The organism is Streptomyces iranensis (assembly GCF_017874715.1).
Classification (GTDB): Bacteria; Actinomycetota; Actinomycetes; order Streptomycetales; family Streptomycetaceae; genus Streptomyces; species Streptomyces iranensis.
The window spans coordinates 515182-570507 of the sequence record NZ_JAGGLR010000001.1 but is presented as its reverse complement, the minus strand read 5'-3'; the positions used below and the strand labels follow the sequence as shown (position 1 = coordinate 570507).

At 71.5% G+C, this 55326-nt stretch carries 50 protein-coding genes and 2 pseudogenes (2 of these 52 cut by a window edge); 21 read left to right on the top strand and 31 right to left on the bottom strand.

Annotation, left to right across the window (positions count from 1 at the left end; translation table 11 throughout):
* The 3 genes from J2Z30_RS02515 to J2Z30_RS02505 form a co-directional block, all read left to right on the top strand.
* On the top strand, positions 1-1191 hold the 3' portion of the coding sequence (locus J2Z30_RS02515; RefSeq protein WP_078956936.1) for an amino acid permease. The gene continues 270 nt to the left of window position 1, outside the view; 1191 of the gene's 1461 nt are visible here — the last part of the coding sequence; its start codon lies off the left edge, out of view; it ends in the stop codon at positions 1189-1191.
* Positions 1192-1286: 95 nt separating this feature from the next.
* Positions 1287-1949, top strand: a complete 663-nt coding sequence (locus J2Z30_RS02510; RefSeq protein WP_044576433.1) for a TetR/AcrR family transcriptional regulator — start codon at positions 1287-1289, stop codon at positions 1947-1949.
* Between the two features lie 62 nt (positions 1950-2011).
* The gene (locus J2Z30_RS02505; RefSeq protein ID WP_209468503.1) at positions 2012-3160 is read left to right on the top strand and encodes a TolB-like translocation protein; all 1149 of its coding nucleotides are present in this window, start codon (positions 2012-2014) and stop codon (positions 3158-3160) included.
* Here the strand turns inward: J2Z30_RS02505 and J2Z30_RS02500 are convergent.
* Positions 3051-4118, bottom strand: a complete 1068-nt coding sequence (locus J2Z30_RS02500; protein ID WP_044576435.1) for an amidohydrolase family protein — start codon at positions 4116-4118, stop codon at positions 3051-3053. The two genes, J2Z30_RS02505 and J2Z30_RS02500, sit on opposite strands and share 110 nt — an antisense overlap.
* A 94-nt stretch (positions 4119-4212) precedes the next feature.
* On the opposite strand from J2Z30_RS02500, the gene J2Z30_RS02495 reads away from it, so the two are divergent.
* On the top strand, positions 4213-4971 hold the full coding sequence (locus J2Z30_RS02495) for a TetR/AcrR family transcriptional regulator (RefSeq protein ID WP_078956937.1): 759 nt from the start codon (positions 4213-4215) through the stop codon (positions 4969-4971).
* On the opposite strand, the gene J2Z30_RS02490 is transcribed toward J2Z30_RS02495, so the two are convergent.
* Positions 4968-5816 carry a helix-turn-helix transcriptional regulator gene (locus tag J2Z30_RS02490; protein WP_044576438.1) on the bottom strand — a complete coding sequence of 283 codons (849 nt, stop codon included), beginning with the start codon at positions 5814-5816 and terminating at the stop codon, positions 4968-4970. The two genes, J2Z30_RS02495 and J2Z30_RS02490, sit on opposite strands and share 4 nt — an antisense overlap.
* Before the next feature lie 101 nt (positions 5817-5917).
* Between J2Z30_RS02490 and J2Z30_RS02485 the strand changes: the two genes are divergently transcribed.
* From J2Z30_RS02485 to J2Z30_RS51615, 5 genes are all read left to right on the top strand, one after another.
* Positions 5918-6655 (top strand): SDR family NAD(P)-dependent oxidoreductase, encoded by a 738-nt coding sequence (locus J2Z30_RS02485; RefSeq protein WP_044576441.1) that lies wholly within the window; start codon positions 5918-5920, stop codon positions 6653-6655.
* 123 nt (positions 6656-6778) lie between these two features.
* Positions 6779-8005 carry a M24 family metallopeptidase gene (locus tag J2Z30_RS02480; RefSeq protein ID WP_209468502.1) on the top strand — a complete coding sequence of 409 codons (1227 nt, stop codon included), beginning with the start codon at positions 6779-6781 and terminating at the stop codon, positions 8003-8005.
* A gap of 9 nt (positions 8006-8014) precedes the next feature.
* Entirely contained in the window at positions 8015-8512 is a 498-nt protein-coding gene (locus tag J2Z30_RS02475) for a MerR family transcriptional regulator (RefSeq protein WP_044576447.1), read from the top strand.
* Positions 8505-9539 (top strand): NAD(P)-dependent alcohol dehydrogenase, encoded by a 1035-nt coding sequence (locus J2Z30_RS02470; protein ID WP_044576452.1) that lies wholly within the window; start codon positions 8505-8507, stop codon positions 9537-9539. Before J2Z30_RS02475 ends, J2Z30_RS02470 begins: the two co-directional genes overlap by 8 nt.
* A 132-nt stretch (positions 9540-9671) precedes the next feature.
* The gene (locus J2Z30_RS51615; RefSeq protein ID WP_370443954.1) at positions 9672-9749 is read left to right on the top strand and encodes a 50S ribosomal protein bL37; all 78 of its coding nucleotides are present in this window, start codon (positions 9672-9674) and stop codon (positions 9747-9749) included.
* 244 nt (positions 9750-9993) lie between these two features.
* Here J2Z30_RS51615 and J2Z30_RS02465 read toward each other — a convergent pair whose 3' ends face one another.
* The 3 genes from J2Z30_RS02465 to J2Z30_RS02455 form a co-directional block, all read right to left on the bottom strand.
* The gene (locus J2Z30_RS02465) at positions 9994-11184 is read right to left on the bottom strand and encodes a serine hydrolase domain-containing protein (protein ID WP_245387437.1); all 1191 of its coding nucleotides are present in this window, start codon (positions 11182-11184) and stop codon (positions 9994-9996) included.
* 154 nt (positions 11185-11338) lie between these two features.
* Positions 11339-12412 carry a tartrate dehydrogenase gene (locus J2Z30_RS02460; protein ID WP_044576454.1) on the bottom strand — a complete coding sequence of 358 codons (1074 nt, stop codon included), beginning with the start codon at positions 12410-12412 and terminating at the stop codon, positions 11339-11341.
* 73 nt (positions 12413-12485) lie between these two features.
* Positions 12486-13376 carry a LysR family transcriptional regulator gene (locus J2Z30_RS02455; RefSeq protein ID WP_044576457.1) on the bottom strand — a complete coding sequence of 297 codons (891 nt, stop codon included), beginning with the start codon at positions 13374-13376 and terminating at the stop codon, positions 12486-12488.
* Between the two features lie 165 nt (positions 13377-13541).
* On the opposite strand from J2Z30_RS02455, the gene J2Z30_RS02450 reads away from it, so the two are divergent.
* Positions 13542-14435, top strand: a complete 894-nt coding sequence (locus J2Z30_RS02450) for an alpha/beta fold hydrolase (protein WP_052701633.1) — start codon at positions 13542-13544, stop codon at positions 14433-14435.
* Here J2Z30_RS02450 and J2Z30_RS02445 read toward each other — a convergent pair.
* From J2Z30_RS02445 to J2Z30_RS02395, 11 genes are all read right to left on the bottom strand, one after another.
* Positions 14422-14853: a DUF2267 domain-containing protein gene (locus J2Z30_RS02445; RefSeq protein WP_044576459.1), complete on the bottom strand. Its 432-nt coding sequence runs from the start codon at positions 14851-14853 to the stop codon at positions 14422-14424. The genes J2Z30_RS02450 and J2Z30_RS02445 overlap by 14 nt on opposite strands.
* 21 nt (positions 14854-14874) lie before the next feature.
* Complete coding sequence (locus tag J2Z30_RS02440; RefSeq protein ID WP_044576462.1) at positions 14875-16647, bottom strand: FAD-dependent oxidoreductase; 1773 nt, start codon at positions 16645-16647, stop codon at positions 14875-14877.
* On the bottom strand, positions 16647-16910 hold the full coding sequence (locus J2Z30_RS02435; protein ID WP_044582043.1) for a UBP-type zinc finger domain-containing protein: 264 nt from the start codon (positions 16908-16910) through the stop codon (positions 16647-16649). The genes J2Z30_RS02440 and J2Z30_RS02435 overlap by 1 nt, the downstream gene beginning before the upstream one ends.
* Before the next feature lie 97 nt (positions 16911-17007).
* Positions 17008-19650, bottom strand: a complete 2643-nt coding sequence (gene clpB, locus J2Z30_RS02430; protein ID WP_044576466.1) for an ATP-dependent chaperone ClpB — start codon at positions 19648-19650, stop codon at positions 17008-17010.
* Entirely contained in the window at positions 19641-20009 is a 369-nt protein-coding gene (locus tag J2Z30_RS02425; protein ID WP_078956938.1) for a chaperone modulator CbpM, read from the bottom strand. The genes clpB and J2Z30_RS02425 overlap by 10 nt, the downstream gene beginning before the upstream one ends.
* Positions 20006-20977 carry a DnaJ C-terminal domain-containing protein gene (locus J2Z30_RS02420; RefSeq protein ID WP_044576469.1) on the bottom strand — a complete coding sequence of 324 codons (972 nt, stop codon included), beginning with the start codon at positions 20975-20977 and terminating at the stop codon, positions 20006-20008. Before J2Z30_RS02420 ends, J2Z30_RS02425 begins: the two co-directional genes overlap by 4 nt.
* A 7-nt stretch (positions 20978-20984) precedes the next feature.
* A complete protein-coding gene (locus J2Z30_RS02415; protein WP_078956939.1) occupies positions 20985-21602 on the bottom strand; it encodes a nucleotide exchange factor GrpE in 618 nt (205 codons plus the stop codon).
* Between the two features lie 114 nt (positions 21603-21716).
* The gene (gene dnaK, locus J2Z30_RS02410; RefSeq protein ID WP_044576472.1) at positions 21717-23630 is read right to left on the bottom strand and encodes a molecular chaperone DnaK; all 1914 of its coding nucleotides are present in this window, start codon (positions 23628-23630) and stop codon (positions 21717-21719) included.
* Between the two features lie 216 nt (positions 23631-23846).
* Positions 23847-26375, bottom strand: a complete 2529-nt coding sequence (locus tag J2Z30_RS02405) for a SpoIIE family protein phosphatase (protein WP_044576474.1) — start codon at positions 26373-26375, stop codon at positions 23847-23849.
* A 19-nt stretch (positions 26376-26394) separates the two neighbouring features.
* On the bottom strand, positions 26395-27597 hold the full coding sequence (locus J2Z30_RS02400; RefSeq protein WP_044576478.1) for a PP2C family protein-serine/threonine phosphatase: 1203 nt from the start codon (positions 27595-27597) through the stop codon (positions 26395-26397).
* A gap of 62 nt (positions 27598-27659) precedes the next feature.
* Entirely contained in the window at positions 27660-28772 is a 1113-nt protein-coding gene (locus tag J2Z30_RS02395) for a DMT family transporter (protein WP_078956940.1), read from the bottom strand.
* 189 nt (positions 28773-28961) lie between these two features.
* Between J2Z30_RS02395 and J2Z30_RS02390 the strand changes: the two genes are divergently transcribed.
* Positions 28962-29582 (top strand): TetR/AcrR family transcriptional regulator, encoded by a 621-nt coding sequence (locus J2Z30_RS02390; protein ID WP_044576481.1) that lies wholly within the window; start codon positions 28962-28964, stop codon positions 29580-29582.
* Positions 29583-30029: 447 nt separating this feature from the next.
* Here J2Z30_RS02390 and J2Z30_RS02385 read toward each other — a convergent pair whose 3' ends face one another.
* The 3 genes from J2Z30_RS02385 to J2Z30_RS02375 form a co-directional block, all read right to left on the bottom strand.
* Positions 30030-30878, bottom strand: coding sequence for a glycosyltransferase family 2 protein (locus tag J2Z30_RS02385; RefSeq protein ID WP_044582047.1), 849 nt, complete (start codon positions 30876-30878; stop codon positions 30030-30032).
* 185 nt (positions 30879-31063) lie between these two features.
* Entirely contained in the window at positions 31064-31675 is a 612-nt protein-coding gene (locus J2Z30_RS02380) for a hypothetical protein (protein WP_044576483.1), read from the bottom strand.
* A gap of 257 nt (positions 31676-31932) precedes the next feature.
* The gene (locus tag J2Z30_RS02375) at positions 31933-32706 is read right to left on the bottom strand and encodes an SDR family oxidoreductase (protein ID WP_044576486.1); all 774 of its coding nucleotides are present in this window, start codon (positions 32704-32706) and stop codon (positions 31933-31935) included.
* Between the two features lie 173 nt (positions 32707-32879).
* On the opposite strand from J2Z30_RS02375, the gene J2Z30_RS02370 reads away from it, so the two are divergent.
* Positions 32880-34502, top strand: coding sequence for an alkaline phosphatase D family protein (locus tag J2Z30_RS02370; protein ID WP_044576489.1), 1623 nt, complete (start codon positions 32880-32882; stop codon positions 34500-34502).
* Positions 34503-34549: 47 nt separating this feature from the next.
* Here J2Z30_RS02370 and J2Z30_RS02365 read toward each other — a convergent pair whose 3' ends face one another.
* Entirely contained in the window at positions 34550-35566 is a 1017-nt protein-coding gene (locus J2Z30_RS02365; protein ID WP_209468501.1) for a Gfo/Idh/MocA family protein, read from the bottom strand.
* Between the two features lie 84 nt (positions 35567-35650).
* Between J2Z30_RS02365 and J2Z30_RS02360 the strand changes: the two genes are divergently transcribed.
* From J2Z30_RS02360 to J2Z30_RS02345, 4 genes and pseudogenes are all read left to right on the top strand, one after another.
* Positions 35651-36982, top strand: coding sequence for a multidrug effflux MFS transporter (locus J2Z30_RS02360; protein ID WP_044576492.1), 1332 nt, complete (start codon positions 35651-35653; stop codon positions 36980-36982).
* Between the two features lie 59 nt (positions 36983-37041).
* The gene (locus J2Z30_RS02355) at positions 37042-38046 is read left to right on the top strand and encodes a serine hydrolase domain-containing protein (protein ID WP_044576495.1); all 1005 of its coding nucleotides are present in this window, start codon (positions 37042-37044) and stop codon (positions 38044-38046) included.
* A gap of 197 nt (positions 38047-38243) precedes the next feature.
* On the top strand, positions 38244-39614 hold the full coding sequence (locus tag J2Z30_RS02350; protein ID WP_107073372.1) for a cytochrome P450: 1371 nt from the start codon (positions 38244-38246) through the stop codon (positions 39612-39614).
* A 173-nt stretch (positions 39615-39787) separates the two neighbouring features.
* Positions 39788-40209 (top strand): annotated as a pseudogene (locus J2Z30_RS02345) (transposase); the annotation flags it as partial.
* Positions 40210-40232: 23 nt separating this feature from the next.
* Here J2Z30_RS02345 and J2Z30_RS02340 read toward each other — a convergent pair.
* The 3 genes from J2Z30_RS02340 to J2Z30_RS02330 form a co-directional block, all read right to left on the bottom strand.
* Positions 40233-40745 carry a P-loop nucleotide/nucleoside kinase family protein gene (locus J2Z30_RS02340; RefSeq protein WP_044582049.1) on the bottom strand — a complete coding sequence of 171 codons (513 nt, stop codon included), beginning with the start codon at positions 40743-40745 and terminating at the stop codon, positions 40233-40235.
* Between the two features lie 491 nt (positions 40746-41236).
* Positions 41237-42253, bottom strand: a complete 1017-nt coding sequence (locus tag J2Z30_RS02335) for a small ribosomal subunit Rsm22 family protein (protein ID WP_044576501.1) — start codon at positions 42251-42253, stop codon at positions 41237-41239.
* A gap of 416 nt (positions 42254-42669) precedes the next feature.
* On the bottom strand, positions 42670-43578 hold the full coding sequence (locus J2Z30_RS02330) for a glycerophosphodiester phosphodiesterase (RefSeq protein WP_044576506.1): 909 nt from the start codon (positions 43576-43578) through the stop codon (positions 42670-42672).
* A 169-nt stretch (positions 43579-43747) separates the two neighbouring features.
* Here J2Z30_RS02330 and J2Z30_RS02325 point away from each other — a divergent pair, with 169 nt between their 5' ends.
* A complete protein-coding gene (locus tag J2Z30_RS02325; protein WP_044576509.1) occupies positions 43748-44482 on the top strand; it encodes a bifunctional DNA primase/polymerase in 735 nt (244 codons plus the stop codon).
* A 177-nt stretch (positions 44483-44659) separates the two neighbouring features.
* Here J2Z30_RS02325 and J2Z30_RS02320 read toward each other — a convergent pair whose 3' ends face one another.
* The 7 genes and pseudogenes from J2Z30_RS02320 to map all read right to left on the bottom strand — a co-directional run bounded on the left by J2Z30_RS02320 (position 44660) and on the right by map (position 51350).
* Positions 44660-45583 (bottom strand): SCO2278 family lipoprotein, encoded by a 924-nt coding sequence (locus J2Z30_RS02320; RefSeq protein WP_486389198.1) that lies wholly within the window; start codon positions 45581-45583, stop codon positions 44660-44662.
* Positions 45516-46493: an iron uptake transporter permease EfeU gene (efeU, locus tag J2Z30_RS02315; RefSeq protein WP_044576515.1), complete on the bottom strand. Its 978-nt coding sequence runs from the start codon at positions 46491-46493 to the stop codon at positions 45516-45518. The genes J2Z30_RS02320 and efeU overlap by 68 nt, the downstream gene beginning before the upstream one ends.
* An 84-nt stretch (positions 46494-46577) precedes the next feature.
* Positions 46578-47840, bottom strand: a complete 1263-nt coding sequence (efeB, locus tag J2Z30_RS02310) for an iron uptake transporter deferrochelatase/peroxidase subunit (RefSeq protein WP_044576518.1) — start codon at positions 47838-47840, stop codon at positions 46578-46580.
* Positions 47841-47851: 11 nt separating this feature from the next.
* Entirely contained in the window at positions 47852-48985 is a 1134-nt protein-coding gene (gene efeO / locus J2Z30_RS02305; RefSeq protein ID WP_044576521.1) for an iron uptake system protein EfeO, read from the bottom strand.
* A gap of 292 nt (positions 48986-49277) precedes the next feature.
* A pseudogene (locus J2Z30_RS51250) lies at positions 49278-49418 on the bottom strand (ATP-binding cassette domain-containing protein); the annotation flags it as partial.
* A gap of 283 nt (positions 49419-49701) precedes the next feature.
* Complete coding sequence (locus J2Z30_RS02300) at positions 49702-50346, bottom strand: biliverdin-producing heme oxygenase (RefSeq protein ID WP_044576524.1); 645 nt, start codon at positions 50344-50346, stop codon at positions 49702-49704.
* Positions 50347-50492: 146 nt separating this feature from the next.
* Entirely contained in the window at positions 50493-51350 is an 858-nt protein-coding gene (gene map, locus J2Z30_RS02295) for a type I methionyl aminopeptidase (RefSeq protein WP_044576527.1), read from the bottom strand.
* A 72-nt stretch (positions 51351-51422) separates the two neighbouring features.
* On the opposite strand from map, the gene J2Z30_RS02290 reads away from it, so the two are divergent.
* Positions 51423-51647, top strand: a complete 225-nt coding sequence (locus J2Z30_RS02290) for a hypothetical protein (protein ID WP_044576530.1) — start codon at positions 51423-51425, stop codon at positions 51645-51647.
* Between the two features lie 143 nt (positions 51648-51790).
* Here the strand turns inward: J2Z30_RS02290 and J2Z30_RS02285 are convergent, their stop codons facing one another.
* The gene (locus tag J2Z30_RS02285) at positions 51791-52396 is read right to left on the bottom strand and encodes a hypothetical protein (protein WP_044576533.1); all 606 of its coding nucleotides are present in this window, start codon (positions 52394-52396) and stop codon (positions 51791-51793) included.
* Between the two features lie 261 nt (positions 52397-52657).
* On the opposite strand from J2Z30_RS02285, the gene J2Z30_RS02280 reads away from it, so the two are divergent.
* The 3 genes in view from J2Z30_RS02280 to J2Z30_RS02270 are tightly spaced (at most 5 nt apart) and all read left to right on the top strand, a layout consistent with a single transcriptional unit that may run on beyond the window.
* Entirely contained in the window at positions 52658-53785 is a 1128-nt protein-coding gene (locus tag J2Z30_RS02280; protein WP_044576536.1) for a sialidase family protein, read from the top strand.
* Entirely contained in the window at positions 53782-55137 is a 1356-nt protein-coding gene (locus J2Z30_RS02275; RefSeq protein WP_044576540.1) for an ABC transporter substrate-binding protein, read from the top strand. The genes J2Z30_RS02280 and J2Z30_RS02275 overlap by 4 nt, the downstream gene beginning before the upstream one ends.
* Before the next feature lie 5 nt (positions 55138-55142).
* Positions 55143-55326: the beginning of a carbohydrate ABC transporter permease gene (locus tag J2Z30_RS02270; RefSeq protein WP_044576543.1), read on the top strand. Its footprint extends 764 nt past the window's final position; only the first 184 of its 948 coding nucleotides appear in the window; it begins with the start codon at positions 55143-55145; the stop codon falls past the right edge of the window.

Here is a 55326-nt window from a genome sequence, read left to right as displayed (position 1 = left end):
CTCATGCGCGGCCTGGGAGAGATGGCCGTCCATTCGCCGCACGCCGGGTCGTTCAGCGAGTACGCCCGTATCCATGTGAGCCCCTTCGCCGGGTTCGTCACCGGCTGGACGTACTGGCTGCAGTGCATCGTGGGCCCGATGGCAGAGCTCACGGCGAGCGGTGTCTACATGCACTACTGGTATCCGGACCTTCCGCAGTGGGTGCCCGCGCTCGGCGGCCTGGTCCTGCTGTTCGGCGTGCACTGGGTCTCGGTCCGGATGTTCGGGGAGTCCGAGTTCTGGTTCGCGCTGATCAAGATCATCGCCATCGTCGGACTGATCCTCTTCGGGGCCGTCATCGTCGTCACCGGTGTGACCGCGCTCGGCCACGGTGCGAGCCTGAGCAACCTCTGGACATCCGGCGGCTTCTTCCCGAGCGGCGGGCACGGCTTCTTCCTCACGCTCCAGATCGCCGTCTTCGCGTTCATCGGGGTGGAGATGCTCGGGGTCACGGCGAGCGAGGCGGCACACCCGGAACAGACGATCCCCAAGGCGGTGGGCAACGTCATCTGGCGCATCGCCGTCTTCTACATCGGCGCCCTGTTCATCCTCATGGTCGTCCAGCCGTGGACGCGGTACACCGCCGATGTGAGCCCGTTCGTTTCGGTGTTCTCCAAAGCGGGACTGGCCGGCGCCGCGGGAATCATGAACTTCGTCGTCCTGACCTCGGCGCTTTCCTCATGTAACGCGAATATGTTCTCGGCCAGTCGGCTGCTCTACGGCCTGGCATCCGCGGGTTCGGCGCCGCGGGCGCTCCACCACACGACGCGGCGCCGGGTGCCGGGGCGGGCGCTGACGGTCACCACGCTCGCCGTCGGCGGCGGGGTGCTCTTCAATTACCTCGCGCCCGCTCATGCCTTCATCACGCTGACCAGTGTCGTCAGCGCCTCCGGGCTGTGGACGTGGAGCATGATCGCCATTTCCCATATGCGGTTCCGCCGTCGGCTGGCTCTGGAGGGCGCGCCCCTGCCGTCGTTCCGGCTGCCCGGCGCTCCCTGGACGAACGTCTTCGTGGTCGCGATGGTGGCCATCGTCCTGGTCAGCCTGGCATTCGAGGGTGACACACGAGTGGGTCTGTACACCGGTGCGGTCTGGTTCGCCCTCCTCACCGTCATCTACGTCATCCGCCGGCGGGTCGCGCGGGGGCGGTGAGGGCGGCGGCCCTCGCAGGCTCTCCTCTTACCCAAGGTGTCTCTTAGTGACACACTGTCGCTCAGGGACGCCTTAGGGGAGGGTGACGAGGCGCCATGACGATGACGGAAATGCCCAGCGGTGGGGGGATGAACGAGCGGCGGCGTGCGCGGCTCCGGCTGGAGATCTCGCGGGAGGCGGCGCGGCTGTTCTGGGAACAGGGGGTGGCCGCGACGAGCGGCGATCAGATCGCGAAGGCGGTGGGTCTGTCCACGCGCACCATCTGGCGGCACTTCCGCAATAAGGAGAGCTGTGCCGAGCCGGTCGTCATGCAGGGCGTTGCCGGCCTGCTGGGAATGGTGCGCAGCTGGCCCCGGGAGCGTTCCCTCGAAGACCACCTGGCCGCGGAGCTGGCCGGACTCGGCGATAAGACGCCGCCTGTAGATCTCGCCGACCAGACGCTCGCGATGAAGATGATTCGGCTCGCCGACACCGAGCCGGCGCTCCGCTCGGCGTGGTTGATGGCGTACGACCAGGTGGAAAGGGAGCTGTGCGTGATCAGTGGCGACCGTCTTGGGCACCTGGGCAGTGATCTGGAAGGGCGGATGCACGCCGCGGCCGCCACCGCGGTTATACGGGTGCTGGACGAGCATCTCGGCGCCGCCGTTCTCACCGGTGCCGACCTCTCGGAGCTCGCCGACGCGGAAGCCGTCTCCCGGTGTTTCGCTCACGCGATCCGCGTGGCCACCGGCGGAGCCCTCGGTGACCCCATCGACTGAGAACAGCGAGTACCGCCAAGGCCGCCGGCCGAACTGAGAGTGCGTGCAGGAGAACTGTTGGTATGTCTGCAATTCCGTGCGAGGTTCCGCACCTCGCTGTCGAAGACCTTTTCGGCGCGCCTCTCCGTACCGGGGCCTCGATCTCGCCCGACGGCACCAGGATCGCCTATCTGGCGCCGTGGCGGGAGCGGTTGAACGTCTGGGTGGAGAGCATCGACGCGGACGGGGAGGCGCGCTGTGTCACCGTCGATGACAACCGCAGCGTGCACGTCTACCACTGGACCGGTGATCCGCGGTGGCTGCTGTACGAGCAGGACGGTGACGGGGACGAGAACTGGCACGTGTTCCGGGTCGATTTGGACGACCCGGAAGCTCCCGCGGTCGATCTCACCCCCTTTCCCGGGGCCAGGGTCATGGGTTTCGAACCGCTCGTCTCCCGGCCGGGCAAGGCGATCCTGGGTCTGAATCGCAGGATGCCGACGGAGTTCGACCTCTATGAGCTCGACATCGCCACCGGTGAGCTGACGACGCTGGTGGAGAATCCCGGCCCTGTCCTCGGCTGGCTGTGCACACCGGGCGGCGACCTGTACGCCGCGACCTTGACGGCCAACGGCGACATGCAACTGGCGCAGTGGGACAGCGGGGCGGGGAAGACGCGCCCGGTCGCCACGGTCGACGGCACCGACTACCCGCTGGGCATCCACCCGTTCCAGCTCACCCCGGACGGTACCGGGGTATGGATCGGCTCCAACCGGGGCAGCGACCGGACCCGGCTGGTACGGCTCGATCTGGCCACCGGTGCGGAGACCGAGGTGGACAGCCACCCGGTCTTCGACCTCGACACGCGGTACGCCGTCTTCCCCACACTGCCGTCGCCGCTCATCCGCAACCGGTCCACCGGAGAGCTGATCGGGGCGCGTTACCTCGGCGAGCGGCAGGTGATCCACCCACTCGACCCGCACTTCGCCGACGTACTGGAGAACCTGGAGAGGCTATCCGACGGCGGCCTGGCCGCCCTGTCGTCCGGCGCGAGCGGGCAGCGCTGGGTGATCAGCTTCACCCACGACCGTGACTCCGGTGTCACCCATTACTACGACCACTTCACGGGCGAGAGCCGACTGCTGTTCCGGCCGTTCCCGTACCTGGACCGACATGACCGGTCAGCCTCTCCCAGTTGCCGGACCCGATGGCCGTCTTCTCCTCCTGGGTGAACGGCGCCTGCTCCAGGAACGACCGGGCGACCCCGCCGCTGGTGTCCAGGAAGGGGAAGCCGCCGGGCCGGGTCCCGAACGTGTACGGGTAGTCGGTCGAGTACAGCATGCGGTCCGTGCCGACGACCTCCGCCGTCCACCGCAGATAGCGCTCGCTGACCGTGCCGCTTCCCGCGACCCAGAAGTTCTGGCGGAAGTAGTCGGCCAGGGGACGCTCCAGCTTCGCCGCGTGTCGCAGGATCCCGATGTGGTCCAGGTAGAACAGGACGACCTCGCCCCAGTGCCCCGCGATCACCTGAAGGTCGGGGTGGCGGTCGAACACACCGGAGAAGATCATCCGCAGGTACTGCACCCCCAGGTCGTAGTACCAGCCCAGCCCGGCGGTCGCGAGCATGGGGCCCACCCCGTGGGGCAGTCCCGAGTAGTACGCCTCCTGGACGGCCCGCACCGGGGTCTGCGGGTGGAAGTGCAGCGGCACCCGGAGCCGCTCGGCGGTGGCGTAGAGGTCGTCGAACTCCGGCGCGTCAGCCGGCTTGTCGCCGGTGCGTCCGTACAGCATCGCGCCGCGGAAGCCCAGCTGTGTGACCGCGCGTTCGAGTTCCGCCGCGGCGGATTCGGGCGACGGTGTCGGGATGGCCGCCAGCGCCTGGAAGCGCCGCGGGTGGGCCCGGACGACCTCGGCGAGCGCGTCGTTCGCCTCACGCGCGACGCTCACGGCGTCCGCCGCCGTGAGGTTCTGCACCCCCGGGGTGGCCAGGGACAGCACCGCGACATCCACGCCCTGGTCGTCCATGTCGGCCAGGCGCCGGTCGCCGACGTCTCGCAACCGCAGCGCGAACGGCTCGTCGCCGTAGCCGAGTTGCGGGATCTGCGGAACCCCGGCCTTCGCCCATGCGTCGAGCAGGACCGGCAGAACCACGTGTTCCTCCAGGCCTACGATGCGCAGCTTCTCGGGCATAGCACGCTCCTCATGTCTCGCTGTTTCCGACGATACGCCGATGACGATAACACCGATAGTATCGATGGAACCGCCTTGGCGGTATCATTGATTCATGCCTGATGGACCGAAGGTCGACGCCATTCCCGTCACGGATCCCGCCGCGGAGTCGGAGGTCGCGGCCGACGCCCGTGAGGTCACCCGGCAGCGGGTTGTCGAGGCGGCGGCGGACTTGCTCGCGCGCGAAGGGCGCGACGCGGTGACCACCCGCGCGGTCGCGGCGGCGGCCGGGGCGCAGCCGCCCGCGATCTATCGCTTGTTCGGTGACAAGGACGGGCTCCTCGAGGCGGTGGCCGAGCATGGCTATGCCACGTTCCTCGCGGCCAAGCACACCGACGCCCACCCTCGGGACCCCGTGGAGGATCTGCGTGCGGGCTGGGACCTCGCCGTTGAGTTCGGGCTCGCCAACCCCGAGCTGTACGCGCTGATGTACGGCGAGCCCAAACGCGGCACGACATCGGCCGCGTTCCAGGCGGGCATGCGGATCCTGCTGGGGCGCATCCGCCGCCTCGCCGCCGGGGGCCTGCTCCGCGTCGACGAAAAGCTCGCGGCGGCTCTCATCCACGCGACCGCGCGCGGCGCCGTGCTCACCTGGCTGTCACTGCCCGCGGATCAGCGCGACCCGGCCCTGCTCACGGCCATGCGCGAGTCCATGGTCACCGCCGTCACCCACGAGAAACCCGCCGTGCGGGACGCGGGCCCGGCCGGCGCCGCCCGGACCTTGCGCGCCCTCCTGCCCGAACAGACAGCACTCAGCGGTGCGGAGCGACACCTGCTCGGCGAATGGCTCGACCGGCTCGCCGCGGACGACTAGGAACCCACGCCCATCCGTTCGGCGCCGGTCACGCGCAGCATGTCGAGTGCCGATGCCTCGCGCGTGCCGGCCGCGGCGGAGTAGACGATCATCGACTGGTCGGTGTCCGGCAGCAGGAGAGTGTCACAGTCCAGGACGAGGCGCCCCACGTCGGGGTGGTCGATCGTCTTGCGCGTCGACCGGTGTACCGTCGAGCGCCCCTCCTCCCACATGCTCCAGAATCGCTCGCTGCCGGAGATCAACTCCTCGATCAGCGCACGTAGATCGGGGTCGTCCGGGTAGCGCGAGAGCGCCGTGCGCAGCAGCCCGACCGACTGCTGTGCCGACGCCTCGTCCTCCTCCGGGTCGATTGCCACGCGTGCGTAGCCGCTGCCGAGGAACCGCTGCCAGATGATGTTGCGGCGTTCCTCGGGCCATTGACTCAGGTCACCGAGGAGCGCACCTGCCATCGGGGTGTGCGCCAGCACGTCGCCCTTGGCCGACAGCACCAGCGCGGGCAGGTCGGCCAGTCGTTGGAGCAGCCGCAGCACACTCGGCCGGAGCGACATCTCAACCCCGCCGGCGAGTGGCGGTGCGCTGCCGGCGAGGCGGAAGACCTGGTCGCGTTCGTCGCGCTCGAGCCGGAGCGCCTGGGTCAGCGCCGTGAGCACCTGGGTGGACGGCCGCGGTCCGCGACCCTGCTCCAGGCGGACCACGTACTCCACGCTCAGCCCGGCGAGTTGGGCCACCTCCTCGCGGCGCAGCCCGGCGACCCGCCGCCTGGGGCCGGCCGCGAGGCCGACCTCCTCGGGTGCGACGCGTGCCCGAGCGGCCTTGAGGACATGGGCGAGTTCGAGACGGTCCATGCGCCCAGTCTCCCCCCGCCGGCGCTCGGCATCCTGGTACGGCCGCTCCTACTCTCAGGCGTGCCTGTATGGCATCCCGCCACCGGTGCATCGTTCGGGGCATGAGTGAAACTCGATCCACCCCGGACACCACGACCACCGTCCTGATCACCGGCGCCAACAAGGGCCTGGGCTACGAGACGGCCCGCCGTCTCGGCGAGCTCGGCTGGCGCGTCTTCCTCGGCGCGCGTGACGATCTCCGCGGCCGCGAGGCCGCCGAGCGGCTGTCGGCCGGCGGCGCCGATGTGACGTTCGTGCCGCTGGACGTCACGTCCGACGACTCGGTCACCGCCGCCGTCCGGACCGTCCGCGAGCGCACCGACCGGCTCGACGTCCTGGTCAACAACGCCGGGATCACCGGTGAGCTCATCGGCCCCGAGGAGACGCTGCCGCAGCACCTCATCCCCGTCTTCCGCGTCAACGTGTTCGGCCCGGTCCGCGTCACTCACGCGTTCCTGCCGCTGCTGCGTGCGGCGCACGACCCGCGTGTCGTGATGGTCTCCAGCGGCGCCGGGTCGCTCACGATCACGTCGGACCCCCAGCGGAAGGAGTCGACCTTCCCCCACCTGATGTATCCGTCCTCCAAAGCCGCCCTCAACATGATCACCACCCAGTACGCCAAGGCCATCCCCGGGGTCCGCTTCAACCTGGCCGACCCCGGCTTCACCGCCACCGACCTCAACGGTCACCGGGGCACCCAGACGGTCACCGAGGGCACCGACGCCATTGTCGAGTTCGCCACCACCTCGCCCGGGGAGACCGGGCGGTACCGCGACCGCGACGGTGCCCTCCCCTGGTGAGGGCGGGGCCGGGCGCACCCCCACATGGCGAGAGACCCTGAGGAGAGCAGTGTGAGTGGTAAGGCAGTTCCAACGTTTTCGGTGGCCGAGCGTGATCGTCGATGGGGCTTGGCGCGCGCGTTCATGGAGCGCGAAGGTCTCGACGCGCTCCTCGTCTTCGGCGAACACGAAGACGCCGGCCCGGCGCCGTTCGCCTTTGACACGTGGTTCACCAACGGCAGGGCCGGGACGACGGTCGTCTTTCCCCGCGACGGCGACCCCGTATCGCTGTTCCCCATGGAGATGTTCACGAAGGACCACCTCGAATCCACGCGCAGAGGCGACGTCATATGGATCCCGCCGGAGAACATTCGAGCGTCCCGCGACTCCCGCGCGATCGGTGACACGCTCCGCCAACTGGGGCTGGAGAACGGAACGATCGGCGTCGTCGGCTTGGAGCCCTACCCCCCGTGGCACCCCGAGGGCATCGTGCCCTACCGCCTCTGGAACAACGTGTCGGAGCGGTTTCCCGAGGTCCGGTTCAAGCCCGTCGCCATGGCTCTTTCCCGGCTCATCATGCCGCTGAGCCACGAGGAGATCGCCGTCGTACGCCACTCGGCGCGCATCGGCGACGCCATGGTGCGAGCCATGGTCGACACCGCCGCTGCCGGTGTTCCCGAGAGCGAGGTGTACGCGGCGGGAATGGCCGCGGGATACGCGCGCGGGACCATTCCGGCGGCCATGCATTTCTGGTCCGGCCCCGACCCCCTCGCCTCAGGTCTGCCGCAGTGGGGCTACCGCCCGCAAGCCCCCCGCATCCTGCGGGACGGCGACATCATCTCGGCGGAGGTGTTCTGCAACGTCGGCGGACGCCACACACAGCACCAGGCCACCATCACCATCGGTGAGCCGCACGAGGACCTTCGGCGCGCCGCCGACGTCGCTCGCACGGCCTACGACGCCGGACTGCGAGCGCTGCGCCCCGGCCGGACGTTCGGCGACGTCGTCGACGCCGTGCGCAAGCCGTTGGACGCGGCCGACGGTTGGGAATTCGGCCCCGCGGTGCACGCGCTCAACCCGGCGATCGCGCTGAGCGGCTTCCCCGCGGACGCCAGCCGGCGAATGGCCGGCGCCTCGGCCTACCCCGCCGAGGCCGACCACCCCACCATCTCCGGCGACCTGACCCTCGAACCCGGGATGACCTTTGCCTTCGAGCCCAACTACGCCTACGGGCGGCGCCTGGCCTACATCGGCGGCACGGTGATCGTCGGCGAGGACGAGCCGATCGAACTCAACCCGTACACGGCGCGGATCCTGCGGGCGGCAGGAGGTGACGCGACGATTTGCGCTGGAGTCGACTCCAGCTTCTAGCGTGGGGGTATGGCTGACTCCCCCGAGCCGGACCGGATCGGCATCCGCGCTGTGTCGGAGCTGACAGGGCTGAGCATCGACACATTGCGCTGGTACGAACGCGAAGGTCTGCTGCCCCTGGTGGAACGGGGCACTGGCGGACGGCGCCGCTACTCGCCCGCCGCGATCCGGTTCATCCGCCTGGTGCAAGCGCTGCGCCGCACCGGCATGTCGGTGGACGACGTGCGGGCCTTCGTACGGATGGGCTCCGGCCTGGAATGGCACGACAGGCGTACGGACCTCCTGGAGCGGCACGCCGCGGCCATCGAGCAGCAGATCGGTCAGCTGCGTCAGGACCTGGCGGTGGTGCGGGAGAAGATCGCGCACCACCGCGACCTGAAACGGCGCGGTCTGGACTGCGAGGACGAGATCGGGACGGCCGCCCCCGGTGCCCTCCCTGCGGGCGAAGCGGGCGCGCCAACGACGCGAGCAACGCGAGCAACGAAAGACAGGAATGAACATGCGTAAGGTCAGTGGCTGGGCGGCGCACGCACAAGGCGCGGCCGTGGCCCCGTGGGACTTCGAGCGCCGGGAGCCGCGGGACAAGGACATAGTGGTGCGGGTCCGCTACTGCGGTGTGTGCGCCAGCGACCTGTCCGCGATCCGCCACGGCGACCCGGCCGCCTTCCCGCTCGTGGCGGGTCACGAGCTCGTCGGGGAGGTCAGCGCGGTCGGCGACGCGGTCTCGCGGTTCTCGGTCGGCGACCAGGTCGCGGTGGGCAACATCGTCGACTCGTGCCGCACCTGCCCCGCCTGCCGCGCCGGCCGGGAGAACTGGTGCCACGAGGGAGTCACGCTCACCTACGGCGGCATCGACCGCGTCGACGGTTCCCGCACCCAAGGCGGATACTCCACCGAATACGTCGTTGACGAGCACTTCGCCTACCCGCTGCCGAGCGGACTGGATCCGGCAGGAGTGGCCCCGCTGATGTGCGCGGGTGTCACCACCTATGTGCCGTTGCGCCGCTGGGGCACCGGCCCGGACCGCACGGTCGGCATAGTCGGCATGGGTGGCCTGGGCCATATCGCTCTCCAGCTCGCCCATGCCATGGGCGCCGAGGTCGTGCAGTTCACCACCTCTCCCGACAAGGCCACCGAAGCACGCCGACTGGGCGCCGACGATGTGGTCTTCTCCCAGGACGAGCAGCAGATGGCCGCGCAAACCGGGCGCTTCGACCTGATCCTCGACACCGTCGGAGCGCCGCACGCGCTGGAGCCCTATCTGAGCGCCCTGTCCATCGACGGGACCCTCTGCCTGGTCGGCATCCCGGAGCAAGATCTGCGGCTCAGCGCCCTCAGCCTGATCGTCGGCGCGAAGAACCTGGCCGGCGCGGGCAGCGGCGGCACGGGCGAAACCCAGGAAATGCTCGACTTCTGCGGCGCACACGGCATCACCGCCGAGACCGAGATCGTGCCCGCGCGCGATGTCAATACCACCCTCGACCGGCTGGCACGCAATGACGTGCGCTACCGCTTCGTCCTCGACCTGGCCTGATGCGCGGCGTGAGGTGTTTCACGGAGGGGCGTGAGGGGTCGGGGGGCTGGGTAAGCGCGCCGCGATCATCGCTTGAGATGCCGAAACAATCGGTACACATAGGGCGAAAAGCATTGCCGGAAAGGAGGCGACATGTCGTCGAAGCGACGTCGTAAGAAGAAGGCCCGTCGTAAGAACGGGGCCAACCACGGTAGCCGTCCCCAGTCCTGACCTGGGGCTCCTGCCGAGTGACGGCGACGGGCTCCCCGAGCGCGTGGGCGCGCCACCGCGCCCGCGCGCGGGGAGCCCGGCGGCGGGCCTTTCCCCTCCCCGCCCCTTCCCGTCACCAGGGGCTCCGCCCCTGGACCCCGAGGTCCAGGGGCGGAGCCGCTGCCGTGCGGCGGAGCCGCGTATCGGTGCTGCAGGGAGGGGAGTGGCTCGTGCCGCAGGGGGCGAGATCCGTCGCGGGCACCCCCTAGTGGTGGTGGCCTGCGCAGAGGGCCGTCTGGACGGCGGCCTTCATGTCGGCGTCCTGGGCGTCCGTGCCGCCCGGGTTGAGGTTCACCACGACCGTCGCCTGCCTGCCGTCGACCGTGGCGCCGCCCACCGTTCCGTATCCGGGGATGTCGCCGCCGTGGCCCCAGTAGAGGCCGCCGCAGGGCAGCGGCCTGCTCTCCAGGCCGAGGCCGTACGCCCGGCCGTCGGGGTTGCCGGTCGGGCGGGTCGTCATCATCTGCCGCAGTTGCGCCGGGCGCAGCAGCTTGCCGCGTACGAGCGCGTCCAGGAAGCGGTTGAGGTCGGTGCCGCTGGAGATCATGCTTCCGCCCGCGCCCGCGACCGAGGGGTTGATCGCGGTGATATCCATGAGCGGCGCGTTCCCGCCCGGCCGGGCGTAGCCGCGCGGGTGCGGTCCGGGGATCGTCGGGTCGTCGCCCGGTACGTACGTCTCGTGCAGCCCGAGTGGCGAGATGATGCGCCGGTGGATCTCCTCGCCGTACGTGTGGCCGGTGACCCGTTCGATGAGCAGACCGGCCAGCAGGTAGTTGGTGCTGGAGTAGCTCCAGCCGGTGCCGGGCTCGAAGGTCGGGGGGTGGGCGAGTGCGATGTTCACGAGGTCGCGGGTGTCGTGGTGGGCGAGGGGGTCCTCGAGGACTTCCCGCGGGGTGAGGTAGTCGAGGATGTCGGGCACGCCGCTGGTGTGCTGGAGCAACTGGCGGACGGTGATGATCCGCCCGTCGTTCCCGTGTCCGCGGATGACACCGGGCAGATGGCGCTCCACCGGCGCGTCGAGTGCGATGCGATGTTCTCCCACCAGTTGGAGCACGACCGTCGCCACGAATGGTTTGGTCATGCTGCCGATCCGGAACCTGCTGTCGCGAGGCATCGGCGCGTGGCTCTTCACGTTCGCGACGCCGCTGGTCAGGACCGTGCTGCGGTGCCGGTTCCGCGTCTCCAGGAGCGCTCCGGGCACGCCGTCGACCGTGGTCAGCCGGTGCAGGATCTCGCGCAGGCGAGGGGTGCGGTCGGCGGCGGTGTTCTGCCGCGACGTGTCGCCACCCCTCGGTGCCGCCGCCGCGACACCCCTTGCTGTCGCCGCCGAGACACCCGCCACCACCGCCAGTGTGAGTCCGCCACTCAGCACACGCCTGCGCCCGACCACGTTCATGTGATCCCCCTCGAAGCCCCATCACGACCGAATGTTCACGTTAGAGACCGCCGAGCTCGGGATCGATCCGGCCAGCCACCCCCATCGCCCTGGGGACAACCCCACTACGGCCGGCAGCGGGCGCGGGCCGTGTCACCATGCGGTCGCTCTGGCGTCAGAGCGATTCGAGCAGCGCGTCGGTGAACTCCTCGGTGGTGGCCGTACCGCCCAGGTCCGGGGTGCGGACGGGGGTCTTCGCCAGGACGGTCGCGATGGCGTCGGTGACGCGAGTGGCCGCCTCGGGGTGGCCGAGGTGGTCGAGCATCATGGCGGCGGACCAGATCGCGCCGAGCGGGTTGGCGATACCGCGTCCTGCGATGTCGGGGGCGGAGCCGTGGACGGGCTCGAACATGGACGGGAAGTCGCGTTCGGGGTTGAGGTTGGCCGCGGGGGCGATGCCGATGCTGCCCGCGACCGCGGCGGCGAGGTCGCTGAGGATGTCGCCGAAGAGGTTCGAGGCCACGACGACGTCGAAGCGCCGCGGGTCGAGGACGAACTTGGCGGCGAGGGCGTCGATGTGCTCCTGGCCCCAGGCCACCTCCGGGTGCGCGGCGGCGCGTTCGGCCACCAGCTCGTCCCAGAAGGGCATGGTGTGGATGATGCCGTTGGACTTGGTGGCCGAGGTGAGCCGGCCGCCGCGCCGCTCGGCGAGGGCGAAGGCGTAGTCCAGGACGCGGGTGACGCCCTTGCGGGTGAACACCGCTTCCTGGACGGCCATTTCCTCCGGCAGCCCCCGCCCGAGGCGGCCGCCGATCTCGCCGTACTCGCCCTCGACGTTCTCCCGGACGACGACGAGGTCGACATCGCCGGGCCCCGCGTCGCGCAGCGGGCTGGGCACGCCCTCGAAGACGCGGATGGGGCGCAGATTGACGTACTGCTGGAAGCCCCGGCGGATGGGGATCAGCAGCCCCCACAGCGAGACATGGTCGGGGACGCCGGGGTAGCCCACCGCGCCGAGCAGGATCGCGTCATGGCCGCGCAGCCGGTCAAGACCGTCATCGGGCATCATCGCGCCGAGGGCGGCATAGCGCTCGCAGGACCAGTCGAACGTCTCGTACGTGAAGCCGAGGCCGTGCCGGGCGGCGACGGTGTCCAGGACGCGGCGGGCGGCTGGGACGACCTCGTTGCCGATGCCGTCGCCGGGGATCAGGGCGATGCGGTGGGTGGTGGTCGTGCGGCGGTTCGTCATGGACGGGATTGCAGCAGGTGAGCGACTTCCGCGTCCAAGACGCAGTTCGCATGGGTCTTATAGGCCGGGCTTATCAGGGCTTGTTGGCGAAAGCTTCCGTGGCCGTCTTCACGAACGCCTCCGCCGCCGGTGTCAGCGGGGCCCGCCTGCTGACCAGGGCGATATGCAGACCGGTGCTCGGCTCCAGGTCCAGGACCAGGGCCCCCGCCCGCTCCGCGAGGCCGCGCCAGGCGTCGGCCACCACGGCCAGGCCGACGCCCCGCAGCACCAGCGGCAGGATCGACACCCGGTGCTCGGTCTCGACCACGACGGTCAGCGCGACGCCCTCGGCGACCAAGTCGTCGACGTAACGGCGCATCCCGGTGCCCTTCTGGCCCACGATCAGCCGGTGTCCGGACAGCTGCTCATGGCGCACCGGCACTCCGGGGCGGAACGGCCCGTCCGGGGGCGTCAGCAGCACGAAGCGCTGCTCGATCAGTGGACAGGTGCGCACATCGCCCGGCGGTACGGGGTCGGGGGAGGCCAGCAGCCCCAGCTCGCACACGCCGGTGCGCACCATCTCCGTCACATCGCGCGGGGTGAACGCGGCCTGCACACGTACGGACACCGCGGGATGGGCGCGGGCGAAGCGGTCGATCATCCCCGTCAGCGGTTCGACGGCCTGGGAGGGCGGGGCCGCGATGTCCACCTGGCCGCCGCGCAGTCCGTGCACCGACTCCACACTGGCCCGCGCGAGCTGGAGGCTGCGCACCGCCTCCCGCGCCGGTCCGATCAGCGCCGTGCCCGCGTCGGTGAGGACCGCCCGGCGGCCGATGCGGTGGAAGAGGTCGCTGCCCAGGTCGCGTTCCAGGGCGCGGATGGCCTGGGAGAGGGACGGCTGGGACAGATACAGCGCGGAGGCGGCCCGGTTGAATCCGCCGTGGTCCACCACGGCCAGGAAGTACTCCAGCTGCCGCACATCCATCGCGCCGCCTCCCCGCGCCTCGCCGCTCCCGCCGCCTTCGGCGCCTCCGCCACCTTCGCCGCCCACAGCACCTTCGGCGCCCGCACACGTCCATAGGTGTTGCTTATAAGCATTGTCGTCAACGGGTCTTGGACGCGCACCGCGGGCGGCTGCTGGGATCGGTTCATGAGCGAGCAGCTGCTGGGCGACTTCGACCGCCGCACCGTCCACGTCGAGGGTGTGGGAATCAACGTGCGCACCGCCGGGGACGGGCCGCCGGTCCTCCTCCTGCACGGCTATCCGCAGACCCATACGATCTGGCACCACGTCGCCCCGGCGCTCGCCGCCACCCACCGCGTGGTCCTGGCCGATCTGCGCGGCTACGGCGACAGCGACAAGCCCGGGTCCGACGCCGAGCACACCCCGTACTCCAAGCGGGCCATGGCCCGCGACCAGCTGCTGGTGATGCGGGAGCTGGGCTTCGACCGGTTCGCGGTGGTCGGCCACGACCGGGGCGGCCGGGTCGCCCACCGGATGGCCCTCGACCATCCGCGGGCGGTCTCCGCGCTCGCGGTCCTGGACATCGTGCCCACGCGGTACGTGTTCCAGCACGCCGACAAGGACTTCGGTCTCGGCTACTTCCACTGGTTCTTCCTGGCGGCGGAGCACGGCATCCCGGAGCACCTCATCGGCCAGGACCCCGCGTTCTGGATCCGCACCCGGATGGGGGCGCGCCACCGTGGCGGAACCCCGTTCGACGAGGCGGCCCAGGCCGAGTACATCCGCTGCTTCTCGGATCCCGCGGCCATCCACGCCAGCTGCGAGGACTACCGTGCCGCCGCCTCCATCGACCTGGTCCACGACGACGCGGACGCCGCCGCGGGCCGCCGGGTCACCGCACCGCTGCTGGCCCTGTGGGGCGCGCACGGTTTCGTCGGCCGCCACTACGACGTACCGGAGGTCTGGCGCGGCTACGCGGACGATGTGCGCGGGCACGCGCTGCCGTGCGACCACTACCTCCCCGAGGAGGCGCCGGACGAGACGCTGCGCCATCTGCGGGCGTTCCTCACCCTGGGATGACGGTGACCAGGTCGGCGGGCATCCGGCCCCGGAGGTCATCCCACTCGCCCTCGCTGATATGGCGTTGCAGGGCCTCCAGGACGGTGTGGACCAGCTGTTCGGTGTCGCCCTGGATCGAGTACGGGAAGTCGTGCCTGATCCGCTGGAAGAACTCCTCGCTGTGCATCTTCACGGGCGTCTCCGCGGGTCGCCACCCCTCGTAGTACATGCCGCGCACCAGCATCGGGAGCTGTGCGCCGAACTGGACGGCCTCGTCCACCGTCAGCCGGTCCCGCAGCTGGTGCAGCACCGCGCGCAGGGCGGCGTAGGACTGTTTACGGCGCTCCTTGGGCCAGCCGTACGCGTCCTCGATGTCCTTCAGGAGCCGGTTGGTCTTGTCGACGGTCGTGTCGAACGCGGGAAAGCCTGTCGCAACCATCGTGTTCGTCCTTTCGATGCCTCAGAAGCCTCCTGGGGCGCTGAGGTGGCGGATGGGTGTCGGATCGCCGCCCGGACGGGTGAGGTCGGCGGTGGTGTGGCCGAGGTGGTCCTGGACGTGGTGGACGGCCATCGCCCCCTCGCCGGCCGCCGAGCTCACCCGCTTGACCGAGCCGCTGCGCACATCGCCGGCGGCGAAGACCCCCGGCAGACTGGTCTCCAGGCTCAGACAGCGGCGGCCCTGGCCCTCCCACACACCGGCCGCCGCCCGTGCCTCGGCCTCGGCGCCGGTGAGCACGAAGCCCCGGTCGTCCAGGGCCAGGGCACCGGAGAGCCAGGCGGTGCAGGGCCTGGTTCCGATGAAGACGAACAGCGAGCAGGCGTTCAGGACGCGGCGCTCCCCGGTGCGGCGGTGCTCCACCACGACCGCCCGCAGGGCGTCGTCGCCGCGCACCTCGCGGACCTCGGTGTCCAGCGCCACGGTCACCCGCGGATGGCGCTCGATCTGGTCGACCAGATAGCGGGACATCCGGGAGCCCAGATACGAGCCCCTGATCAGCAGGTGCACCCGGGGCACCCGTTCGGCGAGGAAGAGCGACGCCTGGCCCGCGGAGTTGCCGCCACCGACCACCGCGACCGGGTCCGCGCCGCACTGCCGCGCCTCGTAGACGGTGGCCGCGTAGTAGACGCTCGCCCCCTCAAGACGCTCGATCCCGGGGACCTCCAGCCTGCGGTACCGGGCGCCGGTGGCCAGGACGACGGTGCGGCACGTCGTCTCGCCGCCGTCGGTGAAGGTGACGCGGTAGTGGCCCTCGTCCGGTTCGAGGGAGGTGGCCTCCGCCGGGACGCTCACCCGCGCCCCGAACATGCGCGCCTGGAGCACACCGCGCTCGGCGAGTTCGGAGCCGGAGATCCCGGCCGGAAAGCCGAAGTAGTTCTCGATCAGGGACGAGGTGCCGGCCTGGCCGCCGGTGGCGAACGCGTCCACGAGCGTGGTGCCGAGACCGTCGGAGGAGCCGTAGACCGCGGCGGCGATCCCGGCCGGGCCGGAGCCGACGACCAGCAGATCGCAGTGGCCGCAGGTGCCCACCGGCGGGGAGAGGCCGATGAGCCGGGCCAGTTCGGCGTTGCCGGGGTTGCGCAGCACCTGGTGCTCGCGCCAGATGACGATCGGGGTGTCCTCCGGGCCGACCGAGACCCGGCGCAGCAGCGTCTCGGCCTCCTCGTCCGCCTCCAGGTCGATCCAGCGGTGCGGCAGATGGTTGCGGGCCGCGAACTCGCGCAGCCGCCGGGTGTCGGGCGAGTAGCGCGAGCCGAGGATGCGGAACCCGGCGCCCGCGCCGACCAGCAGGGCGCGGCGGCCCAGATAGGCGCGGAGGATCAGATCGCCGAGGACGGGGGCGCGGGCCACCAGCACCCGCAGCCGGTCCATTGGGACGGCCAGCACCTCCCCGGCCTCCCGGGCATGGGCGGCGAAGAAGGCCGCCTGCCCCTGGAGCAGGGCCAGTTCGCCGAGGAAGCGCCCCGGGCCGTGCACCCTCAGCACCCGCTCGTCCGGGGTGCCGTGCTGCTCGGTGATCGCGACGGTGCCGCTGAGGACGACGAGGAAGTCCGTGCCCCGGTCGCCCTCGCGGAAGACCGCCTCACCGGCCGCCACCGACCGGCGGGTGCCGTGCCCGGAGAGGAAGGCGATCTGCTGGTCCGTCAGCCGCGGAAACGCGCCGTACAGATCCGGGGTCTCGTCCGGTGCCGCTCCCACCGCCGCGGTGTCCGGGGGCCGGTCCTCGCCGGACATCAGGCCATGGCCTCGTGGGCGTAGCACCACCGCCAGGTCTCGCCCGGTTCCATGGGCTCGACGATGGGGTGTTCCTCGGCGTACGCGTGGGACCGGGCGTGCTTGAGCGGCGAGGAGTCGCAGCACCCCACGTGCCCGCAGGTCAGGCAGAGCCGCAGATGGACCCAGGGGGACCCCAGGCGCAGGCACTCCTCGCACCCCTCGGGGGTGCGCGGGGAGACCTGGCGCACCATCGACAGATGCGGATCGGGCTCGATGGCCATGGCGTTCACCCTTTCTCGTTTCCAGGATGAGCAGGGACGGGACGGCCCGCGGGGTGCGGCCGACGACGGGACGGTGCGGTCCGGTGCGGCATCGCGCTCACGCGGCCTTCCCGAGACCGGCGATCTCCGGCTGCCGTTCGTAGCTGACCGCCAACTCGCCGTGCCGGCCGTCCACCTTGACGGTGGCGCCCTCCTCGACGTCGCCGCGCAGCAGCGCGCGCCCGATGAGGGTCTCCACCTCGTGGGAGATGTAGCGGCGCAGCGGGCGGGCCCCGTACACCGGGTCATAGCCCTCGTGGGCGATCACCTCACGCCCGGCCGGGGTCAGCTCGACGGCGATCAGGCGCTCGGCCAGCCGCTTGCGCAACTCGTCGAACCGCAGCTCCACGATCCGCTCGAGCTGGGCCTCGCCGAGCGGCTTGAACAGCACGATGTCATCGACCCGGTTGAGGAACTCGGGACGGAAGTGGCCGCGCAGCTCGCTCATCACCAGTCCCCGGGCGTCCGGCTTGAGCTCGCCCCCGGAGGTGACGCCGTCGAGCAGGTGCACCGAGCCGATGTTGGAGGTCATGATGATCACGGTGTTGCGGAAGTCCACCAGCCGCCCCTGCGCGTCGGTGATCCGGCCGTCGTCCAGAACCTGGAGCAGGGTGTTGAAGACATCGGTGTGGGCCTTCTCGATCTCGTCCAGGAGCAGGACCGAGTACGGCTTGCGCCGCACCGCCTCGGTGAGCTGGCCGCCCTCCTCGTAGCCGACGTACCCCGGCGGGGCGCCGACCAGCCGGCTGACCGTGTGCCGCTCCTGGTACTCGCTCATGTCCAGGCGGATCATGTTCTCCTCGGTGTCGAAGAGCGCGCCGGCCAGCGCCTTGGCCAGCTCGGTCTTACCCACGCCGGTGGGGCCGAGGAAGATGAACGAGCCGATCGGGCGGCGTGGGTCCCGGATGCCCGAGCGGGCCCGGATGATGGCGTCGGAGACCAGCCTGACCGCCTCGTCCTGGCCGATGACCCGCTCCTGGAGGATCTCATCCAGGCGCAGCAGCTTCTCCCGCTCGCCCTCCTGCAGGCGGGAGACCGGGATCCCGGTCCAGGCGGAGACGATGTCGGCGATCTCCTCCTCGGTGACCACCTCGCGCAGCAGCCGGTGCGCGCCCTGCCTGGCGGCCAGCTGCTCCTCCTCCGCGGTCAGCTTGCGCTCCAGCTCCTGGAGCCTGCCGTAGCGCAGTTCGGCGGCGCGGCCCAGGTCGTAGGCGCGCTCGGCCTCCTCGGCCTCCCGGCGCACCTCCTCCAGCTCCCGGCGCAGATCCTGCACCCGGCGGATGGACTGCCGTTCGGCCTCCCACTGGGCGTGCTTGGCGTCGGCCTCGGCGCGCAGATCGGCCAGCTCCCGGCGCAGTTCCTCCAGCCGCCGGCGGCCGGCCGGGTCGGTCTCCTTGGAGAGCGCGGCCTCCTCGATCTCCAGCCGGGTGACCCGGCGGGTGACCTCGTCCAGTTCGGCGGGCATGGAGTCGATCTCGGTACGCAGCCGGGCACATGCCTCGTCCACCAGGTCGATGGCCTTGTCGGGGAGGAACCGGTCGCTGATGTAGCGGTGGCTGAGAGTGGCGGCCGATACCAGCGCGGTGTCCTGGATCTTCACACCGTGGAAGACCTCCAGACGCTCCCGCAGACCGCGCAGGATGGAGATGGTGTCCTCCACGTTCGGCTCGTCCACCAGCACCATCTGGAAGCGGCGTTCCAGCGCGGCGTCCTTCTCGATGTGCTTGCGGTACTCGTCCAGGGTGGTGGCGCCGATCATGTGCAGCTCACCGCGGGCCAGCATCGGCTTGAGCATGTTCCCGGCGTCCATGGCGCCCTCGGCGGCCCCCGCCCCGACCACGGTGTGCAACTCGTCGACGAATAGCAGGATCCGCCCCTGGGCCGACGTGACCTCGGTGAGTACGGCCTTGAGCCGCTCCTCGAACTCCCCCCGGTACTTCGCGCCGGCCACCAGGGACCCCATGTCCAGGGCGAAGATGGTCTTGTCGCGCAGCCCCTCGGGGACATCACCGCGCACGATGCGCTGGGCCAGACCCTCCACGATGGCGGTCTTGCCGACGCCGGGATCGCCGATGAGCACGGGGTTGTTCTTCGTCTTGCGGCTGAGGATCTGCGTCACCCGGCGGATCTCGGCATCCCGGCCGATCACCGGGTCCAGTTTGCCCGAGCGGGCCTCCAGGACCAGGTCCCGGCCGTACTTCTCCAGCGCCTCGTACGCCACCTCGGGGTCGGCGGAGGTGACCCGCTGGCTGCCGCGCACCTGGGCGAGGGCGTGTCGGAACGCCTCCTCGGTGACGCCGTGCTCCTTGAGCACCCGCCCCGCCGCGGTGGCGGACCCCTCCTCGGCGAGCGCGAGCACCAGATGCTCCACCGAGACGTACTCGTCCTTCAGGCGCTTCGCCTCCCGCTCGGCAGTGTCCAACAACTGGGCCAGCCGCTGGGTGGCGAAGATCTGCCCCGGTGCGGCCCCGGGGCCGGTGACCCTGGGCTTGCGGGCCACCTGAGCCTCCAGCAGGGTGCGCACCGCTTCGGGGTCGGCGCCCAGCCGGTCGATCAGCCGGGATGTCAGCCCGTCGGGCTGTTCGAGGAGGGCCAGCAGCAGATGCTCGCCGTCGATCTCGGTGTGGCCGTAACGCTGGGCCGTGGTCTGGGCGTCCTGGAGGGCTTCCCTCGACTTCTGGGTGAGGCGGTTCATGTCCATGGTGGTTCTTCACTCCTCGCGCCGCTGCGGCGCAGTTCGGCTTCGAGCCGGTTGATGCGGTCGAGCAGGTCGAGCACCAGGCCGATGGAGGCGTAGTTGAGGCAGAGCCCGGTGTGCAGCCGCTCGACGCGGGCCAGCGCCGCCGGGGCGTCGAGGGCGAACACCAGCCGTCCGGCGGCGTCGCGCTCGGCGTCGATCAGGCCGAGGGCGACGAAGCGCCGGATCAGGTCGGGGTGGAGCCCGGTGCGGCCGGCCACGGTCTCCAGGGAGAGCCTGCGCGCGGGCACCAGCTCGTAGTGCACGGATGTCACGGGCGGGTACCGGGTGGCCGTGACGGTCCTGGGTACGTGAGTGCTCATCGCTCCCTCCGGGGGTCGAAGGAGGAGGTGCGGCCCAGCTCCTCGAACAGCTCCCGCTCCCGGGCGCCGAGGTGGGGTGGCACCATGACGCGGATCTCGGCGTACAGATCGCCGTCGGCGCCGCGCGGGTCCGGCATGCCCTCACCGCGCAGCCGCAGCCGGCGGCCGCCGGAGGAGCCGGGCGGGACGGTCACCTTTGCGGTGCCGCCGGGCGTGGGTACGGGGACGGTGGCGCCGAGCGCGGCCTCCCAGGGGGACACCGGGAGCGTCACATGGATGTTCCGCCCGTCCAGCCGGAACCGCGGGTGGGGCTGGATCCGCACCCGTAGGTACAGATCCCCGGCCGGTGCGTCACCGGTGCCCCGGCCGCCCTGCCCGGCCAGCCGGATGCGCTGCCCGTCGATGACGCCCGGCGGGACGTTCACCTCGAAGGTGCGCTGCCCCGTGGGCCTGGCCAGGGTGACGCCGCGCCGCCCGCCGTGGAAGGCGTCCTCGACGGTGAGCGGCAGCTCCGCCTCCTGGTCGGCCCCGGGGATGGTGACGCCGCCCGCGCCGCCCGGCCCCGCGCCGCCACCGCCGAAGAACGCGCCGAACAGATCCTCGAAGTCCACCCCCTCGCCCCCGGCGTCCTCGCCGAAGCCACGGGTGAACCGGACCCGGCCGCCGTCGCCGGCCGTCGTCCAGCCGCGGAAGCCACCGCCGCCGCCTCCGGCACCGGCCCCGACGCGCTCCTCCCAGTCCTCGGGGATCTTGCGGAAGTCCTCGCCGAACCGGTCGTAGCGGGCCCGGGTCCTGGGGTCGGAGAGCACGCTGTAGGCGTCGTTGAGCTCCTTGAACCGCTCCTCGGCGTTCGGGTCCTTGTTCACATCGGGGTGGTGGCGGCGGGCCTGGGTGCGGAACGCCTGCTGGATCTCGTCCTGGCTCGCGCCCCGGGACACCCCGAGCACCTCGTAGTAGTCCCGTGCCATGGCCGTCTCACTCCCGCTTCGCCACGGCCACGGCCACCGGCCTGAGCTGGTGGCCGGGCTCCCCGTAGCCGGGGCGCAGCACCTGGACCACGGTGCCCGGTTCGGCCTCGGGGTCCTCGACCACGCCGACCACCTCGTGCCGGGCCGGGTCGAACGGCACCCCCGTCTCGCCCTGCCGCTCGTAGCCGAGCCGGGCCAGGGCGGCCACGGCCTGGTCGTGGATGGCCTTGACGCCCTCCACGATCGAGCCGGGGTCGGCCTCGGCGTGGGAGAGGGCCAGTTCGAGGTTGTCGACGACGGGCAGCAGGGCCACCGCCGTACGGGCCCGCTCGGCGGCCCGCTCCCGCTCCAGCTCCCTGGCGTGGCGCTTGCGCAGGTTCTCCAGGTCGGCCAGGGCCCGGCGCCAGCGGTCGTCGAGCTCGGCCAGCGCTGCGGCCTGCTCGGCGGCCCGCTCGTCGGCCTCGCCGACGGCGGTGCCCCCGGCCGCGTCCGGGCCGGGGCCCTCCCCGCCCGCGCCGCGCGCCTCCGCGGCGCCCGGGGCGGGCAGGTCCTGCTCCTGCTCCTGCTCCGGCTCCGTCACGGCGCCCTCCGGCACCGGGTCGGGCTGCTGCGGTTGAGTGGACATGGCGGCCTCTCGGTGAGCCTTCGTGGGATCGGCCTGTGCGGTCTTCGTGGGATGTGCCTTCGTGGGATGTGGCTTCGTCGGATCGGCCTTTCGGTTGAGCCCTCGCCGAATCGGTCAGCCCTTGTCGAATTCGGCGTCGATGACGTCCTCGTCGTCTCCGCCGCCCGCCGCGCCGGTGTCCTGGGCGCCGCCCGTCCCGGGCCCACCGGCCGCGCCGCCCGCGCCCGCACCGGCCGTCCCATGGGCGGCCAGGCCCGCGTAGACCTGCTGGAGCTCGGAGGCCAGCGGCCTGGTCCGGTCGGTCCCGGCCTCGTTCCTGACCGCCTGGCGGGCGTCGTGCACCAGCATCTCGGCGCGCGACCTCTCATGGGAGGGCACCGCGTCGCCCAGTTCGGAGAGGCGCTTCTCGACCTGGTAGGCGCCGGTGTCCAGTTCGTTGCGCGCGTCCACGGCCTCGCGCAGCGCCTGGTCCTCGCCGCGGTTGCGCTCGGCCTCCTGGACCATCCGCTCGACCTCGCCGCGTTCGAGGTTGCCGGTCTCGCTGATCTGGATGGACTGCTCCTTGCCGGTGTCCCGGTCCCGCGCCGTGACGTTGAGGATGCCGTTGGCGTCGATATCGAAAGTCACCTCGACCTGCGGTTCGCCGCGCGGCGCCGGGCGGATGCCGGTCAGCTGGAAGCGGCCGAGCACCCGGTTGTCGGCGGCCCGCTCGCGCTCGCCCTGGAGGATCACGATGTCCACGGCCTGCTGGTTGTCATCGGCCGTGGAGAAGGTCTCGGTGCGGCGCACCGGGATGGTGGTGTTCCGCTCGATGATCTTCGTCATGACGCCGCCGCGCGTCTCGACGCCCAGCGACAGCGGGGTGACATCGAGCAGCAGGACGTCCTTGACCTCGCCCTTGAGCACCCCGGCCTGGATCGCGGCGCCCAGGGCCACGACCTCGTCGGGGTTGACGCTCATATTGGGCTCCTTGCCGCCGGTCAGCCGGCGGACCAGGGCCTGTACGGCGGGGATCCGGGTCGAGCCGCCGACCAGGATCACCTCGTCGATGTCGCTCTCGCCCGCCTTGGCGTCGGCCATGGCCTGCTGCACCGGGCCCAGACAGCGCTCCACCAGATCGACGGTGATCTGCTCGAAGGTGGACCGCATCACGGTCTCGGTCAGATGCTTGGGACCGGAACCGTCCGCGGTGATGAACGGCAGGTTGAGCTGCGTCTGGGTCACCGAGCTCAGCTCGGTCTTGGCCTTCTCCGCGGCCTCGAAGAGCCGCTGCAGCGCCTGCGGGTCCCGGCGCAGGTCGATGCCGTTCTCCTGCTGGAACTTGTCGGCGAGGTGGTCGACCAGCCGCCGGTCGAAGTCGTCGCCGCCCAGGTGGCTGTCGCCCGCGGTGGAGCGGACCTCCACCACTCCGTCCCCGACGTCGAGGATGGACACGTCGAAGGTGCCTCCGCCGAGGTCGAAGACGAGGACGGTCTCATGGCCCTTCTTGTCCAGGCCGTAGGCGAGGGCGGCCGCGGTCGGCTCGTTGATGATCCGCAGTACGGTCAGACCGGCGATCTCACCGGCGTCCTTGGTGGCGCTGCGCTGGGCGTCGTTGAAGTACGCGGGCACCGTGATGACCGCCTCGGTCACCCGCTCGCCCAGCTGCTTCCCGGCGTCGTCGGCCAGTTTGCGCAGCACCTGCGCGCTGATCTCCTCCGGCGAGTACAGCTTCTCGCGCACCTTGAAGCGGGCGAGGCCGCCCTCGTCCGGGACGACGTCGTAGGCGACCGCCCTGGCCTCGGCGGAGACCTCGTCGTAGTGGCGGCCGATGAACCGCTTGGCCGAGTAGATGGTGCCCTTGGGGTTGAGGATCGCCTGGCGCCGGGCCAGCTGCCCCACCAGCCGTTCACCGGTGTCGGTGAAGGCCACCACCGACGGTGTGGTGCGGCTTCCCTCGGAGTTCGGAACGACCGAGGACTCACCGCCTTCCCATGCGGCGATCACCGAGTTGGTGGTGCCCAGGTCGATGCCGACTGCCTTGGCCATGGCAACTCCTTCCGGGGGCGGCCGCGGACCGCATGCATCGCCCGGTCGGCCGCGGAAGCGGATCGGTGAACGGAGCCTCTCCTTCCAGGGTGACAAATCGGACAGGGATCGGCCTCTGCGCCCCGGGGTCGAATATCGGTGGCCCGAATGCGCCCACGGGACGGGGGAACGGGGCGGGTCCTCGCCATGGAGCAGGGGGAGCCGGGGTCGGTCCCCTCAGCCCGTGGAGACGTCCTGCTCGACCCAGATCGTCTTGCCGTCCGCGCTCTGCCTGGTGCCCCAGCGCGTCGCCATCTGGGCCACCAGCATCAGGCCACGGCCGCCCTCGTCGAAGACCCGGGCCCGTCGCATATGGGGCGCCGTGCTGCTGGCGTCGGAGACCTCGCAGATGAGGTCGCGGTCGCGGATCAGCCGCAGCCGGATGGGCGGGCGGCCGTAGCGGATCGCGTTGGTGACCAGTTCGCTGACGATCAGCTCGGTGGTGAAGACGGTCTCCTCGAGACCCCAGTCGATCAGTTGCTCGGTGGTGCTCCGGCGGGCCTCGGTGACGGCGGCCGCGTCCGCCGGGATGTCCCAGGTGGCGACCCGGTCGGAGTGGAGCGCCCGGGTGCGGGCGAGGAGCAGGGCGATGTCGTCGTCGGGATGGGCCGGGGGCAGGGCCCGCAGGACGTCGTCGCAGAGCGCGTCCAGAGAGGGCGCGGGGCGGCTCAGGACGTCGCGCAGCGTCTCGAGCCCGTCGCCGATCTCGCGCTCGCGGCCGTTGATCAGGCCGTTGGTGTAGAGGGCGAGCAGACTGCCCTCGGGCAGCTCCGTCTCCATGATCTCGAAGGGCAGCTCACCAAGGCCCAGGGGCGGACCGATGGGCGGGCCGAGCACGTCGGCGGTGCCCTCCGGGCTGATCACCAGTGGCGCGGGATGGCCCGCCGCGGCGATGGAGCAGCGGCGCGAGACCGGGTCGTAGACCACGTACAGACAGGTGGCGCCGAAGGACCAGAAGCGCTCGGTCCGCTCGTCCGAGTACAGCCGGGTGACCATGTCGTCGAGGTGGGTCAGCAGCTCCCCGGGCGGCAGATCGATATCGGCCAGGGTGCGTACGGCGGTGCGCAGCCGCCCCATGGTGGCGGCCGCGTGGATGCCGCGCCCCACGACATCGCCGACCACCACGGCGGCGCGGGCGCCGGACAGCTGGATCGCGTCGAACCAGTCGCCGCCCACCCCCGCCCAGGCGCCCGAGGGCAGATAGCGCGAGGCGATCTCCAGCGCGGTCAGCTCGGGCAGCCGCTGCGGCAGCAGGCTGCGCTGGAGGGTCTCGGCCGTCCTGCGCTCGCGCAGATAGCGGCGGGTGTTGTCCACGCAGACGGCCGCCCTTGCGGTGAGCTCCTCCGCCAGCAGCGTGTCGTCGTCGGTGAAGGGCGCCGGGGTGCGGTGGCGGGCGAAGAGGGCCGCGCCGAGGGTGACCCCGCGGGCGCGCATCGGCGTCACGATCACCGAGTGCACTCCGTGCTCGCGGATACGGGCGGCCCGGCCGGGGTCCTTGGTCTCCCAGCTCGCCAGCAGGGACGGCGTCACCTGGTGCCGTGCGGCCCGGCCCTTGAGCAGGCACGCCGCCGTGGGGGAGTGCTCGGGATGGGTCGCCAGGCCCCCGACGTCGGCCAGCGCCTCGGGGGCGCCGTCGAGGACGGACCGGTGGGCCGCGCGCCGCAGGGTGACAGGCTCGCGCAGCGGCCCCTCCGGGGGCTCGTCGCCCTCGTGGAGGAAGGTGAGCAGATCGACGCTGGCGAAGTCGGCGAGCCGGGGGACCGCCACCTCGGCCAGCTCCTGGGCGATCCGGTCCAGGTCCAGATGGCTGCCCAGCCGCGCCCCCGCCTCGTTGAGCAGCTGGAGCCGCTGCCGGGCCTCCTGCTCGGCGGTGGTGTCGCGGGCCGCGAAACATACGCCGCGCAGCCCGCCGGTCCGGTTGGCCAGCGGGGCCAGCGAGACCGACCAGGTGTGCTCATCGCGCTCGCCCGGCCCCCGCAGATGTGTCTCCAGCTCCAGCCGTTCGCCGCTCTCCAGCACCTGCCGCATGGCCCGTTCGACCCGGTCGCTCTCGCCGTGGCCGACCAGCTCCGTCAGCCGCAGTCCGCGCATCTGCTCCTCGCTGCGGGCGGTGGCGGCCTGCATGTCGGCGTTCGCCCGCGCCAGCCGCAGCTCGGTGTCGAAGAGCGCCAGGACGCAGGGGCACTGGGCGAAGGCGTGGTCCGCGGGTGTGACCGGCTCCTGTGGTTCCCGGGGCGCGGCGGAGACCAGGAGCCAGCCCGCGGGGCCGTCGTCCAGCGGGCCGCGGTGGGCGAGCAGCTCGACTTCCAGCGGATGGCCGTCCCGGTGGCACAGCGCGATCCGGCCGCTCCACCGGGGCCCGTGGGCCGGGCACGGCCCGGCGCCTTCGCCGGTGTCCCCGGTGGCGCTTTCGCCGGTGTCCCCGGCGGTGCCGTCGCCGGTGTCCCGGGAGGTGCCCCCGCCGGTGTCCCCGCCGCTGTCCCCGGCGGTCGGTTCGGCGCGGCCCCCGGCGGTCGGCTCGGCGCGCAGCTCGGCCGCCGGCCGCCCCACGACCTCCTCGGCGCGGTAGCCCAGCAGCCGCCGCGCGCCCTCGCTCCACCCGGTCAGCACACCGTGGTCGTCGACCGTGGCCGTGGCCAGGCCGAGGGCGCTGGGCGGCGGGTCCGGCCGGACGCGGCGGGCTGTGGGGTCGGGAGGCGTCGTCATCGGACATCGGGTCGACGGCTCATGGACCCGGCGGATGCCACTCGATCATCAAAATCGTGGCGTCGTCGCTGAGTTCGCTGTGCCGGTGGTCGAGGATCGCGTGGATGAGCAGGCGCAGCACCTCGGGGGCGTTCTGCCCGGCGGCCGTCGAGCGGATGATGTGGTCGGCGAAGCGCTCCAGGCCGAACTGCTCGCCTCCCTCGTCGCGCGACTCCACGACCCCGTCGGTGTAGAGCAGGACGCGGTCACCGGGCTCCAGCGTCGTCTCATAGATCCGGCGGGGCGCGTCCGACAGCCGCGCGGGCAGCCCCAGCGGCGGTTCGGCAGGCCGCTCCAGCTCCTTGCCCAGCAGCCGCTGGCGGCGGATGACCAGCGGTGTGGGATGGCCGCAGTTGGACCAGCGCAGCGCCCCGCTGGGCATGTGCAGCTGGAGGAAGACGCCCGTACAGAACTGGTCCGGAAGCCATTTGGCCAGCGCCTCGTCCACAGTGGTGACCAGCGCCGCCAGGTCGGCGCCGGTGCGCCGGGCGTTGCGGCTGCCCGCCATCGCCACGGAGGTGGTCAGCCCGGACGCCAGGTCGTGGCCCATCGCGTCGAGGATCGTGGCGTGCAGGACGTCCTCGGTGAACGAGTGGTCGAAGGCGTCGCCCCCCAGCTCGTACGCGGGCTCCACGACGGCCGTCGAGACCACCTGGCCGGTGCCGATGGAGCGGGGCGGGAGGAAGGCCCGCAGCATCTCCGTGGGCAGCTGCATGGACCGGGTGCGGGTGCGCCGCGCGAAGGTGTCGATATAGGTCCGCTTGGACGTGATGACCAGGGCGAGGAGCGAGGCCAGCGTCCGGCAGCGCCAGAGCCTGAGCCCGTCCAGGGAGGCCATCCGCAGCTGCAGGACCCCGAGCCGCTCCGCGCCGTTCATCAGCGGCAGCCATACGGTGAGCCCGCCCGTGCCCTCCTCCTCGACCCGCACCGAATCGGTGCGGTAGGCGAATCCGGCCAGGGAGTGGTCGAGCTCCAGGCGCGGCTCGCCCTCCTCGAGCGGCATCAGCAGCCGCTGCCGGAGGTCGATCAGGAAGACGACCGCGCGGCCCATGCTCATGGCCTCGGTGTAGTGGTCCAGGGCCACCGGGAGCTCCGCCGGTGATGCCTCGTGGGTGGCCCTGAGCAGCTCCTCCAGCGCCTGCTCAGCGGTCTCGGCCGAGGTCGACACGTTCGCGTCCACCATGCGGTCAACCTTACGGCGGTGGGCCCCGCGACGCCCGGGGGATCACGGGGGACCACAGGGGGTCACGGGGGCGTGGGCACCGGCTCCCGGGGGACGGCGGCGGGCTCGCGCGGGGGCTCGCCGGGGGCGAGGGCCTCATGTGCGACGGCCTGGCGTACGACGGTCTTTCGCAGGGCGGTCTCGGGTACGGCCACGGGGGTTTCGCGTACGGCGGCTTCGCGTACGGGGGTTTCGCGTACCGGGGTTTCGCGTACGGGGGCTTCGCGTACGACGGACTCCCGTACGGCGGACTCCCGTACGACCACGGTGTCCCCGCGCACCCCCACCCCCGACCGCGGAGCCCGGGAGAGCAGGACCACTCCGCGGGCGGCCGCCACCGCGCCCATGGCGGCCAGGGCCCAGCCGCCCGGCCCGCCCCGGAACCGCTCGTCCAGCAGCACGATCCCGATGGCGGCCGCCGCCACCGGGTTGGCCAGGGTCAGGGTGGCCAGGGGCGCGCCCAGGCCGCTGCCGTAGGCGCTCTGGGACAGCAGCAGACCGCTCACCGCGAAGACCGCGACCAGCACAGCGACGACCGCGGTCCGCCAGGACACCAGGGCCGCCTCGGGGGCGCGGGAGTCGGCGAGCGCCACCGTGAGGGTCTGGGTGAGCGCCGAGGCGACGCCGGAGGCGGCCCCGGACGCGGTGGCGAACCGCAGGCCCCGGCCCGGTGTCCCGCGACCCCCGCGCCCCGGCCGGACGCACAGCCCGATGAACGCCAGCACGACGGCCGCGAGCCCGACCGCCTCAGGCAGGCTCAGCGTCTCGCGCGGGGTCTCCCCGGCGGTGACCGGCAGCAGTGCGCCGAGGCCGAGCAGCGCGAGGACCACGCCCCGCCACTCGTCCCGGACCACCCGCCGCCCGGCGAGCCGCGCGCCCAGCGGGACGGCCGCCACCAGGGTCAGCGCGCCGAGCGGCTGGACCAGGGTGAGTGGTCCGTACCGCAGCGCGGCCACATGCAGCAGGGCACCGGTGGAGTTGAGGCCGACCGCTCCCCACCAGGCGCCGCGCAGCAGCAGCCGCGGCATGCGGTCCGGGCGGCCGCCCGCGGCCAGCCGCTCCTGGGCCACGGCCGCGGTCGCGTAGGCGACGGCCGAGGCGAGCGCGAGCGCGACGGCTATGACGGTCGGGTTCATCCACCGTGCCTTCCTCTGGGCACTGTCTGCCTGCCACCGGTGGCGCTATCGGCACACAGACGTATCGATACGAGAGTGTACCGGTGCGGAGCCGTATCGGTACAAGGGTGTATCGGTACGCGGATGTGTCGGTACACTGCGTGGTCGGGGAGGGGAGCCGGAGTCCGGTGGACCGAGGAGGAGGACCCGATGGCGACGCAGAGCCCGGAGACGGCCGCGCCGCAGCGCCGTTCCAAGATCACCCCCGAGCGGGAGCAGGAGTTCTATCAGGCGGTCCTCGATCTGCTCCAGGAGGGCGGCTACGAGGCACTCACCATCGAGGCGGTCGCCGCCCGCACCCGCGCCAGCCGCTCCACCCTCTACCGGCAGTGGTGCACCAAGCCCCAGCTCGTCGTCGCCGCGCTGCGCTCGTGCAAGCGCCCCTTCGCGCTGGAGGGCATCGACACCGGCTCCCTCGCGGGCGATCTGCGCGCGGTCGCGGAGGCGGTGGGCGAGGCGGGGGAGGTGTGCGGCGGTGACACCGCGCTGGTGTACGCCCTCGGGCACGCCGCGCTGCAGAACCCCGATCTGCTCCAGGCGCTGCGCGCCGCGCTGATCGAGCACGAGGTGAAGACGATCCAGGCGATGCTCCGCCGGGGCGTGGAGCGCGGCGAGGTGGCCGCCGACAATCCCGCCCTCGAGTTCGTCCCCAACCAGCTGATCGGCGCGATGCGGGTCCGCCACCTGCTCGAGGGCCGGGCCGCCGACCGCGCGTACCTGACGCGCTTCCTCGAGGCGTCGGTCTTCCCCGCCCTCGGGCTGGCGCCTTAGGGGGGCCGGCGGTACGCGTACGCCTGCGGCGGGCTGTTCCCCTCCCCGCCCCTTCCCGAAACCGGGGCTCCGCCCCAGCCCCCGCCGGGGCTCCGCCCCGGGCCCCGCTCCTCAAGCGCCGGAGGGGCTGGAAGGCGGGGCTCTGCCCCAGGCACTGGACCGGGGCTCCGTTCCTTCCCGCAGCACCGATTTGCGGCTCCGCCGCGCGTGGGGGGCTCCGCCCCAGTCCCCGGGGTCCAGGGGCGAAGCCCGGTCTTTCACCCCCTCCGGCGTTTGAGGAGCGGGGTCTGGGGCGGAGCCCCCCCCACGCGGCGAAGCCGCATATCGTCAGGGGTCGGGAAGGGGCGGGTAGGGGAACAGAACCGCCGGACACCCCGTAGGGCCCTCGGGTCGGACCCGTAAGGGCGTCGGTCGGGTTGCCGGGCTCGTTCGCGGGCTGCGGGGCCGTCAGATGACGGGCGGGCGGCCCAGCTTGGTCATGTGCCACACGGTGCGCCAGCGCATCGGGCGGCGCCGCCCGCAGCTGGTGCGCAGGCCCTCCAGGAAGCCGCCCGCCCAGGCCCGCAGCCCGGTCAGGGAGCGGGTGCGGGCGAGCGTGAGCAGCGTCCAGGTGGCCAGGTAGAGCGGCGCCAGCGGCAGCGGCAGGTGGCGGCGGGCCAGCCAGACCCGGTTGCGGGCGGTCATCCGGTAGTAGACGGCGTGCCGGGCGGGGGAGGTCCGGGGGTGCTGGAGCAGCAGTTCGGGGGCGTAGAGGACCTTCCAGCGCGCGTCGAGCGCCCGCCACGCGAGGTCGGTCTCCTCATGGGTGAAGAAGAACTCGTCCGGCCAGCCGCCGATCTGCTCCAGCATCGCCATCGACAGGGCGTGGCCGCCGCCGAGGAAGGTGGTCACCTCGCCGCCGCGCATCGGGTCGGACGCGCGCAGCCGGGGTACGTGGCGGCGCTGGGTCTCGCCCGTCTCGTCGGCGATGCGGAAGCTCACGATGCCCAGGCGCGGGTCGTCGGCGTACAGATCGCGGATCCGGCGGAAGACGTCGGCGTCCACCAGCAGCCCGTCGTCGTCGAGGTCGACCACCACGTCCACGTCGCCGAACTCGCGCAGCCGCCGCCAGGCGACGTTACGGCCGCCCGAGACCCCGAGGTTCTCCGCCAGCTCGACCGTGGTCACCTCGCCGGGGAACTCCGGAAACTCCGGGAGCGGGGAGCCGTTGCCGACGACCACGACGCGAGCCGGGGGTACGTCCTGCTTCGCGACCGATTCCAGCAGGGCGGCCACCTCTCTGGGCCGGTTGCCCATGGTCAGGACGGCGATACCCAGGCGTGGTTCGGGGGCGGCGGACACGGTGTGGCTCCAGAGTTCGGTTGCGATGCCCGCGATCGTAACCGTTCACTCAGAAGGACACTTCCGTACGGCTGATGTTCATCAAGGACTGAGCAACGAGCTTCAAAGACTGAGTAAAAACAATCAGCTGGGCAGAACAATCAGCCGTCGAGTGCCGCGAGCGCCTTCTTGGCCGCGCCGATGGCGCCCTTACGGATGTCATCGGAGTCGGCGGCCTTGTGGCTCTCGAAGTCGCCGCCGTTGTAGGTCACGGTGACCGTGGCGTTGTCCTGGTGGACCGTCACCACGGCCTCGCGTATGTCCTGGTCGTCGTCCTTGGTGGTCTTCTCGGTCACCGACGCGTCGTCGCCGAGGCCGGGCACCGCGCTGCCGCCCTCGCTCTTCTGCTTCCCCGCGACGCTCTTGACGTCGTAGGCGATGTCCAGCCAGCGGTAGTCGAAGTCGTCCAGCGCGTGCCAGGAGCAGCCCGTACGGCGGTTGAGGTCGCTGGACTTCAGCTCGTTCCCGGTCGGTTTGGCGCCCGGCACCAGGTCCTTGATCATCGACTCCGGGAGGACCGTGCACGCCTCCTCGGGTGGCTTGGCGTAGCGCGGCGCGGCGGCGCCGGTGGCCGGGGCCGAGGTCTGCGGGGAGGGGCCGGCCGGGGTGGCGCTCGTATCCGAGTCGTCCGACGTCGTCATGGCCACCCCCGCGGCGGCGAGGACGGCGACGGGCAGCAGGCGGGCGACCAGGGTGAGCGGCAGAGAACGCACGGCGGTCTCTCTTCGTTCGGATGCCGGTGTGGGGCGGTGTGGGGCGGTGTGGGGCGGTGGTGGGACAGCGGTGGGGCAGCGGTGAAGGATGTGGCGCGGTGGGAAACGACCCTGCCATATCGAGCGGTCCTCGAACAGTGCGGGGGGTGGCGAGGGGGCGTCCGGAAACCGCTGTGCCGATGGGGTGAATTGCCCGCATCCTCACATTATCTCCACAATCGGAGGGTTATCTACGACGGGTGACGTTCCCTCATCAGTCAGCCGCGGCCGATGTACGGCATCGCCGTCGCCATGACCGTCGCGAACTGCACATTCGCCTCCAGGGGCAGCGACGCCATATGCCGCACCGTACGTGCCACGTCCGCGACGTCCATCACGGGCTCGGCCACCACCTCCCCGCTCGCCTGCGGCACACCGGCGGACATCCGCTCGGTCATCTCCGTCGCCGCGTTACCGATATCGATCTGCCCACAGGCGATGCCGTACCGGCGCCCGTCCAGCGACAGCGACTTGGTGAGCCCCGTGATGGCGTGCTTGGTGGCCGTGTACGCCACGCTGTCCGGCCTGGGTACATGTGCCGAGAGCGAGCCGTTGTTGATGATCCGTCCGCCCCGGGGATCCTGATCGCGCATCAGCCGGAACGCCGCCTGTGCGCACAGGAACGCCCCCGTGAGGTTGGTGTCCACGACCGACCGCCAGTCCTCGTAGGCCAGATCCTCCAGCGGCACGCCGCGCGGGCCGAAACTGCCCGCGTTGTTGAACAGCAGGTCCAGCCGTCCGAACCGCTCCCGCACCGCGGCGAAGAGCGCGTCCACCCGCTGCGGGCTGGCCACGTCCGTCGGCACCACGGGGGCCGGGGGACCGCCACCGGCCAGCCGCGCCGTCTCGGCCAGGGTCTCCTCGCGGCGCCCCGCCAGCACCACCGACCAGCCCGTCTCGAGGAGTTCGAGCGCCACGGCCCGGCCGACCCCGGAGCCCGCGCCCGTCACCACCGCCACTTTCGACACCACCGACACACGTCCGTCGCTCATGGCGCCGCAGCGTACGCCACGTCAGTTCAGCGTGCCGGTGCGTCGATTCGCGGTAAAGGTCCCTTCCGGCAACGGAGCTCACCGAGCGGTCATATCGATGTCGTGTGCACGCAAACGCCCGGCCGTCCTCCGACACTCCAATTCCTCTGACGCCACGAGCCAGGGGAGAGCACATGGCACACGACTCGCATCAGCGCGCCATACGAGCGGCGGCCGCAACGTTGGGACGCCGCCGCTTCCTCACCGTGACGGGAGCCGCCGCCGCGCTCGCCTTCACCACCAACCTGCCCAGCGCCCACGCCGCGCAGGTGTCGCCGCGCGCGCTCGCCGACAACCCGTTCACGCTCGGCGTGGCCTCCGGCGACCCGCTGCCCGACGCCGTCGTGCTGTGGACCAGGCTGGCGCCCCGCCCCTACGAGCCGGGCAACGGACTGCCCGAAGAGGGCACCGTCAAGGTCGAGTGGGAGATCGCCCGCGACGAGAAGTTCCAGCGCGTCGCCCGCCGGGGGACCACCACCGCGCACGCCGAGTTCAACTACACGGTGCACGTGGACGCCAAGGGGCTCGAGCCGGGCCGCGTCTACTGGTACCGCTTCAAGGCCGGGAACTGGACCAGCCCGGTGGGCCGCACCCGTACCACCCCCGCCCAGGGCGCCAAGGTCCAGGAGGTCCGCTTCGGCCTGGTGTCCTGCCAGGCGTACCACGACGGCTACTTCACCGCCTACCGCCACCTGGCACAGGAGGACCTGGACGCCGTCTTCCACGTGGGCGACTACCAGTACGAGTACGCGGTCAACGCCGCGGGCGGCGCCCGCGGCTACACCGACCGCACCCTCCCCGCGGTGTTCAACAAGGAGACCATGACGCTCGGGGACTACCGGCTGCGCTACGCGCTCTACAAGTCCGACGAGGACCTCCAGGCCGCCCACGCCGCCTTCCCCTGGTACGTCACCTGGGACGACCACGAGACCGAGAACAACTACGCGGGCGACATCGACGAGAACGGCGGCCCGTCGGACGAGTTCCTGATCCGCCGGGCGGCCGCCTACCGGGCGTACTGGGAGAACATGCCGCTGCGGATGCCGCAGCAGCCGAGCGGCGCCGACATGCGGCTCTACCGCCGCTTCCACTACGGCAAGCTGGCCCAGTTCGACATCCTCGACACCCGCCAGTACCGCTCCAACCAGGCGTACGGCGACGGCTGGCAGTACCCCGGCCCGGAGTCCGAGGACCCCTCGCGCACCCTCACCGGCGCCACCCAGGAGCGCTGGCTGCTCGACGGCTTCCAGCGCTCCACCGCCACCTGGAACGTGCTGCCGCAGCAGGTCACCTTCTCCCAGCGGAAGAACACCACGGCCGCGCGCTCCAAGCTCTCCATGGACTCCTGGGACGGCTACCCCGCCTCCCGGGAGCGGATCCTGGCCGGTGTCGAGAAGGCGGGCCTGGACAACTTCGTCGTCCTGACCGGCGATGTCCATGTGCACTACGCCTTCGACATCAAGAAGGACTTCGACGACCCGGGCTCCCGGACCCTGGGCGTGGAGTTCGTCGGCACCTCCGTCAGCAGCGGCAAGGACGGCGCCGACAAGCCCGACAACTGGGCCACCTACCTGGCCGCCAACCCGCATATGAAGTTCTACAACGGCCGGCGCGGCTATGTGACGGTCTCGCTGGACGAGGAGCGGGCACGGGCCGACTACAAGACTGTCTCCGCGGTCACGACCCAGGGCGCGCCGCTCACCACGGCGGCGTCGCTCGTCAGCGAGGCCGGGAACCCCGGCCTGAAGCAGGTCTGACGGGCGGGCGGGCCCGGCGCGCACCCCATGCACCGGGCCCGCCCCGCTCACGCCTCGCCCGCTGCCGCTTCCGCTCCCGGATACCGCACCCCCAGCCGCTCCCGCGCCGCGTCCAGGGTCCGCATCACCGCCAGCGTGCCGTCCAGCGGCACCAGCGGGGACTCCGTCTCGCCCGCGCGCAGCGCGCGCATCACCTCCGCCGCCTCCCGCTGGTAGGCGCGCATCCCGTCCACCGCCGTGATCTCCTCCGGATCCCGGCCGGGCCGGTGCAGCACAAAGCGCTCCGGGTGGAAGAAGCCGCGCGGGAACTCGATCCGCCCCGCCGTGCCCGTCACCGCCGCCGTCATCGGCGTATCGGCGGTGATGGAGCAGGACAGCAGCGCCACCGCCCCGCTGTCCCAGCCCAGCGCCAGGCCCGTGTTCACATCCACGCCCTCGGGGGAGAGCTGCCCCACCGCCCGCACCTCGGCCGGCTCGCCGAGCAGCAGCTGGGCGAAGGACACCGGATAGACGCCGAGGTTCAGCAGGGCGCCGCCGCCCAGCGCCGGATCGCGCAGCCGGTGGTCCGGGGGATACGGGCCGGGCAGCCCGAAGTCCGCGTGGACCGCCCGGACCTCGCCGATCGCGCCGTCCTGGATCAGCTCGGTCATCCGGCGGACGACCGGATCGCAGTACGTCCACATCGCCTCCATCAGGAAGCGGCCCCGGGTCCGGGCGAGGTCCACCAGCTCCTGGGCCTCGCGGACATCGAGCGTGAACGGCTTCTCGCACAGCACCGCCCGACCCGCCTCCAGGCACAGCCCGGCCGCCGCCCGATGGGCCGAGTGCGGGGTGGCGACATAGATCACATCGATGTCGTCATCGGCGGCCAGCTCCTCCCAGCCGCCGTAGGCCCGGGGTATCCCGAACCGCTCCGCGAACCGCTTCGCCGACTCAGGCCGGCGCGAGCCGACCGCGATGACCTGCGCGTCCGCCATCTCCAGCAGATCCGTGGCGAACGAGGCGGCGATGCCACCGGTCGCCAGAATCCCCCACCGCACGGGCTCGGCCTTCGGTCCGGACATCCCCACCCCTGGCTTATTCGGTCGTGAGCACTCCAATTCAGCTGAGAGCATAGACAACGATTCAACGACTCATGGAAGGTCAGCATGCAGCAGCCCGGCCAAACGGCCGCCGCTCCCTCCCGGGCTCACAGACCCGACCCCTCTTCTCCCCCCTCCTCCGCCGCCGCGCCCCAGGTCACCGCTCCGTCGACCGCGCAGCGCCGTACGAGCCTCCTCGTCACCTTCGTCCTCGGCGGGCTCACCGCTCTCCCCGCCCTCTCGATGGACATGTACCTCCCGGCCCTGCCGGAGGTCACCGACGCGCTCCACAGCTCCGCCGCCACCGCCCAGCTCACCCTCACCGCCTGCCTGATGGGCATGGCGCTCGGCCAGCTCGTCGTCGGCCCGATGAGCGACAAGTGGGGCCGCCGGCGTCCCCTCCTCATCGGCATGGTGATCTACGTCATCGCCACCGCCATCTGCGCCTTCGCGCCCACCGCCGAGCTGCTCATCGGGTTCCGGCTGGTCCAGGGGCTCGCCGGGTCGGCCGGGATCGTGATCGCCCGCGCCGTCGTCCGCGACCTGTACGACGGCATCGCGATGGCCCGCTTCTTCTCCACCCTCATGCTGATCTCCGGCGTCGCGCCCATCGCCGCGCCCGTCATCGGCGGGCAGATCCTGCGCTTCACCGACTGGCGCGGCGTCTTCGTCTTCCTCACCGTGATCGGCGCCCTGCTCACCCTCGTCGTCTGGCGCTTCCTGGGCGAGACCCTGCCCGCGGAGCGCCGCCAGGACGGCGGGCTCGGCCAGACGCTCCGTACGATGCGCGGGCTGCTCGCCGACCGCGTCTTCGCCGGATACATGCTCGCGGGCAGCTTCGCCTTCGCCGCGCTCTTCGCCTATGTCTCCGGTTCGTCCTTCGTCGTCCAGGAGATCTACGGCGCCTCGCCGCAGACCTTCAGCCTCCTCTTCGGGCTCAACTCGATCGGCCTCATCGGCATGGGCCAGATCAACGGCCGGGTGCTCGTCGGCCGCGTCAACATGGACAAGGTGCTGGCCGTGGCGCTGACGCTGATCGCCCTCGCGGCGACCGCGCTGCTGATCCTTTCCGCCGGGGTCTTCGGCGAGACCGGTCTGGGGCCGGTCGCGGCCTGCCTGTTCGTGCTGATGTCGTCGATGGGCCTGGCCATGCCGAACACCAACGCCTCGGCGCTGATGCGCACCCCGCACGCCGCCGGTTCCGCCTCCGCGCTGCTGGGCACCTCCACCTTCCTGCTGGGCGCGGTCGCCTCCCCGCTGGTGGGGATCGCGGGCGAGACCACGGCGGTGCCGATGGCCGTCGTCCAGCTGTGCTGCGCGCTCGCGGCCATGGCCTGCTTCATGGGACTCTGCCGTCCGTGGCAGCGACGTACGAAGCACAGCGTGACCGTGGTCTGACCCGGCTGCTGGAGACCGTCAGGGCGCTTCCCGAGGGGGAGCGCCCTTGGTGTTCCGGGGTGGCGCTGGCCGCCGGGACCGGCTCCGGCCCGCTGGCCGAGGAGTGCTTCGGCTGGGCGGTGCGCCACGTGGCGTACGACGAGGCCTCCGACCGGGGCGTGGAGCTGCCGCGCGAGCGGTGGGAGCCGGTGCGCCGCGACACCGTCTTCGACCTCGCCTCGCTCACCAAGCTGTTCACCACCATCGTTGCGCTGCGGGCCGTCGAGCGCGGGCTGATCTCGCTGGACGGTCGGGTGGCCGCGTACGCCCCGGAGTGCACGGCCGCCGCCGAGCACGGCATCACCGTGCGGCAGCTGCTCACCCACACCTCCGGGCTGATCCCCGAACTGCCGCTGTACGAGGAGGACGGGCGGGAGCGGGCGCTGGCCCGGCTCGCGGCCGAGCCGCCGGCCACCCCGCCCGGCACCGCCCGCCGCTACTCCGACCTCAACTTCCTGCTGCTCCAGCGCGTCCTGGAGCGGTCGGCGGGGCAGCCGCTGGACCGGCTCGTCCAGGAGACGGTCACCGGCCCGCTGGACATGGCCGGCACCCGCTTCAACCCGCCCGCCTCCTGGCTCCCCCGGATCGCGGCCACCGAGGACCAGCGGCGGCCCTGGGGCAAGCTGGACCGGGGGATGCTGCGGGGCGTGGTGCACGACGAGAACGCCTGGGCGCTGGGCGGGGTCGCGGGGCACGCCGGGCTCTTCTCGACGGCCGGGGACCTGGCCGTGCTGTGCCGGGCGCTGCTGGCCGGGGGCGGGCCCATGCTGTCGCCCGAGTCCACCGAGCTGATGCTGACCGCGCCGGGGCTGGGCTTCGAGGTCGACCAGCCGTGGTTCATGGGGGAGTTGGCGGGGCGGGGCGCCGCGGGGCACACCGGGTTCACCGGGACCAGCCTGGTGATGGACCGGGCCCGCGGGGCCTATCTGGTGCTGCTCGCTACCACGGTGCATCCGCGCCGCCGCCCCGGCGACAGCGCGCCCCGCGCGGCGGCGGCCACGGCGCTGGCCCGCGCCCTGGGCTGACGGGCGGGCCCGCGCCCTGGGCTGACGGTCCGGTGCCCGCGCCCTGGGCTGACGGTCCGGCCCGCGCCCTGGGCTGATCTGCCCTCACCAGTTGGTGATGTCAGGACAGTTGGCCTGATCCGTTCGCTTGGTTAGCCTGTGCAACTGCCGTGTACCCCGGACGGCCGCGCTGCTCCACCGCCATGAGGAAGACCGCTGTGACGAACCTCCAGGACCCGCAGGACTCTCCGGCCCCTCAGGCCCCACCGCCCCCTCAGGCCCCACCAGGCGCGGAGGACGTGCCCGGCGACCCGGGCCCGGCGGCGCCGCCCCCCGGCTGCCCCGCCCACGCCGACCCCTCCCACACCGGACCCGCGCTGCTGTACGGGGAGCGGTACCTGCGGAATCCGGCCGAGAGCTATGAGCGGATGCGGCGCGACCACGGCCAGGTCGCCCCGGTCCTGCTGGAGTCCGACGTCCCCGCCTGGCTCGTCCTCGGCTATCGCGAGATACGCCAGGTCGTCACCGACGTCCAGACCTACGGCCGCGACTCACGCCGCTGGAACCGCTGGGACGAGGTGCCGTCCGACTGGCCCCTCATGCCCTGGGTGGCCCACAGCCCCATGATCCACTTCACGGAGGGGGACGAGCACCGGCGCCGCTCGGCGGCCGTCAGCGACGCCCTCGCCTCCGTCGACCCCTTCGAACTGCGCCGGCACTGCGAGCGCTTCGCCGACTCGCTGATCGACAAGTTCGTCGGCAGCGGCAAGGCGGACCTGGTCTTCGACTACGTCTACTCGGTGCCCGCCCTCGCCATGGGCCAGATGTTCGGCCTGCCCGAGGACCAGCTGGAGTACATGGCGGAGGCGGTGACCGTCTCGCTGCTCTCCAACGACGAGGCCATGGCGGCCCAGCAGCGGGCCGCCGAGGTGGTGCAGCGGCTGGTGTCGGCCAAGCGCGAGGAGCCGGGCCCGGACGTCACCTCCCGGTTCATCCGGAACTCCCCGGACCTCACCGACGAGCAACTCGTCGGGGACCTGATGGTGATGATCGCCGCGGGCATGCCCGCCACGTCCTACTGGATCGGCAACACCGTCCGGCTGATGCTCACCGACGACCGCTTCACCATGACCCTCGCGGGCAACCGCCGCAGCATCGGTGAGGCCATGAACGAGGTGCTGTGGGCGGACTCCCCGCTCCAGAACGTCATCGGGCGCTTCGCCACCCGGGACACCACACTCGGGGACCAGCGCATCCGCGCCGGTGACCTCCTCGTCCTCGGCCTCGCCGCGGCAAACGCGGACCCGCTGCTGTGGCCCGACGCCGAGGCGGGCTACGCCGGGAACAACGCGTATGTGTCCTTCACCGGCGGCGACTACGGATGCCCGGCGGGCGCGCCCGACCTGGGCAAGATCATCTCGGAGACGGCGATCGAGGTGCTGCTCGACCGGGTGCCGGACCTGGAGCTGGCGGTCGAACCCAATGAGCTCCAGTGGATGGACTCCCTCTGGTACCGCTGCCTGGTCTCCCTCCCGGTCACCTTCACCCCCGCCCCGGCCGCGGGCCAAGCGGTATCCGGCGGCTCGTGACGCCTGCGGCGGGCTGTTCCCCTAGCCGCCCCTTCCCGTAACTGGGGCTGCGCCCCGTGCGCTTTGGTAGTAGTGGTAGTGGCTGACCTGCGGAAATGGCACGATTCTGAGCTATCGTGCACCACTGGGCGCCGGATATGGATGCGCAAGCGCATCCATCCCGTGATCATTTCGTCGTACTGACCGCGGGACGGGCCGCGGACGGCCCGCAGTTCATCCCCGTGCTGGGGAAGATCCGGGTCCGCGGGCCCGTCGGTCGCCCCTGTACCCGGCCGGACGCCGTCGCCGGGGACAAGGCCTACTCATCCCGCGGCAACCGTGGCCACCTGTGCAGACGCACCATCAAGGCCGTCATCCCGGAGAAGAGGGACCAGGCCGCCAACCGGAAGAAGAAGGGCAACAAGGGGGTAGGCCCGTCAGCCACGACGCCGATCTCTACAAGGAACGGAACACCGTCGAGCGGCTGATCAACAAGCTGAAGGCCTGGAGAGGCATCGCCACCCGGTACGACAAGACCCCGGAGAGCTACCTCGCCGGCTTCCACCTGCGCGCATCGATGATCTGGATCAAAGATCTCACCCGCACAACCCATTGATCACGCTCCGAAACGCGCCCTGGCTAGCTGTCGGTGCACGAGGGCCATTTGTCTACTGCCCACTCCCGCCAGCTCGGCCAGCCCGCCGGTGGGGTGGGGATCTCGCCGCCGTCGAGTTCGGCGGCATCAGGCACCTGGAACTGCTCCCGCCAGGCATCCAGGTCGGCCTCGCTCATCGGGAACGTCTGATGCGGTGTTGTTTCCTGGCGGTGCGCGATGCGGGCGAGCTGGACGTCCTTGTCCACGGGCAGGTAGACCACCTGGCATGATGCCCCGACCGACCGGGCAAGCCAGCGCAGTGCCGACCGTTCATCGCGGCTCCAGAGCCCGTAGTCGAGTACGACGCTGGTCCCCAGCCGCAGCGCCTGTAGGGCGACCGAGATGAGCCGCCCTTCGAGCACCCAGCGCTTGCCGTCGGCCATCGAATCGCCGAACAGCGGGATCATCCAGTGATCTGGTGTCAGCCGCAGCGCCCGGTGGGTTGCGGCGAGCTCTTTGGCACGGGTGGTTTTCCCGGCCCCGGGGAGCCCGACCATCAGGAGCAGGGTGGCGGCACGCGGGTGCTGCGTAGTGCCGGGTCCGGCTGCATGCGGGTGCTGTGAATCGAAACGGTGCGACTGAGACATGACTTCCCTGATCAGGCAGGATGACCCGGCGTCACAGGAATATGAGTGACTGCCGGCAGGACACTGATCCGGCGGTACGTCCTGGCGCTGCCCCATGCGGGGGCAGGCAATGGCCGCGGTTACAGCAACCGCGGTACCGCCGCTAAGCGGCGGTCGTAGTCATGGGAGCGCAGCAGCACATGCCCCCACCTTAGCCGACGGCGTCGGCGGAGTCGGCAGCCGACCCTGGGAGGGACGGATATCGGTTCTGTGCGAGGTTGTCAGCACCGGAACCAGCGTTCGTACTGTGGAGCACATTGGGCATGGGGAAGCAGGCGCTTCTCTGTCTCCAGCCGGAGCGTGACTTATGGGTTGCTGTCGGACCAGAACCCGCCGATTTTGATCACGACCCGATACGCGTCCTAGCGGGGTGGGTCCTCCTCGGGGGGCCAGACATCGCCCCAGGACACATCGCGGGCGGCCCGGTACAGCGGCCCCTGACGCTTGGTCACCGTGGTACGCCCCAGCCCCTGCTCGGGCGCGCACAGGTCCAGCAGCACCTGGCCCTTGCGGATCTGCGGGCGGCGCACCACCCGCGCCCCGGCGGGTGTCGCGTCGAACCGTACGGCCGCGACATAGCTGAACTTCTCGTCCTCGTACGGCAGCGAACCGCCCTTGACCCGCCGGTGGAGGGAGGAGCGGCGGACCCGGGTGGCGAAGTGGCACCAGTCGGCGCCGGGCTCGATCGGACACGACGCGCCGTGCGGGCAGGGGGCGACGATCCGCAGCCCGGCCGCCAGCAGCCGGTCCCGGGCCTCGCGGATCCGCAGATAGCCGTCCGGGGTGCCCGGCTCGATCAGCACCACGGCCTGCGCCGCGCGCGCTGCCTCGGCCACGACGGCGTGCCGGTCGGCCTCGGTCAGTTCGCCCAGCACATAGCTGACGGTGACCAGGTCGGTCCCGTCCGGCAGCGCGAGGCCCTCGCCGATGGCCCGGCGCTGCCAGCGGGCGGTGCGCAGCGCCTCGTTGGGCGACTGCCGGGCCAGTTCGCGGCCGAGGGCCAGCGCGGGCTCGGCCCAGTCCAGGACCGTGGTGGTGTGCCCGGCCCGCGGCCAGGCGGCGGCCACCGCCCAACTGGCCGCGCCCGTACCGCCGCCGATGTCGATGTGCGTGGCCGGGGCCCAGTCGGGCGTACGGGCGCGGAAGGCGTCGAGGGCGGCGCGCACGGCCTCGAAGGTCGCGGGCATCCGGTACGCGGCGTACGCGGCGACGTCGGAGCGGTCGCGCAGCACGGGCGCGTCGGTCGGGGTGCGCCCCCGGTAGTGGCCGATCAGCCGGTCGACCGCCTGGGCCGCCTGTCGGGGTGGCAGACCGTCGAGGAGTCCGGCGAGCGCGGTGTGAGGCGTCTCGTCGGTGGGGGCGGCGTCGGGGGCGTGCATTCGGGGGATTCTACCGGCGGGAGGGGGTGGTCTCGGCGTCTGGGCCGGGGGCCGCCGCCTGGGCCTGGGCCTGGACTGGGGCTTGGGCCGGGGTCGCCGCCTGGGCCTGGACTGGGGCTTGGGCCGGGGTCGCCGCCTGGGCCTGGGCCGGGGGTCTCGCAGGGTTCCGCTGCCCTCGGGGTTGGCTGCCCTCAGGGTCGGCTTCGCCCAGGGTCGGCGGGCGCCGCAACGGCGGCGGGCGCTTTGCCGCCCGGCTCGGGGTCGCGCCCGGCTCGGGGCTGCGCCGGGCCCAGGGTCGCGCCCGGCTCGGGGCTGCGCCCGGCTCGGGGCTGCGCCCGGCTCGGGGTTGCGCCCGGCCCGGGGTTGCGCCCGGTTCGGCGTCGCTGGTCGGTCCGCTCGCCCACCGTGGACTGCCCTCATCCACCGCTGGACGCCCGCGGCATCCGTACGGGCGTGGAGATCAGCCGTCCCGGCGCGTCCGTGATGATGCCGTCGCAGCCCAGCCGCAGCATCCGGTCCCGCTGCGCCGGGGTGTCCACGGTGTGTGCCCATACCCGCGGTATCCCGGAGGCGACGGCCCGCCGTACGTCCTTGTCGCCCGCCCGGTAGTCGACGTCCAGCAGATCGACGACGCCGCGCCAGTCGCGCGGGGTGTCGGTGCGCATCTGCCGGGCGGACCGCCACAGCTGGGTCAGCAGCCCCTTGCGGTGGGCCTCGCGGGCCACCTCGGGCCGGTTGCTGTTGACGTAGACGGAGTGGATCAGCCCCCGGTCGCGGATCATCTTCGCCAGCCGCGGCAGGCTCTCCGGGTCCTTGGCCTCGACCATCAAGGTGATCCGGCCGCCGAACCGGTCCAGCACCTCGGCGACGGTCGGCGGCCGCTCGGGCCGCCAGGTGCCGCGCAGGGAGGGGTCGGGCCGCAGCCGGACGTCCCGCCACTGGGCGGTGGTCATGGCCCGCACGGGCCCGGTCCGGTCGGTGGTGCGGTCCAGCGTGGCGTCGTGCATCACCACGAGCGTGCCGTCATCGAGTATGCGGCTGTCGAAGTCCAGGACCTGGACGTCATGCCTGCTGAAGGCGCTTGCCAGCCCGGACATGCTGTTCTCGGGCACCTCCAGGGCGCCGCCGCGGTGCGCGGTGTAGACGACGGCGGGCTTTCGGGACGACGGCGTGGTGAGCGCGGGCTGAAGGCCGAGGCGCGCCGCTTCGGCGGCCGGGGGTATGAGGCGTCGTACGGACGGACGAGCGGTGGGGTGGGCCGCGACGGCCGCCGGTATGGACAGGCCGAGCACCACGACGGCGGTCAGAAAATGCCTGCTGATCATAAACGGAACGCTAGGGGCGTGACATCCGTTATGCCCTGATATCGGCACCCGGTCGGGGTGCTCTCACCCACCCCGGATGCGGACACCGGCCACTTCCGGAGCAGGATGGTGGCAGCATTGATCGGGTACCGGCGGTACCGCCGGTACGGGCGGTGAAGCGAGGCGGTAGATGGAACGCATGGGCAGGTTTTCCCAGTGGCTGCGTCGGCCGAGGAGCGGAGCGGGCGGCGACCAGGGCACGGGAGCGGGCGCCGGGGGCGTCCGCGAGGATCTGCTCATGGCCGCCGCGGCGGCGGGATTCCCGCTCGCGCCGGCCGCGTACCCCTCCGGCTACGGCTGTTCCTGTGACCGCATCGGCTGTCCCACCCCGGCCCGCCACCCCGTCTCGTTCGCCTGGCAGACCCAGGCGACGACGGACCCGGACAAGGTCGCGCAGTGGCTGCGCGCCGATCCGCAGGCCAACTTCATCACCGCCACCGGCATCGTCCACGATGTGCTCGACGTACCCGCGGACGCGGGGCGGCTGGCCCTGGAGCGGCTGGGGGCGGCCGAGGTCGAGGTCGGTCCCGTGGCCACGAGCAGCGGCGATCTCCAGCAGGGCCGGATGCTCTTCTTCACGGCCACGCGGGGTACGCCCGACGACGAGGACGAGTGGTGGCCGTGTGAGCTGGACTGCCATCCGGAGACGATGGATGAGCATCCGGGGCTGCGGTGGCACTGCCGGGGGAGCTATGTGCTGATGCCGCCCGCGCAATTGCCGGGGGACGGGCGTGTGGGGTGGGTGCTCGGGCCGGAGCGGCCGCTGCCGGATCCGCTGACGCTGCTGGAGTCGCTCACGGACGCGTGTGCCCGCTTCGCGGGCTCGGATCAGGATCAGGCTCCTGCTTGGCCCATGGGGCGGTAGGGCGCTTTACGTTTCGTGGTCCGGTGCGGGCCGGTGGGTGGGTTGTGCCCACCCTCCCCCATAGCCTTAAGGACATGGGAGGTACCCCCTCGCCAGGGGACACCTCCCAGCGGTAGCTGGGGGAGGGACGATTGCCCAAGGGACGATTGCCCAAGGGACGATTGCCCACAACCCTGCTCATTCGCCCTTGGCCGCGGTTACGCCCTCCAGGCGGTTCAGGAAGACCACCTTCGGGTCCGCCGCGTCCTTCGCGGGGACCCGTACCGCCGACTCCGCGATGCGGGTCAGCGTCACCGCCCTCTTCGCCTCCCCCGTCATCAGCGCCTTGATCTGCGGATCCGGGTTGGGCCGGAACCCCTTCGCCATGGTCTGCTTCTGCCGGTGGTGCGAGGTGAAGAACACGATCGCCCCGCCGTCCGAGGTGCGCAGCCCCACCGGGGTGTCCTGCGCGCCCTGTGCCGGACTGTCGATGTACTCGGTCCAGAACTTCGGCGTGCGCAGGTACTTCTTCCGGGTGTCCCGCAGCCCCGACGTGGACTGGCCGTCGGCGAAGACCGAGCCCTTGCCCGTCATCAGGTAGTCGGCGTACTCCGCGCTCAGCTTGTCCGGCCGGGTGGCCAGCTTCGGGGCCGGCCCCGCGGCCCGGACCGGCTTGGCCCAGCCGTCCTTGTCGGTCGCGAAATCCGGCACCTCGTCCTGGCTGAGGATCGACAGATACGCGGCCTTCCACGGCTCATCGGCACCGCCGCGGGTGAAGACGAACAGCCAGCGGTTGTCGTCGCGGTTGCTGTCGGTGTCCGCGACGAAGAACTTCGGCCAGCCCACCTGCTTGGGGATGCGGTAGTTGACGTCGGACAGCTCCAGCGACGGGTACTTGGGGTTGCCGTCGGGCGAGCTCGCGTGCTGGGCCTTGAGGTCGGCCGTGGTGATGGCCTCCAGCGGGCCCGTCTCCACCTGGCTCGCCAGCGCCGGATCCAGCTCCCGGTACGCCTTGTTGTACGTGTCGGTGAACCGCTCGAGCGCCTTGGGCGCCTCAGCCTTGTCCACCGACGGAATGTTCTCCCGCTCGCCGTGCACCGTCATGCACCCCGTGAGCGTCATCCCCAGCGTCAGTACCACCGCTGCGGTCGGAACTGCCAGCTGCCGACGGGGCGACCTGCGTGTCATGGGGCTCCGGCTCCCGATCCGTGGGGGCTGCTGTGGACGGCGACACCCTACCGGGGCGCAGGAACAGCGCGAGCGTGGGGACCAGGTAGAGCGCCCACATCCACACCTGGAGCCAGGTCGGGTCCGGCTGGAAGTTGAAGACGCCCTTGAGCACCGTGCCGTACCAGGAGTCCGGCGCGATGGTGGAGCTGATGTCGAAGGCCAGCGAGTGCAGTCCGGGCAGCCAGTCGGCCTCCTGGAGGTCATGGAAGCCGTACGCGAGCACCCCCGCCGCCACCACGACCAGCATCGCCCCCGTCCAGGTGAAGAACTTCGCCAGGTTGATCCGCAGTGCGCCCCGGTAGAACAGCCAGCCCAGCACCACCGCGGTGAGCAGCCCCAGGACCACGCCGATCAGCGGGTCCGTCGTACCGTCATTGCTCGCCCGCACCGCCGTCCACACGAACAGCGCGGTCTCCAGGCCCTCCCGGCCGACCGCGAGGAAGGCCGTGGCCACCAGCGCCCCGGTGCCCATCGCGAGCGCCGCGTCCAGCTTGCTGTGCAGTTCGGACCGCAGATGGCGGGCGGTGCGCCGCATCCAGAACACCATCCAGGTCACCAGGGACACCGACACGATCGACAGCGAACCGCCCAGCGCCTCCTGCGCCTCGAAGGTCAGCTCCTGCGAGCCGAACTCCAGCGCCGCGCCGAAGGACATGCTCAAGGCGACCGCGGCGGCGATCCCGAGCCACACCGGGCGCAGCGCCTCCCGGCGCTCGGTCTTGACCAGATAGGCGACCAGGATGCAGACCACCAGGCTGGCTTCGAGCCCTTCGCGCAGACCGATCAGGTAATTGCCGAACACGGGGTTCGCCTTCCTTGTCGAGGGTTCCTGGAGGAGGTCGAGGGTTCCTGGAGGAGTCCGTCAGTCCGTCAGTCCGTCAGTTCGTCAGGAGAACAGCGCCCTGCCCCACCAGTCGTCCCCGTCCCGGACGCCCGGCGGGATCGCGAAGAGCGCCGAACCCACGTGCTGGATGTACTCGTTGAGCGCGTCGGTCCGCGCCAGCCGCCGCTGTACGGGCACGAACCCGTCCCGTACGTCGTGCTGGTAGGCGAGGAAGAACAGCCCCGCGTCCAGCCGCCCCAGACCGTCCGTGCCATCGGTGAAGGAGTAGCCGCGGCGCAGGATCCGGGCCCCGCCGTTGGAGTCCGGATGCGCCAGCCGGACATGCGCGTCCGGCAGCATCGCCTTCAGGTTGGGCTCGTCGTGTTCGCGCTGCCTGCCCTGTGGCGCGCCCTCGCCCTTGTCCCGGCCGAAGACGTCCTCCTGCTCCTGGAGCGAGGTGCGGTCCCAGGTCTCGATGTGCATCCGGATGCGGCGCGCCACCAGATACGAACCGCCGGCCAGCCACGCCGGTCCCGCCTTCCCGCTCACCCACACATGCTTGTCCAGGGCGGCGGTGTCGGTGCCCGCGATGTTCCGGGTGCCGTCCTTGAAGCCCATCATGTTGCGCGGGGTCTGCGCGTCCGGCGTGGTCGAGGAGGTCTTGCCGAAGCCCAGCTGCGACCAGCGGATGGCCACCTTGCCCATGCCGATGCGGGCCAGGTTGCGGATGGCGTGCACGGCCACCTGCGGATCGTCCGCGCACGCCTGCACACACAGATCGCCGTCGCTGCGCGCCGGTTCGAGGTTGTCGCCGGGGAAGGCGGGCAGGTCGATCAGCGCCTCGGGGCGGCGGTCGGCGATGCCGAAGCGGTCCTTGCCCTTCTTGTCCTCGAACAGCGTGGGCCCGAAGCCGATGGTGAGGGTGAGCCGGGATGCCTTGAGGCCCAGTGCCTCGCCGGTGTCGTCCGGCGGGGCCTCCGCCAGATCGCTCACCGCGCCGCCGCCGACCGCGTGCCCCTGGGTCATCCGGGCCGCCGCCTTCGTCCACTCCTTCAGCAGCGCGATCAGCTCGGCGCGGTCGTCGGTGGTGACGTCGAACGCCGCGAAGTGCAGCCGGTCCTGCACCGCGGTGGCGATCCCCGCCTGGTGCGCCCCGTGGAAGGGCACCGCGGCGCCACTGTCGGCGACCGTCCGGGTGTCGTCCGCGTCGCCGCTGAGCGCGGCCGCCGCGCCCCCGGCGGCCGCGGCGCCGAGCGCGAGCCCGGCGCCGCCCCAGCCGATCAGCGCCCGGCGCGAGGGAGCAGCCGTACCTGTCTCGTCGGTCATGCCCGGCCCCCTCACTTGGTGACGACGGCGGCGGCGAGCCGGGAGAGCGGCTCGGCGAGCGCGTTGACCGCGTCGGACAGCTTCTTGCGCTGGGACTCCGAGACGGTGTCGTACGACACGAAGCCATCGCCCTCGCGGTACCGGTCCAGCAGCTTCCCGACGGCCGCGAACTGCTTGTCCAGATCCTTCGCCAGCTCCGGGTCGTTCTTGGCCGCCACGGGCTTGAGCAGCTTGTACGAGGTTTCGGCGCCCTCGACGTTGGCCTTGAAGTCCACCAGGTCGGTGTGGCTGTAGCGCTCCTCCTCACCGGTGACCTTGCCGGTCTGCACCTCGTCCAGTAGCTCCTTGGCGCCGTTGGCCATGCCGGTGGGGGTGATGTCGGCGGTACCGACGCGCTTCTGCCAGTCCTTCAGGTCCTTGATGAGCTGGTCGGCGAGGTCATGGTCGGCCGCGGTGATCTTCTTGGTCTGCCACAGCGACTTCTCCAGCCGGTGCCAGCCGGTCCACTTCTGGCCCTTCTCCAGGCCGTCCTCGCGCACGTCCACCTTGGGGTCGATATCGCCGAAGGACTCGGCGACCGGCTCGGTGCGCTCCCAGCCGATGCGCGAGGGGGCGTAGAGCTTCTTGGCGCCATCGAGGTCGTCCTTCTTGACCGCGTCGGCGAACTTCTGGACCGCGGGCAGCGTGTCATCGGCCTGCTTCTGGGCGTACGTCCGGTACGCGGCCACCGCCTTGTCCAGCCGCGGATCGCGCTGGGGCAGCTTGCCCTTGCCGGTGGCGGACACCTTCTGGCGGATGCCGTGACCCTTCATCCCGGGCTTGCACGCGATCTCGTACGAACCGGTCTTGACCTCGGCGTTGATCGAGGTGCGGGTGCCGGGGCCGATGTTCTCCCGCTCGGTGACGATCCGGTCGCCCGGGGCGTAGACATAGACCTCGGTGACCTTGGAGCCCTTGTTCTCCACCGCGAGCTTCACATGCCCGGCGGGGAAGGAGGTCTTGGAGACCTCGCACGCGCTGTCGGAGGCGGTGACCTGGATGGCGTCCGAGCCCTTGGCGTCGGACTTCTGGGCGCATCCGGCGACGGCGGTGATCGTCGTCAGTGCCGATATCGCGGCGACAACGGAGGTGCGAGCGGCTCGCATACGGGCTCCAGACGGAATCAGGGCAGGCAGGACAGGGCGGACGTACGGGGGACGGATAAGGCGGGCCTAACTTAACTGAGCCTTGCCTGTGTGGATCCTGTGTAAGGTCAAGAGGTGCTCTGTGGGTGGCAAAGATTTGGCCAAGATGGCTGATTTGATGCGGTTCGCAGTCCGGGAAGAGTGACGCACGCCTCTTATGGGTGCGGCTCGTGCGGTGTCGTCGTTGCTGTCGTGGCCCGGTCGCGCAGCGACAGCACGATCCGCTCCCCGGTCCGCGTACGCGGCGGGGCGGCAGCAGGGCGGTGCGCTGGGCGAGGACTCGGGCGAGCGCCACCCGGGCCCGCTCACCGCCGGAGAGCGCGGAGAACGGCCGTGCGGCGAACTCCGCCACCTCGGCCCGAGCCATCGCGTCCGCCACGGCCGCCTCGTCCTCGTGCAGCACGGCCCGGCGCAGCGCCAGCTCGCCCGGTAGCGCGCTCACCCAGGCCGCCTTGGCCGACGCGGTGAACACTCATCTGTACCGCGACGGCCGCGAAGGCACGGTCAGCGATCGGACGGTCCGCAACTGGCTGACCGGAAAGACCCGTTGGAGCGCCAGCCCTTCCCGGACTCTCCGGTCTTTGCCGTCATGCTCACCGAGCTGCCCCTGAAGTAGGCCCGGAACAGGCAGGGTTGGTGCTGGGCCTTCAGCAGGGCGCTGAGCCGCATACGGTGCCTCAGGCGCTGAGCCGGAACTCCTCGGCCAGCGCTCGGAAGATCCCCGCGTTCAGCGCATAGGCGCGCTTGCACTCCTCCACGACGCGCTGCTTCTCCAGATCGTCCACCGGCAGCGCGTCCAGCAGCGCGCGGTACTCCCGCTTGAACGCGGCGGGGTTGGCTATCGACTCGAAGACGTAGAACCGCACCCCGTCGCCCTTACGGTCGAAGCCCCAGGTCTTCTCCGCCGTGTCCCGGACGATCTGGCCGCCGGACAGATCGCCCATATAGCGGGTGTAGTGGTGGGCCACATAGCCCGCCGGCCAGTCGCGCGCGCACTCCGCCACCCGCGCCGCGTACGCCGCCGTGGCGGGCAGGGCGGTGAGGCCGCTGCGCCAGTCCGGGCCGCCGAGGTGGGCCAGATCGCGCTCCAGTTCGGCCAGGCGGGCCAGCTCCGGCCGGAGGAACGGGCCCGCCACGGGGTCCGTCGCGAGGGCGTCGGCCGGGGACTCCAGGGCGCGGTAGACGAACCACAGCTGCTCGGAGTAGCGGCGGTAGGCCGCCACCCCCAGCCGCCCACCGAGCAGATCGCTCATGAACGACGAGCTCCCGACGTCCGAGTGCGCTTCCCGTGAGGCATTGCGGATCAGGGCGGAGAACTCCACGGTGGACCTCCGGGGGCCGAGGTGTATAGGTTAGGCTTACCTAAGTAGAGACCGTCGCCTACGTCAATGCTTTCCCGACAAGCTGTCGGTAAAACGGCCGCCGAAGAATCGGCCCCCGGCAGAAGACATACGAACCGCCCCGGCCGCTACGGCAGGGTGAGGATCTCCGCCCCGGTCTCGGTCACCACCAGCGTGTGCTCGAACTGCGCCGTCCGCTTGCGGTCCTTGGTGACCACGGTCCAGCCGTCCTCCCACATGTCGTACTCATGGGTGCCGAGCGTCAGCATCGGCTCGATGGTGAAGGTCATCCCCGGCTTGATCTCGGTGGTGTGGTGCGGGCTGTCGTAGTGCGGCACGATCAGGCCGGAGTGGAACGAGGTGTTGATCCCGTGGCCGGTGAAGTCGCGGACCACGCCGTAGTCGAAGCGCTTGGCGTACGACTCGATGACCCGGCCGATGATGTTGATCCGGCGGCCCGGCTTGACGGCCTTGATCGCGCGGTTGAGCGACTCACGGGTGCGCTCGACGAGCAGCCGCGACTCCTCGTCCACCTCGCCGCACAGGTAGGTGGCGTTGTTGTCCCCGTGGACCCCGCCGATGTAGGCGGTGACGTCGAGGTTCACGATGTCGCCGTCCCTCAGGACGGTGGTGTCGGGGATGCCGTGGCAGATGACCTCGTTGACCGAGCTGCACAGCGACTTGGGGAATCCGCGGTAGCCCAGCGTCGAGGGGTACGCGCCGTGGTCGCACATGTACTCATGGGCCACCCGGTCCAGCTCGTCCGTGGTGACCCCCGGTGCGATCAGCTTGGCGGCCTCCTCCATCGCCCGCGCGGCGATCCGCCCGGCGATCCGCATCCGCTCGATCGTCTCGGCGTCCTGGACCTCGGGCCCGTCATAAGGAGTCGGGCTCTCCTTCCCGACGTACTCCGGACGCGGGATCGAGGCGGGGACGGGGCGGGTGGGGGAGAGCTTCCCCGGGACTAGAAGCGACTGGCCAGACATATCAGCGAGTGTATCGGCGGTGCATGGGGCAGCATGGCCGCAAGGGAGTACGAGCGGAAGATCGGGGTCGGGATGGCGCTGTTCAGAAGAGGGACCGCCGGTAAGCCCGGCGAGTGGTACTACTGCATCAAGCACCAGAAGGTCGAGGAGGGCCCGGAGTGCCGCGCCGCCGACCGCCTCGGCCCGTACGCCTCCCCGGAGGAGGCCGCCCGCGCGATGGAGACGGCGCGCGAACGCAACGAGGAGTGGCGGAACGACCCGCGCTGGCGCGACGACGAGCCCCCGGCGACGGACTGAGGCCGATCTTACGGGTCGCGCGCGGCTTACGGCCCGCGCGCCGCCTTGTGGCCCACAGGGGGCCGTCACCGGCCTCGCGGGGCGCCGCCACCAGCCCCCAGGGCACCCTCACCAGCCCCTGGGGCGCGCACCCCCAATACGCCTCACCAATGCGTCGGCGGTGGCGCCGCCAAGTGTTCGGCCAGCCGGGCGAGCCGGTCCTGGAAGCGGCGGCGGCGCGGGCGCGGCAGGCTGTTTTCGCCGGCGGCCGCGCTGACCAGGTGCTGGAGGGTGTCGAGGTCGAGTTCGCCGCCCTCGGGGGCGGAGAGCGCGTCATGGGCCAGGGCGTGCAGCTCGGCGGCGCCGCCGTCGAGGGCGAGCACGGTGGCCCCGCTCCGGCGGGCGTCGTTGACCCGCTCCAGCAGTCCGGAGCCGGGGTCGTCCGGCGCGACCACCAGCAGGGTCTCCCCGCGGCCCGCCCCCTCCAGCCGCCCGAGACCGACCGCCAGGTGCGCGGGGACGGCGCCGCCCTCCGGCACCCGGTGGCGGACGAGGGTGGGGGACAACTCGGGCAGCCCGGACCAGACCGCCTCGTCGTCGAGGTGCGCGGCCAGGTGCCACGGTTCGTAAGCCTCGCTGCCGACCAGCAGCAGTCCGCCCGCGCGCGGTCCGACCGAGGCCCGTAGCGAGCCCGCGAAGCGGCGGGTGGCCTGGAGCCATTCCGTTCCGGCGAGGACTTCGCGCAGCAGCGCGACCCTTACGGCGTCCATGGCATCCGGATCCTGCCCCGGCCCGCGCCCCGGCGGGCGCGATTCGGGCCCGGCTCACCCGTTCGGGGCATATGCGACGGGCATGCCGTCGACCCGCTCCGCGCCCGGCGCCCACGCGCCCTCCGTCCGCGTCTCCAACTGTTCATGCGCCGTCTCTTGACGCTCTGTGAGGCAAACCCTAAGGTCGCCGCACACAAGGGACGTCCTACGTCCTATTTTTCTGACTCGACACTCGATTGCGACGGGGCATCGGGAGGCCTGATGGCAGTCGACACGGGGGCGGCACGCTCGTACGAGGTGTCCGTTCCGTTCCGGGCGGGGACCGAGGGCTATGCGAGCTACCGGATCCCGGCCGTCGTGCTGACCCACGACGGCACCGTCCTCGCCTTCGCCGAGGGCCGGGTGGACTCCTCCGCCGACGACGGCCATATCGACCTCGTGCTCAAGCGGTCGGCCGACGGCGGACGGACCTGGGGCGCCTTACAGGTCGTGGCCCGCAACGGCGACGGAACGGCGGGCAACCCCGCCCCCGTCGTCCTCGACGGCGGCCCGGACGACGGCCGCGTCCTGCTGGTGCACGTCCGCAGCGCCGCCTCCGCCACCGAGGAGCGGATCCGGCGCGGCGAGGTGAGCGCGGCCGACGGGCGGCGGGTGTGGCTGACGTACAGCGATGACGACGGCGCGAGCTGGAGCGGGGCCCGCGAGATCACCGCGAGCGCCAAGCGGCCCGAATGGCGCTGGTACGCCACCACCCCCGGCCATGCCCTGCAACTGCGGTACGGCCCCCACGCGGGCCGGATCGTCATCCCCGGCAATCACTCCCTGCCGCCGACCGTCCCCGGCGACGACGGCACCGAGGGCCGGTACAACGGCGGGCACGATCTGCTGAGCGACGACGACGGCGCCACCTGGCGGATCGGGTACGTGGACGACAACCCCGACGGCTACGTCAACGTCAACGAGACCACCGCAGCCCAACTCCCGGACGGCCGGGTCTACTTCAACACCCGCACCGACGCCACCGCGCCCGGCACCCGCGCCGACGCCCACTCCGGCGACGGCGGCGCCACCCTGGATCTCCCCTTCCGGCCGCAGGCCGGTCTGGTCGCCCCCGTCGTGGAGTGCAGTGTGCTGCACCTCGGCGAGCCGGACGCACTGCTCTTCTCCGGTCCCGCCGACCCCGCGTACCGGGCGCTGATGACCGTCCGCACCAGCCTTGACGGCGGCGTCACCTGGCGGACCGGCCACACCGTGAACGGCCTGCCCGCCGCCTACTCCGATCTGGTCCGGCTCGACGACGCCACGGTCGGACTGCTCTACGAGACCGGCGACTTCAGCGCCTACTCGACCATCACATTCCGGCGCATTCCGATGGAGGAGCTGGTATGAGCGACACCGCAAGAAACCGGAACACCTGGACGCACGGCACGCCGCGCCGCGCGGTCCTCGGCGGCGCGGCCGCCGCGGCCGCCGGGTTCGCCCTCGCGGGCTGCGGCTCGGACGACGACGGGGGTGATGAGCCCAAGGGCCGCAAGAAGGGCGAGAAGATCACCCTGACCTTCTGGTCCTGGGTGCCGGGCATCGACAAGCCCGTCGCCCTGTGGAACAGCAAGAACCCGGAGGTGCGGGTCAAGGTCGAGAAGGTCTCGGCCGTCGACGGCGCCCAGTACGCCAAGATGCACGCCGCCATCAAGGCGGGCAATCCGCCGGACCTCGGCCAGATCGAGTACCCGGTCGTGCCCAGCTTCCTCATCGACAACGGGCTGCTGGACCTGACCAAGTACGGGGTCGCCGACCACAAGGACAAGTTCATCGGCTGGCAGTGGCAGCAGTCAGTCTTCGGCAAGGCCGTCTACGCCGTACCGCAGGCGTCCGGTCCGATGGGTCTGTTCATCCGTCAGGACCTCTTCGAGAAGTGGGGTATAGAGCCGCCCACCACCTGGGACGAGTACGAGGCGGCGGCCACCGCGATCCGTAAGAAGGGCGCCTGGATCGAGACCTTCTCGGCCACCAACGGCAACCGCTTCGCGGGGCTCGCCTGGCAGGCCGGGGCGCGCTGGTTCGGCACCGAGGGCGACACCTGGACCGTCTCCATCGACGACGAGCCCACCCGTAAGGTCGCCGACTACTGGTACGGACTGGTCCGCCGGAAGCTCATCAAGACCATCCCGGACCGGCAGAACGCCTGGTACAAGGATGTCCAGACCGGCGACATGGCCTCCTGGCTCGGCGCCAGCTGGGGCGACGCCCTGCTGGTCGGCAACGCCCCCAAGACCGCGGGCAAATGGCGCGTGGCGCCCATGCCGCAGTGGAAGAAGGGCGACGCCGCCTACGCCAACTGGGGCGGCTCCACCACCGCGGTCTTCGCCAAGAGCAAGTACCCCAAGGACGCGCTGGCCTTCGCGATCTGGCTCAACACCGACCCCGAGTCGATCAAGCTCCTGATCGAGAACGGCTATGGCACCCCGGGCGCCAAGCAGGGGTACACCACCTCCCAGCTCGATGTGCACAAGGACTTCTTCGGCGGCCAGGAGTACAGCGAGGTTTTCGACGAGGCGAGCAGGGGCGTGGACACCAGCTGGAAGTGGGGCCCCGCCACGGACACCCTCTACCAGCGGCTCGGTGACGCCTTCACGGCGGCCATCGGGGACGGGTCCGACTTCCGTTCCGTGCTGAAGAAGGTGCAGAGCCAGACGATCACCGATCTGAAGGAAAAGGGCCTCCAGGTGAAGGCCGGGTGAGGCGGATGAGAGGAGCCCCCCGCCGCGGAGCCCCCCGCCGCCTCACCAGGACCGAGGCACGCAGCGCACGGGCGGCGTCCGGGTTCCTGCTGCCTTTTCTCGCGCTCTTCCTGCTGTGCTTCATCGCCCCGATCGGCTACGCCCTCTACGAGAGCCTGCTGAAGGTCGAGCGCACCGGGCCGCTCGGCC

Excerpts from the sequence above, each read along its gene's own strand:
- J2Z30_RS02510 (WP_044576433.1), top strand. The coding sequence starts at position 1,287 with ATGACGATGACGGAAATGCCCAGCGGTGGGGGGATGAACGAGCGGCGG.
- J2Z30_RS02505 (WP_209468503.1), top strand. The coding sequence starts at position 2,012 with ATGTCTGCAATTCCGTGCGAGGTTCCGCACCTCGCTGTCGAAGACCTT.
- J2Z30_RS02500 (WP_044576435.1), bottom strand. The coding sequence starts at position 4,118 with ATGCCCGAGAAGCTGCGCATCGTAGGCCTGGAGGAACACGTGGTTCTG.
- J2Z30_RS02495 (WP_078956937.1), top strand. The coding sequence starts at position 4,213 with ATGCCTGATGGACCGAAGGTCGACGCCATTCCCGTCACGGATCCCGCC.
- J2Z30_RS02490 (WP_044576438.1), bottom strand. The coding sequence starts at position 5,816 with ATGGACCGTCTCGAACTCGCCCATGTCCTCAAGGCCGCTCGGGCACGC.
- J2Z30_RS02485 (WP_044576441.1), top strand. The coding sequence starts at position 5,918 with ATGAGTGAAACTCGATCCACCCCGGACACCACGACCACCGTCCTGATC.
- J2Z30_RS02480 (WP_209468502.1), top strand. The coding sequence starts at position 6,779 with ATGGAGCGCGAAGGTCTCGACGCGCTCCTCGTCTTCGGCGAACACGAA.
- J2Z30_RS02475 (WP_044576447.1), top strand. The coding sequence starts at position 8,015 with ATGGCTGACTCCCCCGAGCCGGACCGGATCGGCATCCGCGCTGTGTCG.
- J2Z30_RS02470 (WP_044576452.1), top strand. The coding sequence starts at position 8,505 with ATGCGTAAGGTCAGTGGCTGGGCGGCGCACGCACAAGGCGCGGCCGTG.
- J2Z30_RS51615 (WP_370443954.1), top strand. The coding sequence starts at position 9,672 with ATGTCGTCGAAGCGACGTCGTAAGAAGAAGGCCCGTCGTAAGAACGGG.
- J2Z30_RS02465 (WP_245387437.1), bottom strand. The coding sequence starts at position 11,184 with ATGAACGTGGTCGGGCGCAGGCGTGTGCTGAGTGGCGGACTCACACTG.
- J2Z30_RS02460 (WP_044576454.1), bottom strand. The coding sequence starts at position 12,412 with ATGACGAACCGCCGCACGACCACCACCCACCGCATCGCCCTGATCCCC.
- J2Z30_RS02455 (WP_044576457.1), bottom strand. The coding sequence starts at position 13,376 with ATGGATGTGCGGCAGCTGGAGTACTTCCTGGCCGTGGTGGACCACGGC.
- J2Z30_RS02450 (WP_052701633.1), top strand. The coding sequence starts at position 13,542 with ATGAGCGAGCAGCTGCTGGGCGACTTCGACCGCCGCACCGTCCACGTC.
- J2Z30_RS02445 (WP_044576459.1), bottom strand. The coding sequence starts at position 14,853 with ATGGTTGCGACAGGCTTTCCCGCGTTCGACACGACCGTCGACAAGACC.
- J2Z30_RS02440 (WP_044576462.1), bottom strand. The coding sequence starts at position 16,647 with ATGTCCGGCGAGGACCGGCCCCCGGACACCGCGGCGGTGGGAGCGGCA.
- J2Z30_RS02435 (WP_044582043.1), bottom strand. The coding sequence starts at position 16,910 with ATGGCCATCGAGCCCGATCCGCATCTGTCGATGGTGCGCCAGGTCTCC.
- clpB (WP_044576466.1), bottom strand. The coding sequence starts at position 19,650 with ATGGACATGAACCGCCTCACCCAGAAGTCGAGGGAAGCCCTCCAGGAC.
- J2Z30_RS02425 (WP_078956938.1), bottom strand. The coding sequence starts at position 20,009 with ATGAGCACTCACGTACCCAGGACCGTCACGGCCACCCGGTACCCGCCC.
- J2Z30_RS02420 (WP_044576469.1), bottom strand. The coding sequence starts at position 20,977 with ATGGCACGGGACTACTACGAGGTGCTCGGGGTGTCCCGGGGCGCGAGC.
- J2Z30_RS02415 (WP_078956939.1), bottom strand. The coding sequence starts at position 21,602 with ATGTCCACTCAACCGCAGCAGCCCGACCCGGTGCCGGAGGGCGCCGTG.
- dnaK (WP_044576472.1), bottom strand. The coding sequence starts at position 23,630 with ATGGCCAAGGCAGTCGGCATCGACCTGGGCACCACCAACTCGGTGATC.
- J2Z30_RS02405 (WP_044576474.1), bottom strand. The coding sequence starts at position 26,375 with ATGACGACGCCTCCCGACCCCACAGCCCGCCGCGTCCGGCCGGACCCG.
- J2Z30_RS02400 (WP_044576478.1), bottom strand. The coding sequence starts at position 27,597 with ATGGTGGACGCGAACGTGTCGACCTCGGCCGAGACCGCTGAGCAGGCG.
- J2Z30_RS02395 (WP_078956940.1), bottom strand. The coding sequence starts at position 28,772 with ATGAACCCGACCGTCATAGCCGTCGCGCTCGCGCTCGCCTCGGCCGTC.
- J2Z30_RS02390 (WP_044576481.1), top strand. The coding sequence starts at position 28,962 with ATGGCGACGCAGAGCCCGGAGACGGCCGCGCCGCAGCGCCGTTCCAAG.
- J2Z30_RS02385 (WP_044582047.1), bottom strand. The coding sequence starts at position 30,878 with ATGGGCAACCGGCCCAGAGAGGTGGCCGCCCTGCTGGAATCGGTCGCG.
- J2Z30_RS02375 (WP_044576486.1), bottom strand. The coding sequence starts at position 32,706 with ATGAGCGACGGACGTGTGTCGGTGGTGTCGAAAGTGGCGGTGGTGACG.
- J2Z30_RS02370 (WP_044576489.1), top strand. The coding sequence starts at position 32,880 with ATGGCACACGACTCGCATCAGCGCGCCATACGAGCGGCGGCCGCAACG.
- J2Z30_RS02365 (WP_209468501.1), bottom strand. The coding sequence starts at position 35,566 with ATGTCCGGACCGAAGGCCGAGCCCGTGCGGTGGGGGATTCTGGCGACC.
- J2Z30_RS02360 (WP_044576492.1), top strand. The coding sequence starts at position 35,651 with ATGCAGCAGCCCGGCCAAACGGCCGCCGCTCCCTCCCGGGCTCACAGA.
- J2Z30_RS02340 (WP_044582049.1), bottom strand. The coding sequence starts at position 40,745 with ATGGTCGGGCTCCCCGGGGCCGGGAAAACCACCCGTGCCAAAGAGCTC.
- J2Z30_RS02335 (WP_044576501.1), bottom strand. The coding sequence starts at position 42,253 with ATGCACGCCCCCGACGCCGCCCCCACCGACGAGACGCCTCACACCGCG.
- J2Z30_RS02330 (WP_044576506.1), bottom strand. The coding sequence starts at position 43,578 with ATGATCAGCAGGCATTTTCTGACCGCCGTCGTGGTGCTCGGCCTGTCC.
- J2Z30_RS02325 (WP_044576509.1), top strand. The coding sequence starts at position 43,748 with ATGGAACGCATGGGCAGGTTTTCCCAGTGGCTGCGTCGGCCGAGGAGC.
- J2Z30_RS02320 (WP_486389198.1), bottom strand. The coding sequence starts at position 45,583 with ATGACGCTCACGGGGTGCATGACGGTGCACGGCGAGCGGGAGAACATT.
- efeB (WP_044576518.1), bottom strand. The coding sequence starts at position 47,840 with ATGACCGACGAGACAGGTACGGCTGCTCCCTCGCGCCGGGCGCTGATC.
- efeO (WP_044576521.1), bottom strand. The coding sequence starts at position 48,985 with ATGCGAGCCGCTCGCACCTCCGTTGTCGCCGCGATATCGGCACTGACG.
- map (WP_044576527.1), bottom strand. The coding sequence starts at position 51,350 with ATGTCTGGCCAGTCGCTTCTAGTCCCGGGGAAGCTCTCCCCCACCCGC.
- J2Z30_RS02290 (WP_044576530.1), top strand. The coding sequence starts at position 51,423 with ATGGCGCTGTTCAGAAGAGGGACCGCCGGTAAGCCCGGCGAGTGGTAC.
- J2Z30_RS02285 (WP_044576533.1), bottom strand. The coding sequence starts at position 52,396 with ATGGACGCCGTAAGGGTCGCGCTGCTGCGCGAAGTCCTCGCCGGAACG.
- J2Z30_RS02280 (WP_044576536.1), top strand. The coding sequence starts at position 52,658 with ATGGCAGTCGACACGGGGGCGGCACGCTCGTACGAGGTGTCCGTTCCG.
- J2Z30_RS02275 (WP_044576540.1), top strand. The coding sequence starts at position 53,782 with ATGAGCGACACCGCAAGAAACCGGAACACCTGGACGCACGGCACGCCG.